The sequence below is a fragment of the Nonomuraea sp. NPDC049028 genome (assembly GCF_043197735.1).
Lineage (GTDB): Bacteria > Actinomycetota > Actinomycetes > Streptosporangiales > Streptosporangiaceae > Nonomuraea.
On sequence record NZ_JBICTR010000015.1, the window covers coordinates 340312 to 389500 of the forward strand.

Below are 49189 nucleotides of genomic sequence, written 5' to 3' on the forward strand. Positions count from 1 at the left end.
ACCGCGTTGCCGGAAGCGTGCCCGTACACCCGCCTGGCCGCCCCCACCAGCTGCAGGGGCGTGACCCGCAGCGGTTCCATGTCGACGCCCACGACGATGAGCTCACCGCGGGGCCCCAGGCCGTCGATCGTCGCGGACATCGCCTCGGCGTTGGTCACCGTCGCCAGCACCACCTTGGCTCCCCCGCACGCCCGCAGCGCGTCGGCCACGGGCGCGGCGGCGCTGTCGACGTAGTGGGCGGCACCGAGCTTGTGCGCCAGCGGCGCCTTGTCGGGACCGCGGGCCAGCGCGATGGTGTTGAAGCCCATCTTCGCGGCGAACTGGACGCCCAGGTGCCCCAGGCCGCCCACACCGAGGATCGCGACGGTGTCGCCCGGACGCGCGGAGCTGTGGCGCAGCGCGTTGTACACGGTGACGCCGGCGCAGGCCAGGGGCCCGGCCTCCACCGCCGTGAGCTCGTCCGGGATCGCGGCCAGGGCGACGGCCGGCACGACGACGGAGTCGGCGAACCCGCCCGCGTACGCGGCACCCGGCACCTGGAGCTCGGGGCACAGGATGCCGTCTCCCTGCCTGCAGGCGTCGCAGTGACCGCAGCTGCCTCCGTACCAGCCGACCGCCACCCGATCACCGACGGACCAGCCGGCGACGTGGTCGCCGACCGCGTCGACGCGTCCCGCGATCTCGTGCCCCGCCGTGACGGGGAAGGTGGTGCCCGGGATGTGACCGGAGGTGATCAACGCGTCGGAGTGACACACCCCGCACGCCTCGACGGTGATCCGCACCTGGCCCGGGCCCGGCTCCCGGGTGTCCGCCCGGACGAGAGACAGGTCCCCGCCAGGCTCGCCGACCTGCATGGAACGGTGCGTGGCCGAAGAAGACGTGGCCGGAGAAGACATGGCGTCTCCTTTCGTCTCATGGGAACCGGCGACCCGCTGGAGCGGCCGTCACAAGTTCGTCTCATGGGAGACGGCGGCCTGCGAAGCGGCCGTCACAAGTCCATCGTTCCACTCAGCTCTTTGACCGCCTGTCTGACCCCCGGTAAACCTCGACTACCAGAGCCGGATTCCTGACAAGTCCCGTTTCGCGGCCACGGCGGCTGGACAGATCGCCGAGGAGATCTCGGCGTTCGGCGAGAAACGTCCAGCCTGACGCTCCGTGTCAGGAAATATCGGGAGCATGGGCGGCGTGAACCTTCTCAACGGCCGCAGATTCGTGATGGTGAGTTCGACGGCGAGCGTGGTGGACCAGGAGCGGCCCACCGCGTTCGACTACTGGGAGGCCGACGGGGTGGTGTGGGGCAGCTACACGGGCGACACCGTCACCCACGGCCGTTTCGTCGGCACCAGGGACGGCGACCTGGTCTCCATCGCCTACGCGCACGCGCTCAAGGCCGGGGGCAAGGCGGGCGGCCAGAGCAACAGCCGCATCGAGACCGAGGCCGACGGACGGCTGCGCCTGGTGGAGGAGTTCCAGTTCGAGGGCGACGACACCCGGCACGTCAGCGTGTGCACCGAGGTCGTCACCGACTGATCCCGGCACGTCAGCGTGTGCACGGGGGGGTCGTCACCGGCTGACCTGACTGTCCTACCCGTCCTTGTGCAGGGCGGCCCTTCCCTCCGCGGCGCCGACGAAGCGCATCTTGCCGAGCGGCACGTCGCCGGGGGCCTCCTGGGCCGCCCGCCGTGCCGGACGGGCCTTGTCACGGTCGCTGGGCAGCACGTACGGCCGCCTGAGCACCTCATCCAGGATGAAGACCGTCTCGGTCGCCTTCACGGCCGGGATGTTGGCCAGCCGGTCGGTCACCATGGCGTGGACCTCGGCCACGTCCGACATCCGTACCTGGATCATCGCGTCGTGCTGGCCGGTGGTGATCGCGCAGTACTCGACCTCGGGCATCCTGGCCAGCTCGGCCCTGAACTGCTTCCACATCTGCTGCCGCACGGTCACGAAGATCAGCGCGGTGATGCCGAGCCCCGTCCTGACGTGGTCGATCTCGGCGGTGAACCGCTTGATCGCGCCGTCGGCGCGCAGCGCCTCGAAGCGGGTGTAGGCGTTGGCCCGGGAGATGCCCACCCGCTCGGCCAGCGACGAGACCGAGATCCTGCCGTTCTCCCGCAGGACCTCGAGGATCTTCAGGTGGACCGCGTCGAGCTCCAGGCCGATGCCGATCCGTCCAGGCTGACCGCTACCGCTGGCACCATTCCTGGAAATTTCACTCATAGTTACCCCCAGCCCATTTATATACGTCTCAGCGACCGCACAGTGCCTGGACGTTCTGCCCGACAATCCTCGACATCTTTCGGCCAACCGTCCAACTGGAGGACTCAATGGCGACCCGCTCGCAGACGGCGGCTGTGCTGCTCGCCGGTGCACTCGCCCTCGCCGCCTGCGGAAGCGGCGGTTCCCAGACGCCCGCCGCCCAGAGCGGCGGCGGCAAGACCCTGGTGATCGACACGTCCTTCGACCTCAAGACGGCCGACCCCGGGCGTACGTACGAGCCGACCGGCCTGACCGTCGAGAAGGCGATCTACGAGACGCTCCTCACCTTCGACGGCGCCGACGTGACCAAGCCGGTGCCGGCGCTGGCCGAGTCGTACGAGCTGTCCAAGGACGGCAAGGTGCTCACGCTCAAGCTCAAGCAGGGCGCGACGTTCGCCGACGGCTCCCCCGTCACCGCGGACGACGTGGTGTTCTCCCTGAACCGGGTGCGGGACATGAAGGGGACCCCGTCGTTCCTGCTCGACGGCGTCGAGGTGGCCAAGGAGGGCGACTCGACGATCACGCTGACCTCCAAGGCGGCCAACCCGGCGCTGCCGTTCATCCTGCCGAACCCGGCGCTCGGCATCATCAACAGCAAGCTCGCCAAGCAGCACGGCGCGACCGCGGACGCGCAGGACAAGGCCGAGCAGTACCTGAACGCCTCCTCCGCCGGCTCGGGCCCGTACACGATCGAGTCGTTCAACGTGAGCAGCCAGGTCGTACTGAAGGCGAACCCGAAGTACTACGGCACCAAGCCCGCCTACGACAAGGTCGTCATCCGCAACGTCGAGTCCGCCACGCAGAAGCTGAACGTCCAGCGCGGCGACAGCCAGGTGGCGCTCAACCTGTCGGGCGACCAGGTGACCGGCATGCCGGCAACCCTGCAGGTCAAGAAGACCGCCTCGGCCAACGTGATCTTCTTGCTGGCCAACCAGGACGACAAGGTCAGCAAGACGACGCCGAACGCCAAGTTCGTCGAGGCCGTGCGCAAGGGCGTCGACTACGCGGGCCTGCTCGAACTGGCCGGTGAGGGCTCCACGCAGGCGCCCGGCGTCATCCCGTCGCAGCTGCTGGGCGCGCTGCCCGCCGACCAGGCGGCCAAGCGCGACGTCGAGGGCGCCAAGGCGGCCCTGGCCGCGAGCGGCGTGGCCAACCCCACGGTGAAGCTGGAGTACCCGAGCGAGCTGACCGTGAACGGCCTGTCGTTCCAGCCGCTGGCCGAGCGGATCCAGGCCAACCTCAAGGAGGTCGGCATCACGGTGGACCTGCAGCCCGCGCCGGTCACCACCGCGCTGGACAACTACCGCAACGGCAAGGAGGAGATGGGCCTGTGGTACTGGGGCCCTGACTACCCGGACCCCAGCGACTACCTGGCCTTCCTGCCGGGCAAGACGGTGGGCCTGCGGGCGGGCTGGAAGGCCGGCGCGGCCAAGGAGATCGAGGCCGCCGGTGAGAAGGCCGCGGTCGCGATCGGCGACGACGCGCGCAAGCAGGCGTACGCCGACGTGCAGACGAAGCTGAACGCCTCGGGCCCGTTCATCCCGCTGATCCAGCCGAGCCAGAACATCGTGACGGCCGCCTCGGTGACCGGCCTCGAGTATCACCCGGTCTGGACCGTCGACGTCGCCGACCTCGGCGCGAAGTAGGCATGCCCGCCACGTCCGCCCCGCCCCGCCCGTCCAGGCGGCGCGGGGCGCATCCCCTCGCCCGGTTCCTGATCCGGCGGATCCTCATGGCGCTCCTGCTCGCCTGGGGCATCACGCTGGTGACGTTCGTGCTGACGAACCTGGTGCCCGGCGACCCCGTGGCCGCGAACCTGGGCCAGCGGGCCCTGGGCGACCCGGCCATCGTGGCGCAGTGGCGCAGCGAGCACGGCCTGGACAAGCCACTGTGGGAGCAGTACCTGCTGCATCTCCAGGGCGTCGTCCATGGCGACCTCGGCACCAGCCAGCAGAGTCACCGGCCGGTGAGCCAGGACCTGGCCGAGTTCGTCCCGGCGACGCTGGAGCTGGCCGGGGCGGCGATCCTGGTCTCGCTCGTGCTCGGCGTGGCGTTCGGCGTGATCGCCGCGCTGCGCAGGGACCGGCTGTCGGACCACGCGCTGCGGGTGCTGAGCCTGATCGGCATCTCGGTGCCGACGTTCTGGCTGGCGCTGGTGGCCTTCTACGTGTTCTTCTACCGGCTGCAGATCACCCCGGGCAGCGGCAGGGTCGACGCGGCGCTGGGCAACGCCCCGGCCGTGACCGGCCTGCAGACGGTGGACGCGCTGCTCGCCGGCCGGTGGGACATCTTCGGCTCGGCCGTCGGCCACCTGATCACGCCCGCCCTCGTGCTGGCCCTGTACACGATCGGGCTGCTGACCCGCTTCACCCGCTCGGCCGTGCTGGAGGTGCTCGGCCAGGACTATGTGCGGGCCGCCCGCGCCAAGGGCCTGCCGGGCCGGACGATCCTGTTCCGGTACGTGCTGCGCTCGGCGCTGGTGCCGATCATCACCGTCGCGGGCCTGGCGTTCGGCAGCCTGCTGTCCGGCACGGTACTGGTCGAGGCGATCTTCGCCTGGCCGGGTGTCGGCCAGTACGCCTACAAGAGCGCCACCACCCTCGACCTGCCCGCCGTCATGGGCGTCGGGCTGGTGGTCGGCGTCGTCTACCTCGTCATCAACCTGATCGTGGACGTGCTGTACGGCGTCATCGATCCCCGAGTGAGGTTGCAGTGAAACGGGATCCCCTGGCCCGCAAGGGCCTGACCGGGCGGCTCCCCCATGCCTGGCGGCAGCCGCTGGCCATCGTGGGCGGCGTGATCGCGATCGCCTGGCTGGTGATCGCGCTGGCCGCGCCGGTGCTCGCGCCGCACGACCCGCTGGCCCAGGACCTGCCGCGCCTGGCCGCCCCGGGGCCAGGCCATTGGTTCGGTACGGACCAGCTCGGCCGGGACATCCTCAGCCGGGTCATGCACGGCGCGCGGGTGTCGATCCCGCTGACGCTGATGCTGGTGGCGCTGTCGGTGCTGATCGGCGGCCTGCTCGGCGCCTGCGCCGGATATTTCGGCCGATGGGTGGATGAGACGATCATGCGGGTGGCGGACCTGGTGTTCGCGTTCCCGACGGTCATCCTGGCCATGGTGGTGGCCGCGGCGCTCGGGGCCAGCCTGACCAACGCGGTGCTGGCCGTACTCGTCGTGGCCTGGCCCGCCTACGCCCGCGTGACGCGCGGGCTGGTGCTGGGCGTGCGGGAGCGGGAGTTCGTGCTGAGCGGGCGGCTGCTGGGCTTCTCGGCCTGGCGCTCGCTGCGTGTGGACGTGCTGCCGAACGTGACGGGCCCGGTGCTCGTCCTGGCCACGCTCGACATCGGCACCGCGCTGCTGCTGCTGTCCGGATTGTCGTTCCTCGGCCTCGGGGCCAAGCCGCCGTCTCCGGAGTGGGGCGCGATGGTGGCCTCCGGCGTGGAGGTCTTCGACAGCTGGTGGGTGGCGACCTTCCCCGGCCTGGCGATCCTGACCGTGGTGCTGGCCTTCAACTTCCTCGGCGACACGCTGCGGGACGCCCTCGACCCCCGTACGGCCCGCGCCATCAAGGAGCGTGCGCTGTGACCCTGGACATCACCGACCTGAAGGTGACCATCGGCGGCAAGGAGATCCTGCGCGGCGTGGACCTGTCGCTCCAGGAGGGCAGGGTGCACGGGCTGGCGGGCGAGAGCGGGTCCGGCAAGACGATGACCGGCCTGGCCGTACTCGGGCTGCTGCCGCACGGCTCGCGGACCACCGGCAGCATCGCGCTCGGCGACCGCGAACTGCTCACGCTGCCGCCGAAGGAGCTGAACCGGGTACGCGGCGGCGAGGTGGCCATGGTCTTCCAGGACCCGGCCACGAGCCTGCACCCGATGCTCACGATCGGCAAGCAGCTCACCGAGCACATGCGCCACCACCTCGGCGTCGACAAGCGGGAGGCCCGGCGGCGGGCCGTCGAACTGCTCGGCAAGGTACGCATCCCCGGCGCCGAGGAGGCGTACGGGCGCTTCCCGCACCAGTTCTCGGGCGGCATGCGGCAGCGCGTCGCGATCGCCATCGCGCTGGCCTGCTCCCCCAAGGTGCTGATCGCGGACGAGCCGACGACCGCGCTGGACGTGACCGTGCAGGCGGGCGTGCTGCGGCTGCTGCGCGGGCTCTGCGACGAGCTGGGGCTGGCCGTGCTGCTCGTCACCCACGACCTGGGCGTCATGTCGGCGGTGGCGGACGAGGTGAGCGTGATGAAGGACGGCCTGGTGGTGGAGACGGGGGCGCGCGGCCAGGTGCTGCGCGAACCCGCCCACCCGTACACCCGCTCCCTGCTCGACTCACTGCCCGACGCCGAGGCGGCTCCCCATTCGGAGGACTCATGACCCTGCTGGCGATCGACGACCTGGTCGTCGAGCACCGCTCGCCCGGGCGCCCGATCGTCAGGGCGGTCGCCGGGGCGAGCCTGTCCGTCGGGCCCGGCGAGGTCGTCGGCCTGGTCGGCGAGTCCGGCTGCGGCAAGTCGACGCTGGCCCGCGCCGTCTGCGGGCTGAACCCCGTCACCGAGGGCTCGATCACCTTCGACGGGCAGCCGGTCACACCGCTCGGGCTGCGGCGGCGCAAGCTGACGGGCATCCAGATGGTGTTTCAGGACCCGTACGCGTCACTGAACCCGCGCCGCCGCGTGGGCGACCAGATCGCCGACGGGCTCCGTACCTCAGGCGACACCGCCACCGCCCCCGCCGACCTGCTGGAACGCGTCGGACTGCCGCGCGACTTCGCGAGCCGGCACCCGCACGAGTTCTCGGGCGGCCAGCGGCAGCGCATCGCGATCGCCAGGGCGCTGGCGGCCCGGCCCCGGCTGCTGATCGGCGACGAGCCGATCTCGGCGCTGGACGCCTCGGCCCAGTCGCAGGTCGCCACCCTGATGCGCGACCTGGCCGTGGACTCGGGGGCGGGGCTGCTGTTCATCAGCCACGACCTGTCGGTGGTGCGGCTGATCGCCGACCGGATCGCGGTCATGTACCTCGGCCGGATCGTCGAGGTCGGGAACACGGCCGAGGTGTGGGCCAACCCCCGGCACCCGTACACGCAGGCGCTCCTGCGCGCCATCCCCAAGCCCGACGGGATGGGCGTGCTGCCCGCCGAACTGCCCGGCGACGTGCCTGACCCGGCCGATCCGCCGTCGGGGTGCCGGTTCAATCCGCGCTGCCCGCAGGTCATGGACGTGTGCCGGGACAAGGAGCCCGACTTCGGACCGGTCGCCTGCTGGCTGCACGAGCCCAAGTGACGGACCCTGACGTGACGGACCCGACCCTGGAGGCCGTGCGGGCGGCCATGGCCGAGGCCGAGGTCGACGCCCTGGTGTTGCGGCCCTCGCCCGACTTCAGGTTCCTGGGCGGGCGGGCCGACGGGTTTCTCGTCGTCACCCTGGACATGGCCGCCGAGACCGCCGACCCGGTCCCGCTCGTACCCCGGACCGCGCGACGCGTCGGCGTGGATCCCGAGATGCGGGTCCGCGAGCTGTTCGGCCTCGCGATCGAGGCCGAGCTGGTGCCCGCCACGGCCGTGCTGGCGCCGCTGCGGCTGCGCAAGCGGCCGCACGAGATCGAGGCGGTCCAGCGCGCCGTCGTGGCTGCGGAGTCGGTGCTCGGCCAGGCCCGCGAGCTGTCCTGGTTCGGCGCCACCGAGCGCGCGATGGCGGCCCGGCTGCGGTTACTGCTGATGGAGACCGGCTGCGAGGAGGTCCTGTCGCTGCGGGTCGCCGCGGGCGAGCACACCGCGCGGCCCGCGCACCTCCCCGGCGACCGGGTGATCAACCCTGGCGACGCACTGCTGGTGTCGCTCTGCGGCCGGTGGGACGGCTACTGCGCGGAGGTGGCGCGGGTGTTCGCCGTCGCCGAGCCGCCGGAGGACTTCGAGGCCATGTACTCGGTCGTACTCGCCGCGCGGGCCGCCGCCCTGCGCTCGGCGGCCCGGCCGTCGGCCGTCGCCGAGAGCGTGGCCAAGGCGGTCGGGGACGTGATCGACGGCAGCGGGTACGGCCGTTACGCCGCCGCCCACTTCGGCCGGGGCGTGGGACTGGGCCACGACGAGGGCCCGCGCGTCCAACCCGGCGACGGCACGCCGCTGGAACCGGGGATGACCCTGTGCCTGGAGCCCGCGATCTACGTACCGGACCTGTTCGGCGCCCGGGTGGCCGACGTGGTCGCCATCACGGCGTCGGGCCCGACCCCCCTCGGCTCCGCCCACCACACCCTGCATGTTCTAGACCGCTGACGCTGCACGATGCCTCTCCGGGGGCCGCCCCTCCGTGGCCTCGGCAAACGACCCGTCTAGGCTGATGGAGACGATCATCGGAGGGCGTCGTGGACCAGTTCGTGCTGCTCATGCTCATCCTGCTGGGCGCCCTGATCACGGTGCCGCTCGGCGACCGGCTCGGGCTGCCGCCGCCCGTCCTGATGACCCTGCTCGGCATCGTCCTGGCCCTGCTGCCGTTCGTGCCGAACGTGGACGTACCACCCGACATCGTCCTGCCGCTCCTCCTCCCTCCCCTGCTGTACGCGGCGGTACGGCGGACGTCGTGGCGCCAGTTCGCGGCGAACTGGCGGCCGATCTTCCTGCTCGCCGTGGCGCTGGTGTTCGTGACGACGGCGGCCGTCGCGGTGACGGCGCACGCGCTCATCCCGGGCCTGCCGATCGCGGCCGCGGCGGCGCTCGGCGCGCTGGTGGCGCCGCCCGACCCGGTGGCGGCCACGGCGGTGGCGGGCCGCCTGGGGCTGCCCAGGCGGCTGGTGTCGCTGCTGGAGGGCGAGGGCCTGTTCAACGACGTCACCGCGATCGTGCTGTACAAGGTGGCGATCACTGCGGCGGTCACCGGTGTCTTCTGGTGGCCGGGCGCGCTGGGCGAGTTCGTGTTGTCGGCGGTGGTGGCGGTCGCGGTGGGACTCGGGCTCGGCTGGGTCGCCGGCCGGCTGATGGCCCTGCTGGGCGACGCCACGCTGCAGGTGGGGCTGTCGCTGCTGGTGCCGTTCGTCAGCTACGCGGTGGCCGACAAGTGGCACGGCTCGGGGGTGCTGGCCGTACTGACCAGCGCGTTCTACCTGAGCGACCGCATGTCGGACGCCGACGACGTACACGGCAGGTTCGCGTCCGCGACGTTCTGGCAGATCGTCGACACGCTCGTGACGGGAGTGGCGTTCGGCCTGATCGGGCTGGAGCTGCACAGCCTGTTCGGAACGGTCGGCGGCCGGCTGACCGAGGTGCTCGGCTGGAGCGCCGCCGTGGTGGGCGTCGTGGTGGTGGTACGGCTGGTCTGGCTGCTGCCCGCCGCCTGGCTGGCCAGGAAGACCCGCCGGGCCGGGGACGACGACTCCGAGGTGCCGCTGAGCTGGCGCGAGACGGTCGTCATGTGGTGGGCGGGCATGCGCGGCGTCGCCTCGGTGGCACTCGCCCTGGCCCTCCCGCTGAAGACGGAGGACGGGTCGCCGTTCCCCGAGCGGGCTGTGCTGGTGTTCATCGCGTTCGCCGTCATCCTGGTCACACTGGTCCTCCAAGGCCTGACCCTGCCCTGGCTGGTGACCAAGCTGGGCGTCAAAACCGACACCGCAGCCGAACGAGACCTGGAACGCCGCCTGGCCATCAGCGCGGCCAAGGCCGCCAGGAAGCGGCTCAAGGAAATCGACGAAGCCGAGGACCTACCCGAAGAGGTGGTCGAACTACTCGCCAAACGAATGACGGACATCGGCATGCGCATCAGCGCCGAAGCCGCCGACGAGGAGCGGCGCGCGGCCTACGAGAAACGCGCCGAGCGGGTACGGACGGTCCGACGCGTCGAATCGGAAATGATGTCCGCCGCCCGCCAGGCGGTACTCGACGCACGCCGCGACTCAACCGCCGACCCCGAGGTGGTCACCCGGGTACTACGCCAACTCGACGCCCGGAGCATGCACTGACCTGCCGGCGAACACCCCAACCCGCTTACCCCGAGCATGTGGCACTTGCTGCCATCGGACCGTGACGAATGAGTTGATCAAGTACCGGCGTACCGAGCCTTCATACTTTCTTGACGACGATCGAGTCCGGGAGCAGCTTCTCCAGGTCGTCCACGTCCGAGGTGAAGACGGTGACATGCCCCCTCTGCCGTCGCGCGATGACGGCGAGCACCGCGTCAATCGCGTGCTTGTGCCCATGCAGCTTGGCATCGGCCAGAAGCCGGCGGGCCTGGCGGGACTCGTCCTTCCCGATGTCGGCAACGTTGAGCCGGGAGAGCACCCAGTCCCAGCGCTGCTCGGTGATCCTGCCGTCGTGCGCCTCGACCACCGTCATCGGAGACGTCACCAACTCCGCCTCCCCTCGGGCCGCGATGTCGAGCCAAGCGATCATCTTCCGGTCGCCACGCACCGCCAGGGACAAGGCTTGACAGTCGAATACGAAGACCCGCAGCGGCCGCTCCCCGTGCTCACCGCTTCGCTTCCTCACGCAGCCCCGTCCGCGTCGCGCTTTCCGCCGACGCGGCGGCGCTCATGCTCAGCGTCGAGATCTTCAAGCTCCTCGATCGCCGCCGCGCGCTCGTCCTCGGTGGCCGGACCGTATTCTTCCCCCAGCCAGCTCACCAGTTCCAGCAACCGGTCCCGGTCACGCTTGAAGCGCAACGCCTCGGCGACGTACGCCGACAGGCCTCGCTCAGCCGCATCCGCGCGGACCTCTTCAAGGAGATCCTCGGGGATGGTCACCGTCACCTTCTTAGTCGCCATACAACAAACCATACTTCAGGTATCGACCTCCGTACCAGCGTTTCCTCGGGACCGAGCACTTCGGCGACCACGTACAGGTCATCCGGTGTCACCGTCAGCTCGATGTCGTCGAGCTCGGGATGGACGCAGAGAAGCGCCACGTACATCGGGTACGGGCGCACCTCTTTCAGTTCCGACTTCTCGTGCCGGCCCCATGGAAACCGCCGCCCAGCCGAGCGCCTCGGAAGGCGCGTCACCCCGCAGGAGACCACGAAAACGATGATCAGGCGAAAACTCCACTCACGGTCCGACTCACTGAAGACGACTGCCCACTGGGTCATCGACGTCAGTGCTCGGTGATGCCCCTATCCGCTCGCGAACGCCTGCACACTCACCAACGTTTCCGGCTTGGCCAGCGACCTCTTTACTCGCTCCATAACCTGCGGGTTGTTTTCAAAATATGCAGCATCAAAAGGGTGCATGGCCAGATGGGCATTTGGCAGATTCGCGAAATCCAGCGTCACTTGCGTCGGCCGATTGTCCGTAGAGATATTCCATCCGTGCCGCGTTAGAATCGTTACAGCTTCATTAAGCGCATTCCCTTTCTTTGTGGTAGTGACATCGACCACTACCGTGTTGATGACATCGATGTCTCCGTCTGCTTCGCCTTCACTGACAGCCTCAGCAACCACCTTTCCAATGCTGCGCACGTCATCAAGAACCCTTGAGTCGACTTGGAATCTCGTGGGCCCACAGCCCGATAAGAGAAGGCATGAACTCAAAAGAATGAGTGTCAGCACACTGCGCACTTCACCGTTGCATCTTTTTCGAGTCGACATTATTCTTCGAGCACCCCTTTTAATGGCACGTCCGACAGTTCGACCTGACGCATGTCCAGTACTTGGCAGCCGCCTCTCCGATCGCCCAGGCATCCTCGAGATAATATTGTCCAGCTATCGAAATATTAGCATCTGTTGTGTTGAGGGGCCCGCCTTGCATCCACGTTTGGTACTTTGGGAAACCCGGCGAGGGAAGCTTCCATTGCGCCAATTCCGCCCAGCATTTTTAAGGAATTCCGACCTATTCGACAAGGCGTCCGATCATCTCAAAACGGAAAACGGAATCGTCGATCGTCTCGGCGCAGGTCGCCTCGCGTAGCGAATGAAGACGGCGGCCACGGGTGAACGAGCGCACCGTATCCTCATCGTCCCAAGGAACGTTCCGACTCGGTAAGCCTGCGGGAGACGTCGATGTCAGCGCTTTCACAGACCCGTCGCGGTATGGCCTCACCCCAGGCGCGGGAAGCCACGGGCGGGGAAGCGGCGGTGTGGCTGTGGCCGGGCCGCGCTTTGTACGCCGGGCCGTCCCTGCGGCTGGGCCCGCACTCCGGCTCGGTGGCGTGCGTGGCCGTCGGCGTGGACGCACCCTTCACCGTACGGAGCGCACCCGGCGGCGAGCTGCGGGCGCGGACCGCTCTCATCCCGCCGCGGGTCAGGCACCAGCTCACGGCGGGCGGCGACCGCATGGTCTTCCTCTACCTCGACCCCGGGTCGGCCGAGGACCGGGCATGCTGGGCCAGGTTCACCGCCGGTGAGCACGGCGTCATGACCGCGCACGAAGCCGAGGCCGGCCTTCTGGTCCGGGCGGCGACCATCCGCGCGCGCAGCCCGGACCGGCAGATCGCCGTCTGGGCGGACGAGGTCACCGGCCATGAGGCGGCATCGTTGACCGACCCCCGGATCGCCGCCGCCATGCGCCGTCTGATCGGCGCGGACGAGCCCTTGCCCGCCGCGCTGCTGGCCGCCGAGCTCGGGCTGTCGGAGTCACGCTTCCTGCGGCTGTTCCGGGAACGTACGGGCACCTCGTACCGGAGGTTCCGGCTGTGGGCGCAGATGCACCGGGCCGGCCGTGCGCTGGCCGCGGGCGAGAACCTCACCCGTGCCGCGGCCGACGGCTACTTCGCCAGTCCGTCCCACTTCAGCACCGCGTTTCACGCGATGTTCGGCCTTCCCCCAAGCGCGCTGCTCTCCGGGCCTGTCACGATCCGGTGCCTGGATCCCGTCGTGTGACGGGACGGCTCACCAGGTGACGGCGGCCAGCAGCGCGCCACCGCCAACGGCCTCCACCCAGAAGTACAGCCAGGAGGGATAGAACGCCGACGGCCGCTCGACCAGCCGCGCCACCAGCCGGCCGACGGCCATGCCCAGCAGAGACACCGCGACGGTAACGGCCATGCCCGTCCGCATCCCGCCCGCGTCGGCCGCCGCTGCCAGCAACAGGCCCCCGACTGCCACGCCGAAACCGCCGTACACAGCGCGGATCTCGGTCCGCGCCTCGGCCGAGTCGGCCACGATCCGGAACGGCCTGATCAGCGCGGCGGGCGCGACAAGTCCGTAGACGCCCATCCCGAGGAAGAAGATCGCCACCACGGCGATCACGAAAGCAGACATGAAGGTACGCCCCTTTTGCAGCACAGCAGGTTGCTGGGCCAGCCTGCCGCTCGCGCACCGCATCCGGCTTTCACCGACCCGCCGCGCCGGGGCTGCAGGGGGTTCCTCGGCGGCACCCTAAGATCAGGAACCTCAGCCGTGCGAGCGGGGCTTCTGCGTTCAACGGCTCTTGGCCGCTTTTCGCCGCGTTCGGCGGTGCTCGGTGACCCGCAGGGCGATGGCGGAGACCACCGCGACCAGGCCGAGGCCGATCAGTGCCGCTTTCCCCAGGCGGCCTGATCCGTACGTGGATCACGGACCGATGACACCGTTGTGAGGGGAAGACGGAGGACCTGCGCCGCGCACCGGCCGGCCATTGGCCGGGCTTGACCCGCGCCATAGCATCACGCCGGTAAGTGCGATCCAGACGAAGTAGCCGACGAAGGCGATGCGTTGGCCCCAGCCGGGCGGGGCCATCCCGTGGCCTGCCACATCGCCTGCCAGACCAGATTCGCCACCAGGAACAGCACAAACCACGGCGTGATCCGCGCCAAGCCCGCGACGGAGGGCAGGCACGTCAACAGCTGCGAAGAGAGATCCCCGGACGATGAGCGGCCTCCTCTGTGCCCGCGACCCCTGGCCCCCGCTCGGTGTGAGGCGTTCACATGTGCAGCTAGGCAACCTGGGAGGTTTCAAGGGCCGGGCTTGGGGAGTTCCCCTCGCTGGGTGATCATCCGCATCCATCCCTCCAGGGTGGCGACGAACTCACCGAGGTCGGAAGTGGTGTACGAGGCCCGCTCATGGTCCCAGTCGGGGTCGAGGACGACGACGCGGAAGCCGTAACCGCCGTACCAGCCGGCGTCTATGTTGATCTCCCGAGCCCGCAGGCCACCCTTCTCGGCCACCTCCTGCGCGGTCAGCCACGGCGGTGGTGCGGTACGGGCCCAATACAGGTCCTCGGAGTCGTTGGCCTCGACCCTTCCATCCGGCAGGCGTCGGGCCTCCAGGGCGTTGTAGATGACGTTCCAACCGGCTGGGACGCGCAGCGGGAGCAGACCCCAGTCCTCGGAGACAGCCGCGGCCAGCGGGGAATCGGACGGAAGCTGGAAGATCGGGTCCACGTGCCGACAGCGTAGTCAGGGGTGCGTCCCCACGCACGGGTGGAGGCCCATGCGGCCCAAGCCGGCGAGACGCTCTCCACGCACGCCGCTCTACTCCTGAACATACTGATCATGCTGGAGAAGTAGCGATTTTCGCCAGACGCGTCGCCATAATCGACGGCAGGAGGTGTCCATGCCATTCTTTGTCCGGCCGGTGGAGTCGTTGCTGTTGCCGGCCCTGCGGGACCATGGCGACAGCTCGGTCGAAGCGCTGGTGGCCTACTCAGGACTGTCGCCCGAGGACGTGCGCAACGCGCTCCCCGCGTTGCAGCGCCGCGGCCTGGTCGTCGAGAGCGGTCCGGGACGGTACACGCTGACCGATTACGGGGTCAAGACCAGCTTGAACGCCACCCCAGACAGCCCCCGCGACCGGGTGACCGGCGTCTTCCTCCTTGACGACGAGGCTGAGGAAGCGGCGAGCGGCACCTCGGAGGACGAGCTCAACAGCGCGCTGGACGACGCGCTGGGCGCCGGCGACGACGTACCCGACCAGTAGGACGGCAGACGATGGAGCATTCCGCGTGGTTCTCCGTGCTGTCGGCGGCCATCGCCGGCGGGGTGACGCTCTTCGACATGGACCAGACGTTCATCGTCGGCGACGTGTCGGGCTACCGGGTCTACCGATCCGTATGGTGGTGGGGGTTCATCGTCGTCAACAGTGTGACGGCCGTGGCGGTGTTCTTCGGGCTGCGCGCGCTGGCGGCTTTCCAGGGCTGGAACTCCTGGCTGTTCGCCGCCGGCATCGGGGTGACCTACCTGGCCTTCGTTCGGTTGAAGTTCGCCACCGTGTCCTACCAGAACGCCGAGATCCCCATCGGGCTGGACACCTTCTATGAGTCGGGACGGCAGTTCGTCTTCAAGAGGATCAATGAGGAGATCAAGGCCAACCGGGCGCAGCGGGCGCAGCGGCTGATCGACGACAACGACCTGAAGGCGCTGGGCAACAAGGTCCGGCTGGACATCAATCTGGACGCGTTGCTCACGCCGGAGGAGAGGAAGACGCGGCTCGCCTGGCTCCTCACGGTCCTCCAGGATCCCGGCTTCGACGAGGAACAGAAGAAGACGACCCTGGCCGTCTACCTCGCCTCGGGCACCCAGGTCTGACGACGGTGGCCATCCCCTACGCGCCGGGAGCCTTCGGGGAGCTGGTCTGCCCACGCTGTGGAGAGCTCCTGCCCGAGGCCGTCTACTGGATGGTGCTGGCCCCGGACAGCGCCCCCGAACTGCTCGAACTGCTCGACGAGGGCCGCCTGAACCTGGTGGAGTGCGCCGTCTGCGGCGACCTCGGCGACCTCAGCGCCCCGGTGCTGTGGGCCGACGATGACCGGAGCATTCTCCTCTACGACACCTTCACCGCCTCCCGCGAGGAGTCGGCGGTCCGGGCGGAGATCTTCGCGCTGCTGGAGGAGCGGGGCGGGTTCGACGTGGGCGCGCTCCGCGGCAACTCTCTGTCCGTACGCAACTTCCGTGAGCTGAACGACTTCCGTGAACTCGACGACGAGTGGTTCGCCCTCGCGCTTGAGGGGATCCGGCTGCGCGAGGCCCGGATGGGCATCTTCGGACAGGCCATGGTCGAGGCGATCTGCCGGGACATCCGAACCTCCCCGATCTTCTTCATCAGCGACTACGAACGCTCCGCCGAGCTGCTCGGACGTGCCGAGCTCTGGCGCGGGGACGAGGCGCGGAGCGTCCGTGAGGTGCTCGACGGTGCGCTCGACCCGGACGACGAGACGTTGTCGCCCGGGTCGAAGGTGAAGAGACTGCCGCCGTCCGCGCGTGAGTGGTTCCACACCGCGCTCGCCGAGGCCAGGCAGGTCATCACGGTCGAGATCGACGAGATCGGCGAACTCATCGGGGCGGAGCGGGCCATCGGCGTCCTGCTGGACAGGGAGATGTCTCTGACCCCTGAGGAGACCGAGCGCTTCGACGAGGCCGCGATCGGGTGGGCCGCGCCCCTCGGCGGGCTGACGTACCTGCTCGAACAGCTCGCCGGGGAGCCGGCCGAAGAATCTCCTGCCGCTCCTGAGAACCGCGGGGTACGCCAGGTCATGCGCACCCTCGGCGGAGGAGAGTGGCAGCCCTTCGCCTGGACCGACACCAACGTCATCGACCCGCCCGACGGGCTTGAAGAGGCCGTCGCCGCGTACGAGGACGGACGGTACGAGGAGGCATTGGAGCGGACGCTGCTGGTGGAGCGTTCCTGCCGGCCCGACCAGAGGCGGCTGTGCGCGCTCTACACCGCGATGCTGACCTTGGAGTGCGGCCGGCTCTGACGATCGTCGTCGCCGTTCAGGACGACCGGTCGGAGCGCGCGAACGCGCAACTGCTGGAGGCGGGCGGCGACCTGGCCGAGCTGATCTACTCGGAGCAGCCATCGGACGAAGCCGACGTCGGGGTCCGCCTCCAGGCGGATCTCCACCGGGTGAGCTCGGCCGACGCCCTCGTGCTCCTGGGTCACGGCCGCCGCGGCCGCGGCCTCACCCACGCGCTGCACGATTTCACCACGCAGCCACGCACGGTCGTCCTGCTGGGCTGCTGGTCGGCCCACATCGACCAGGACCTCTCCCACATGGAGGTCGAAGGCTTGGCCGTCTCGCTGCTGGCCTCCGGCGTCGAGGCGGTCGTCGCCTCCCTGTGGCCGGTGACCCTGGAAGCAGGTGCCCTGCTCACCTCCCGCTACCTCGCCGAGCTGAGCCGAGGAGTCCCACCCGGAGGCGCCTTCGCCACGGCCCGCACCGTACTCCGCTCCGACCCCCGCTTCGACCATCCGGCCGTTTGGTGCGGTTTCACCCTCTTCGGGTGAAGCTCGCGCGATAGGCCGTGGGAGTGAGCCCGGCCCGGTTCGACAGGTGCTTGCGGAGGGAGTCCGCGCTGCCCAGACCGCTCTTCCCGGCCACCTGATCCATGGGCAGTTCGGTGGTCTCCAGAAGCTCCCTGGCCCGGTCGACGCGCCGGTGCAGCAGCCACTGGAGTGGGCTCAGCCCGGTCTCCGCGTGGAAGCGCCTGGTCAGGGTACGCACGCTGATCTTGGCGTGTCCGGCCAGGTCGGCCAGGGTGAGTGGGCGATCGAGGTGCTCGAGCGCCCAGGCCCGGGTGGGAGCGAGTGAGGTGCCGCGCTCGGGAGGCAGTGGTGTCTCGATGAACTGGGACTGGCCGCCGGGCCGTACGGGAGAGACGACCGCGAGTCGCGCGGCCGCGTTGGCCACCGCCGCGCCATAGTCGAGCCTGACCAGATGCAGGCACAGGTCGATGGCGGCCGCGGCGCCCGCCGAGGTGAAGATGCCGCCGTCCTCGACGAAGAGGACGTCGGGCCGCACCTCGATCGACGGGAAGCGGGTGGCGAGGTCGTCGGCCAGCCCCCAGTGGGTGGTGGCGCGGCGCCCATCCAGCAGGCCGGCCTGGGCCAGCACGAACGCGCCCGTACACAGCGAGGCGATCCGGGCGCCGCCGGCCGCGGCTCTCCTCAAGGCGTCGAGAACCTCCGGGGGCGCCTGCTCGCCGCCGCTGCCGACGGCGAGTACCGTGTCCGCGCCGTCCAGCGCGTCCAGACCGTCCGCCACCACGACGTCGGGACCCCCGACGGTCGGCAGCGGGCCGGGCCGGGCCGTACAGACGCGCACGTCATAGTGCGGGACGCTGTTGAAGACCATGAAGGGGATCGAGATGTCGAAGCTCAGCACGGGGGGCACGACGACTGCGGCGACGCGGTGCATGGCCAGATCCTCCGGATAGTTGGCATTCCGGCCACTATGCCAGGAGGCCGCGGGGCGGCACCGTTGTGGTCATGACATTTCATGTGATCGTGGGTCGTGGGGCTACCGCGTCGAAGACCGCTCTGCTGCTGGCCGAGGACGGCGAGCGGGTACGGATGATCAGCCGCACCGGCGGCGGGCCCGAGCACCCGCTCGTCGACAAGGTCGCCGCGGACGCGACCGACACCGATCGGCTCACCGAGCTGGCCGAGGGGGCGGACACGCTGTTCACCACCGCCGCGCCGCCGTACCACACCTGGCCCGAGCTGTTCCCGATCCTGTCGGCGTCGCTGCTCACCGCGGTGAAGCGGACCGGGACCGCCTACGTCATGCTCGGCAATCTCTACGCCTACGGCCCGGTGGACGGGCCGATCACCCCGGACTTCCCGCTGGCCGCCGCCGGGCCCAAAGGGCGGGCCAGGGCGCGGGTATGGGAGGAGGCCGCCTCCTCAGGGGTGAAGGTGACCGAGGTGCGGGCCGCCCAGTTCTACGGCGCCGGAGCCTTCTCGGTGTTCAGTTTGATGGTGCAGCGGCACGTACTGGAGGGCAGGCTCGTCCTGGTGCCGCAGGAGCTCGACGTGTCGCACAGCTACACGGCGATCGGCGACGCCGCGCGCACGCTGGTCGCCGCGAGCCGCGACGATCAGGCGTACGGCAGGGCGTGGCACGCGCCCACCTCAACGCTGTCGGTACGAGAGCTGGCCGGGCGACTCGCCGAACTCGCGGGGGCGCCGGAACCACGGATGGAGGAGATGACCGAACGCGACCGGACCCTGCTCGCGTACACCGACCCGCTCTGGGGGGAAATGCACGAAGTGCTCACCAAGCCCGGCCACCCGTTCGTCATCGACTACTCCGAAACCGAGAAGATCCTCGGCGTGAGTGCCACCTCGGTCGACGACGTGCTCCGGGAAGTGATCTAGCGCTGGAGCGTGTTGCCCAGTGCCTGGGCGTGCCTTTATGGAGTTCCGGGCAGCGTCTTCAGCATGAATGGGAGAAACCGGTCAAAGACCGTCATAGGCACCATCTTCGCCGGCTCGGCCTTGCTCGCGGCCGGGGCCTGCGCAGGCGCCCTCACCCAGTCCGGCACCATCAAGGCGGAGCCCGCGCGGGGCGTCATCCCCCTGCCCATGTCGACGCCGGGCGGTCCCCAGCAGGAACCCGGAGACATGGCGAGCCTCGAGAAGGCGGCCACCGCGGCCACGAACTCCGCCGAGGGCTCCCATGTCCTCTCGGTCCAGTCAGAGAACGACGGCAAGATCTGGGAGGTCCAACTGGCCGGCCCCGACGGCACCGAGCGACTGCTGGAAGTGGACGCGTCGGGAAAGGTGGTCTCGGAAGCCAGGTCCAAGGACACCGGCAAATATGAGAAGGCCAGGGTCATGGGGCTGATCAAGGACGCCAAGGTGACCTTCAAGGACGCGCTGGAGAAGGTGTCCTCCTCGGTGTCGCACGGCAAGATCACCCACATGAGTCTGGACAAGTACAACAACGACCTTCTCGTCTGGGATGTCGATGTCCTCAGCCCGGACGGCGCCTGGCAGGGGCTCAAGATCGACGCCAAGACCGGCACCGTGACCAAGAGCCACTAGAGGAGCCGGGTCCGGCGGGCAGCCGACGCCGCTACGGTGTTCCGGGATGCCGGAGGAGTTGCAGGCTGATACCGCGCGCGGCCGCCAGGACCGGGGGTACGACGCCGGGCATGGGCAAGCCCGGCAGTGGATCGTCGGCGCGTACGACGACGGAGAGCGCGGCCACCACCTCGTCGGCCGCGTCGCTCACGGGCGCGGCCACCGACACCGCGTCGAGGGTGACCTGCCGGTCGCTGACGGCGAAGCCGGTGCGCCGCACCTCGGCCAGTACGCGCCGCAGGGCGTCCGGGTCCACGATGGTCTTGCTGGTGAAGGCCGCCAGCGGCCTGCCCAGGTAGCACTCCTGGAACGCCCGGGGCGCGTACGCGAGCAGCACCAGCCCGACGCCGGTGGCGTGCGCGGGCCATCGTCCGCCGACCCGGCTGTGCACGCCGACGGCGTCGTGGCTGGAGATCCGCTCGATGTACACGACGTCCAGCCCGTCGAGGACGGCGAGCTGGACGTGCTGACGGGTCGCCACGAAGAGGTCCTCGAGGTAGGGCATGGCCACCTCGCGCAGCCCCAGGCCGCGAGGTGCCAGTGCCGCGACCTCCCACAGGTGCAGGCCGATCTGGTAGCGGCCGTTACGGTCGCGTTCGAGCGCGCCCCATGTGACCAGCTCGCCGACCAGGCGGTGCGCCGTCGTCAGCGGCATCCTGGTCCGCCGGCTGATGTCGGACAGGGTCAGCCGGCGGCGTTCGCCGGAGAACGCGTCCAGAACACTGAGGACCCGGCTGGCCACCGACCGTGCGGGATCCGGTTGCCTGGACGGGCTTGCCATCGTTGCTGTGGTCATGGTCATGGGCAGCGCCTCCGACCGTCGATCGCGCTTCGAGTACGCCGGGTCCCGGCCTCACCATTTCGTTGAATGTTGTTTGCGGCAACGTAATCCCGGGAGGCGAGACGGGTCTAGCCCTATTTCCGGGCTAATTTGTTGCCTTTGATAACAATCTAGAAACACGCCCGTCACGCCCGCGGGTCAGTACGACGCGCCAGCCGCTGACGCTTCCCGGCTTGAATTCCCCCGCACGGGGGAGGTTTTTCGCCCAGGAGAGGGAGATCGCCAGCGGATGGTGGGCACTACCGTCGGCGGCCATGAGATCACGTACGCGCCCGGCGCTGCTGGGCGCAGGCTGGGCAGGCGCGGCCGCGCTCACGCTGGTGGCGCCGGGAAACCTGGTCATGCGGCTGGCGTTCGGCAAGCTCGGCGATCCCGCGCTCGTCTGGCAGATACTGCTGGCCGCGCTGGGGTTGCTGCTCGCGCTGACCACCACCCGCTACGGCATGCGTACCGCCCCACGCACACGCGAGCGCCGGGCCGATGGGACGATCCGTCCCGCGCTCTGGGCCAAGGTGGTGACCTGGGTGGCGGCCGGCGTGCCGGTGCTGGGCTTCTCGGTTCCGCACCTGCTGTGGGGGCTGGGCGTACCGTTTGGTGTGGCGGCGGACTCCCGCTCCCTCCTGACAGGGCTGGGCGGCTCGGCGGTGTTCTGGGGCTTGCTCGTCGCCGGACCGGCCGCCGGGGCCCTGCTCACCCTGGGTCTGATCGGCCGATGGGGCCAAGTCGTCCCGGGATGGGTGCCGTTCGCGGGGCGGCGCCGGGTACCGCGTGGCCTGGCGGTCGTTCCGGCGGCGGTGGTGGGTCTGCTCGTCGGCCAGTACGGGGCGATGATGACCAAATGCCTGGCGTTCGGCATCACCCGCACGTGCGCGCCCGACGGCGGTGCCATGGTCCTCGACGGGAGCTGGGGATTCGCGGGGACCTATCCGGTCTTCCTGGCCTGGGGCGTGTTCCTGCTCGCCGCCACCGTGGGTTACCTCCACACCACTGGGCAAAGAGCCTGACAGCCGGGCATGGCGGCCAATGTCGCCATGCCCGGCTGTCGAGGCGCGCCGGGCGGACAGATATCCACGCCCGGCTCGAAGCCAGCCGGTCAGAAGGGGCAGGTGTCCATCCACTGGGTCACCAGTGAGGTGTTGGTCCGGTCGGCGTCACGCGGGGTGCCGCACAGGAACGGTGTGAAGCGCGCGTCGCTGCGCAGCCAGCGGCTGAAGAACGACACGATCCATTTGCCCTGCTTGGCCTTGTTGCCGTTGCCGGTCATCGGGCAGAGGTGGTCGCCGGGAACCTCGATGTACAGCTTCTCGGCCTGGGTCATGCTGTTGTACCAGGGCTTGGCGTAGGTGTTGCCGGGTGCGGCGACGTCGCTCGCGCAGGTCAGGAAGAAGGTCGGCTTGTTGACGGCGGCGAAGTTGGGGCTCTGGTGGTAGGGGGCGAGGGGTACGCCCGCCGTGAACCGGCTGTCGTCGCGCAGCGCCACCATCGTGCCGCCTCCGCCCATGGAGTGGCCGGACACGCCGAGGGTGCCGTTCAGCTTGCCCGAGAGGGGGTTGCCCGTGGCGTTGCCGAGGTTGAGCAACTGGGTGCCGGCCGCCCTGATCTCCGTGCCACGCTGGTCGGGGGTGTCGCTCAGGGTGTTGGTGTCGACGTTGATGACCACGAAGCCCCAGGACGCCAGACGCGGGCCGAGCCAGCTCAGGTTCGCCTGTGTGCCCTGGTAGCCCGGCATCAGGACGATGCCCGGATACGAGCCACTGGCCGTCGGGTACGTGACGGTGCCGGCCTTGTAGCCGCTGGGGTTCGGAACCGTGTACGTCGCGGTGGCCAACGGTCCGTTGGTCGCCTCCAGCGACTGGATCGTGGGGTCGGGGATGGTGCCGCCCGGTGGCGGCGTGGTGCCGCCCGACGTGCCGTAGACCTGGAACTCCCACAGGGAGTAGCCATAGGCGGTCCCCCGCGCCGTCCCGAGCAGCCGTACGTACCGGCCGCTTCCGGCCACGGTGAGAGATTGCAGCCCGCCGGTGCCGCTGGTGGTCGTGTAGACGGTGGTCCAGGCCGAACCGTCGGCGGAGGTCTGGATCTGGAAGGCCCGGCCGTAGGCGGCCTCCCAGTTCAGCACGACCTGGGTGATGGTGGCGGTGGCGCCGAGGTCGACCCGCAGCCATTGGGGGTCGCTGAAGGCGCTGGCCCAGCGGGTGGCGGCATTGCCGTCCACTGCCGCCGAGGCCGGCGTGGTGGCGTTCTCGGTGGATGACGCGGTCGCCGGTTTGCCCTGGGACAGCAGCTCGGCGGCGGCGACCTGGGCAGTGGCGGCGGCCCGGGCGGCGACCGCGCCACCTGCGAGCGCGGTCGCCAGGGCGACGATCACCGCGACGCACGCCGCCCACCACGGGGCGCGGCCCAGCGGTCGCCCGCCGGCTGGATTGAGGGGGAATCTCATGGTCTTACCTCTCCGGAACGAAGACGGCGGGCATGGCCCCGCCGCCACGAGGACGACACGAGGACACGACACGAGGACACGACAGGAGGACAGGACACGAGGCAGGAAGGGACGCGGCTCTGAGCGGAGCCGGTGGTGGGGCTGCTCCTTGGAGCACATCCATCGATGAATGCCGAGCTGCTGAAACATATGCGGCGATCTACGGCCCGGGAAGCGCTCTAACCGCTGAACGGAAGATAAATGACTTTGTCTCCGCTTTGGCGGGAGACCTCAGCGAACGTCTTCCGGACGATGGAAGTGGTCCTTGTCGCATATTCAGCCTGGCCATATGTTGTCGGGCGCAACATATATCGAAGATCCTCATTGACGCGTCCCAGCTCAGGTCACGGTCCGCGGACCCTGGCCATCCCCTGAGAGAGGACCTGGCACATGCCCCGACGACTCCATAGAGCGACCGCCCTGGCGGCCGCCGCCCTCCTCACGCTGGCAGGTGTCGCCCAGTCGCCACCGGCGGCCGGTGCCAGCGATCCCTCGCCCCTGAGCGCCTCGTACGGGCCCGAGCAGCGTGCCGAACGCATGCTGGCCCGCATGACCCTCGACGAGAAGATCGCCATGCTGCACGGCGTCGGCTTCGAGTTCGGTAAGGGGTACGCCGGGCGGATCCCCGGCAACACCCGGCTGGGCATTCCCGCGATCTACCTGGCCGACGGCCCCAACGGGGTCGCCAACGGGAGCACGGGCATCACCGCCTTCCCCGCCGCCATCAACGGCTCGGCCACCTGGGACACCGCGCTCATGCGGCGCTACGGCGAGGCGGTCGGCGCCGAGCAGGCCGGCAAGGGGCACAACGTCGCCCTGGCGCCGACGATCAACATCGTGCGCTCGCCGCGCTGGGGCCGTACCTTCGAGACCTTCAGCGAGGACCCCTACCTCACCGCGCGGATGGCCACCGAGGAGGTGAAAGGGGTCCAGAGCCAGGGCGTCATAGCGATGCCCAAGCACTTCGCGGCCAACAACCAGGAGACCGACCGTGGCAAGGTCGACGTCCGGGTCTCCGAGCGGGCGCTCAACGAGATCTACTATCCGGGCTTCCGCGCGGCCGTGCGGGACGGCGGGGCCAGGTCCGTCATGTGCGCGTACCCCAAGGTCAACGGCACCTACGCCTGCGAGAACGGCGACCTGCTGCGCGGCGCGCTCAAGGACGCGATGGCGTTCACCGGGTTCGTGGTGTCGGACTGGGGCGCCACCCACAGCACGGTCGCCTCGGCCGACGCCGGGCTGGACGTGGAGATGCCGGGATCGACGTACTTCGGCGACGCGCTGAAGCAGGCGGTGGCGGCCGGTCAGGTCACGGTCGCGGCCATCGACGACAAGATCCGCCGCATTCTCAGCGCGATGTACCGGACGGGCCTGTTCGACCGTGACTACACGCCACGCGACGAGGTGTCCACGCCCGCGCATCGGGAGCTGGCCCGGGGACTGGCCGAGCAGGGCATGGTGCTGCTCAAGAACGAGCGCGGCGTACTCCCTCTGAACAAGGCGAGGTCGCTGGCGGTGATCGGCGACGCGGCCGGCGACCACGCGACCTTCTACGGCGGCGGTTCGGCCGCGCTGCAGCCGTCCACCACCGTGAGCCCGCTGGCCGGTCTGACCGCGCGGGCCGGCGGCGGCGTCACCCTGAACCAGGCCCGCGGCACGCTCGGCACCGGCGCCCTGCCCGTGCTCTCCGGCGACCTGCTGCGGCCCGCGTCGGGCGACGGGCCGGGACTGACCGCCACCTACTACCCCACTCCCGACTTCACCGGCGACCCCGTGCTCACCCGGGTCGAGCCCTCGGTGAGCTTCTCCACGGCGCCCAGCGGCGTCACCGGCACCTGGTCGGCTCGGTGGACCGGCACGCTGACCCCGCCCAAGACCGGCGGCTACCGCTTCTCCCTCAACGGCTCGGGGCAGGCCCGGCTCTACATCGACGGCAAGCTCGTCGCCGCGAACCACACCGAGTTCGGCGGCATCGCCCACGGGCTGGCCGACCTGACAGCCGGACGGACCGTCTCGATCAAGCTCGAGTACTCCACCGCGGGCTCCCTCTTCGGCGCCGCCCTGCAACTCGGCTGGGCCGCGCCCGACCCGGCGCTGCCGGCCGAGGCCGTCGCCGCCGCCCGGCGCTCCGACGTCGCGCTCGTCTTCGTCAACGACGCCATCAGCGAGGGCGCCGACCGCGACTCCCTCGCCCTGCCCGGCGACCAGGATCAGCTCATCGAGGCCGTCGCCGCGGCCAACCCGCGAACCGTGGTCGTGCTCAACACCGGCGCGCCGTCGCTGATGCCGTGGCTGAACCGGGTGGCCGGGGTGCTCCAGGCGTGGTACCCAGGTCAGGAGTACGGCAACGCGGTCGCGGCCGTGCTGTTCGGCGACGTCAACCCGTCCGGGAAGCTGCCGGTGACCTTCCCCGCCGACGACCGGCAGGGCCCGGACGTCGCGTACGGCTTCCCCGGCGACGGCACCACGGTCCGCTACGACGAGGGCCTGAACGTCGGCTACCGCTGGTACGACGCCCGGCGCCGGCGCCCGTTGTTCCCCTTCGGCCATGGCCTGTCCTACACCAGCTTCGCGTACGACAATCTGCGGGCCGACAGCCACGCCGTACGCGTCCGGGTCACCAACACCGGAGCCCGCGCCGGAGCCGAGACCGCCCAGCTCTACCTCGGCTTCCCCAGCGCGGCGGGCGAACCTCCCCAGCAGCTCAAGGGCTTCCAGAAGGTGTGGTTGCGGCCGGGGCAGAGCACCGTGGTCACCTTCCCGCTCGACAGCGCCGCGCTGTCCAGCTGGAGCCCGGCCGCGAAACGCTGGGTCGCATCCCATGGCGTCTTCACCGCCGCGGTGGGCGCGTCGTCCCGCGATCTGCGCGTGACCGGTCAGTTCCGCGGCTGACCCGCGCGACCGATCGGTTGCGCGGCTGACCCCCGCTGTCCTCAAGCCGTCGGCAGCGCGAACTCCACCGGAGCACTCGCGCTGCCGAGCCATGCCGTAGGGCGCGGCGACGAAGAACCCTCCCGTCTTGGTGAACCGGCACGAATCGGCCGCCCTCACTGTGGCGTACGGTCGCGGGTGACATCGACTACTCGGAGGGCCGGCAGGTTGATCGCGGTCAGGGAACTACACGAGATCGCGGAGTTCGAGGAACTGTTCGCGCTGTTCGACGGCATCTGGCGGTTCGACCAGGGCGGGCAGCCGATCACGGTCGAGCTGATGCGGGCGCTGTCGCACGCGGGCGGGTACGTCGCGGGCGCCTTCGACGGCGACCGGATGGCCGGCGGGTCCGTCGGGTTCCTCGCGGCGGGCAACGCGCTGCACTCCCACATCACCGGCGCCTCCGCCGGACGCGGCATCGGGTTCGAGATCAAGCTGCACCAGCGCCGGTGGGCGCTGGAGCGCGAGCTGGGCCGGGTCACCTGGACCTACGATCCGCTGGTACGCCGCAACGCCCATTTCAACCTGGCCAAGCTGGGCGCCCGGCCGCGCGAATACCTGCCCGGCTTCTACGGCATCATGGACGACGAGATCAACCAGGGCGACGAGTCCGACCGGATGCTGGCCGTCTGGGAGCTGTCCGCGCCGCATGTCGAGGCCCTGGCCAGGCGCGAGCCGTGGCCGGTCCACGTGCCGGGCGACGCGGTGGTGGGCCTGGCCGACGACGGGGGCCGGCCGGTGCCGGGCCGCACGGACGCCGCGGTGGTGCTGGTGGCCGCGCCTCCGGACATCGAGGGGTTGCGCCGGGCCGACCCGGGAACGGCCAAGGCATGGCGGCATGCCATGCGGGACGTCCTGGGCGGCCTGATCGCCGAAGGCCGCGTCATCACCGGGTTCCATCAGAAGTCCTTTTACGTAGTGGAGAAAGCGTGAAGATCACCGGAGTTGAGCTGCGGCGGATCGCGATGCCGCTGGTGGCGCCGTTCCGCACCTCGTTCGGCACCGAGACGGCCCGCGACGTGCTGCTGGTGCGGGTCGTGACGCCCGACGCCGAGGGCTGGGGCGAGTGCGTGGCCATGTCGGAGCCGCTCTACTCCCCCGAGTACGTCGACGGCGCGGCCGAGGTGATCCGGCGCTTCCTGCTGCCCGCCCTGCCCCGCACCCTCGACGCGAACGCCGTCGGCCGGGCACTGGAGCCGATCAAGGGGCACCGGATGGCCAAGGCCGCCCTGGAGACGGCCGTGCTGGACGCCCAGCTCAGGGCGGCGGGCGAGTCGTTCGGCCGGTTCCTCGGCGCGGCCCGTGACCGGGTGCCGTGCGGGGTCTCCGTCGGCATCATGGACTCGATCCCGCAGCTGCTCGACGCTGTCGAGGGCTACCTCGACGAGGGGTACGTGCGGATCAAGCTGAAGATCGAGCCCGGCTGGGACGTGGAGCCGGTCAGGGCGGTGCGCGAGCGGTTCGGCGACGACGTTCTCCTCCAGGTCGACGCGAACGCCGCCTACACCCTCGTCGACGCCCGCCAGCTGGCCAAACTGGACGACTTCGGCCTGCTGCTCATCGAGCAGCCCCTGGCCAACGACGACTTCGTCCAGCACGCCAAGCTGGCCAAGCAGCTGCGGACGCCGATCTGCCTGGACGAGTCGATCGAGTCGGTCGAGCACGCCGCCGCCGCCATCGCGCTGGGCTCGTGCTCGATCGTCAACGTCAAACCCGGCCGGATCGGCGGCTACCTGGAGGCCCGCCGCATCCACGACCTGTGCCGGGCGAACGGGATCGCGGTGTGGTGCGGCGGCATGCTGGAGACCGGGCTCGGCCGGGCCGCGAACGTGGCGCTGGCCGCGCTGCCCGGGTTCACGCTGCCGGGCGACACCTCGGCCTCGCGCCGCTACTTCGCCACCGACATCACCGAGCCGTTCGAGCTGAGCGACGGCCACCTGGCGGTGCCGACCGGGCCGGGGCTGGGCGTCGCGCCCATTCCGGCCGTGCTCGACGAGGTCACCACCGCCACCGAGTGGATCACTCTCTGAGCCCTCCGGTCAGCCCTCGGTCGAGCCTTCAGGTGAGTCGGGGCACCGCCTCCAGGAGGGCGCGCGTGTAGTCGTGGGCGGGCTCGCCGACCACCCGTTCCGTGGGCCCGGACTCGACGACGCGGCCCTGGTGCATGACCGCGACGACGTCGGAGACGTACCGGACGACCGCCAGGTTGTGCGAGATGAACAGCATCGACAGGCCCAGCTCGTCGCGGAGCGAGCGCACCAGGTTGAGCACCGCGCCCTGGACGGACACGTCGAGCGCGCTGGTGATCTCGTCGGCGACCAGCAGGTCGGGCGCGGCGCCGAGCGCCCGGGCGACGGCGACCCGCTGCCGCTGGCCGCCGGACAGCTCACGCGGGTAGCGCCCGGCCAGGTCGGCGGGCAGCGAGACGAGCCCCAGCAACCGCTCCACCTCGGCCCGCCGCCCCGCCCGGTCACGCCTTACCCCCTCCCCCACCGACTCGCCGACCGTCATGCGCGGGTCCAGGGAGGCGTACGGGTCCTGGAAGACCATCTGGACGTTGCGCGCCCCGTCGATCCGGCCCGTGTACGGCACCAACCCGCTCACCGCCCTGGCCAGCGACGACTTGCCCGACCCCGACTCGCCGACGAGCCCGACGATCCGGCCAGGGGGGATCTCCAGTGTGACCCGGTCGACCGCGGTGAACGCGCCGAAGCGCACGGTCAGGTCTTCGATGATCATTTGACCTCCCAGCAGGCCACGCGGCCCGCCTCGCCGTACGGGATGAGCGGAGGACGTTCGGCGGAGCAGCGGGCGGTCGCCAGGGCGCACCGGTCCGCGAAGGCGCAGCCATCGCCCACGTCCGATGGGGCGGGCTGGCGGCCGGGGATGCTCGCGAGCGGTTTGTCCCGGTCGGTGGCCATGTCGGGCAGGGAGGCGATGAGCGCCCGCGTGTACGGGTGCGCGGCTTCGGCGGCCAGCCGGTGGGCGGGCAACTCCTCGACGACCCGGCCCGCGTACATGACCATGACCCGGTCGCACAGCTCGCCCACCACGGCGATGTCGTGCGTGATGAACAGCGCGGCGGCGCCGCTCTCCTCGGTGACCTCGCGCAGCAGCCGCAGGATCTGCCGTTGCACGGTCACGTCGAGCGCCGTGGTCGGCTCGTCGGCGATGATCAAGCGCGGCGTGGCCATCAAGCCCATCGCGATCACCGCGCGCTGCCGCATGCCGCCGGACAACTCGTGCGGGTGCTGCCGGGCGCGCGCGGCGGGGTCGGGCAGGTGGACGTGGCCGAGCCGGTCCACGGCCCGCCGGTTCGCCTCGGCCCGCCCGGCGCCCTGGTGCACCCTCGCCACCTCGGCGAGCTGCCCGCCCACCCGCAGCGCCGGGTTGAGCGAGGCCATCGGGTCCTGGAACACCATGGCCAGCGTCGTGCCGAGCTCCTTGCCCGACAGCGTGGCGAGGTCCCGGCCGCCGAGCAGCAGCCGCCCATAGGCGACCCTGCCCGGGTAGGGGACGAGCCCGCCGATCGCGGCGGCGGTCAGGCTCTTGCCGCTGCCCGACTCTCCCACCAGGCCGACGATCTCGCCGGGGGCGATGGTCAGCGACAGCCCGCGCACGGGCGTCACACCGCCGGGGAACGCAACGGTCAGGTCCCTGACCTCCAGCACCGCGCCGGGGTCCGGCTCGCCGGGATCGGCCTGTGCGGCCGCGTCCGACGCCTTCCCAGCCGCGGCGGTACGGGCGGCGGCCTTGGCCATGGCGTCGCCCAGCAGGTTGAACCCGATACCGGCGAGCGCGATGGCCGCCGCCGGGCCGAGCGCGACCTCGGGCGTGACGTAGATGCGGGCGAACCCGTCGAACAGCAGCCGGCCCCAGTCGAACGACGGCGGCTGCACGCCCAGGCCGAGGAACGACATCCCGGCCAGGCCGAGCAGGGCGCCGCCGAGCGCCTGGGTGAGCTGCAGGATGAGCGGCTCGGCGATGTTGGGCAGCACGTGCCCGGTCAGGATCCGGCGGCGGGACACGCCGAGCATGCGGGCGGCCGACACGTAGTCGGACCCGGCGACGGTCGCGGCCAGCGTCTGGGTGAGCCGGGCGAATCCGGGCGCGATGGCCACCCCGATGCCCAGGACCGCGCCGCGGGCGCCCAGCCCGGAGACGACCGCGGTGAACATGGCCAGCAGCAGTCCGGGGAAGGCGACCAGGGCGTTGACCAATCCGGTGATCAGCCGGGCGGGCCGGCCCGGCAGCACGGACGGGAGGGCGCCGAGCACGATCCCGGCCAGACCGCCGATGAGCGTGGCGGCCAGCGCCAGCGCCAGGGAGAACCGGCCGGCCACGAGCACCCTGGCGAGCAGGTCGCGGCCCAGGCTGTCGGTGCCGAGCGGGTGGGCGGCGGAGGCGCCTTGGAGGATGGCCGCCGCGTCGATGCGTTCGGCGCTCGCGCCCCAGATGGGCGGCCCGACGACGGCCAGCACGATCATGGCCGCGACGAGCACGGCTCCGGCGACCGCCGCGGGCGTGCGCGGCAGGCGGGGCTTCACGCGGGACTCCCTGGTCGCACGGCCTTCACTCGTGTGCGCGGCGGGCGAGGCTTCACTCACGCCTCCCTGATCTTGGAGGTGGGGTCGAGCGCGGCCAGGGCCAGGTCGACGGCGAGGTTCACGACGAGCACGATCGCGCCGTAGACGAGGATGACGCCCTGGGCGACCGGATAGTCCTTCTGCGTGATCGACTCGACGATCTTCAGGCCGAGCCCCGGCCAGGCGAAGACGTACTCGACCAGCACGCTGCCCGCGATCAGCGCCGAGAGCAGCAGGCCGCCCAGGGTGAGGGTGGCGGTGAGCGTGTTGGGCAGCACGTGCCTGAGGTAGAGGCGGGCGGCGGGCAGGCGTTTGGCGCGCGCCAGCCGTACATAGTCGGTGCCCAGCTCGCGCAGCGTCTCCGCACGGGAGATGCGGGCGATCATCGCGATCGGGCCGATCGCCAGGGCGAGGACGGGCAGCACGTACGAGACGGCGCCCGCCTTTCCAGCGGGCGGGAACGCGCCGAGGCCGATGGCGAAGACGGTCACCAGCGCGATCGAGTACAGGAACTCGGGCACGGCGACGGCGGTGCCCGTCACGGTGGTGAAGGCGTAATCGGTGCCGCGGTTGCGGCCGTTCTCGGTGCGGACGGCCGCCCACATGCCGAGCGGCACCGCCACCAGCAGCGCCACCACGGTCGCCAGCAGGGCCAGGGCCAGCGTGTTGGGGAGCCGGGCGGCGACGATCTCGACGACCGGCTCGCCCGACAGGAACGAGGTCCCGAAATTTCCGGACAACACGTGGCCCGTGTACGTGAGGAACTGCTCGGGGATCGACCGGTCGAGCCCTAGCGCCGCCGTACGCGCCCGGACGAGCTCGATCGGCGCGGCCGGCCCGAGCGACGCCCGTACCGGATCACCCGGAATGAGATGGATCATCGCGAAGGACGCGACGAGCAGCGCGGCGAGCGAGACGACGAACCGGACGATCTGCCGCACCACCCACCGCGACCCGCGCGACCGCACCCGGCTCGGCGAGCCGGGTCCGGCCTTGTGGAGCCCGCGCACTCAGCCTCCTTGCGTGAGGCGGATCGAGGTCGGCACGAGGTCCCCGGCCATGATGCGGAACGTGCCGCCCTTGCCGGCGGCCAGGATGGTGTTCTCCACGACCGGGACCAGGTCGGCGTTCTCGAACAGCGCCGACTCGGCCTCCAGCCACAGCTCGCAGCCTTCGGCCGCCGGCTTTCCCGAGGCCTGCGTGACGAGCGAGGTGTAGCGGGAGTTGCTCAGGTGGGCGAAGTTGGCGCCCTTGGGCGCGGCCGGTCCCGACAGGAAGCCGACGAGCTGGCTCGGCAGGGTGACGGCGATCGGCAGCCAGATGGCGTCCCAGTCCTGGGTGACGTTGAGCGACTCCGCCAGCTTGGCGTCGATGATGCCGTTCAGCTTCACCTCGACGCCGGCCTTCTTCCAGGCGGCGCCCAGGTACTCGGCCGCCGCCTGCACCCCGGATCCCCTGGTGGTGGGATAGACGAAGCGCAGCGTCAGCCGCTTGCCGTCCTTGACCCTGACGCCGTCGGCGCCGGCTCGCCACCCCGCCGCGTCCAGGGCGGCGGCGGCCGCGGCCGGGTCGTTGGCGGGCACGTGCCCGGTGACCGTGTCGCCCTGGCAGGGCCGCGGGTCGAGGACGAGCCCGGTGGCGGGCCGGCCGGTGCCGCTGGCGGCGATCCCGGACAGCTCCTTGAGGTTGACGGCCTGGGTGAGCGCCTTGCGTACGGCCGGGTCGTGGGCGGGCCGGTCATCGCCCTGATGGTAGAAGAACTGGCCGTTCCCGTAGGGCAGTTCGCTCTTGACGACTCCCGGGGCGGCCGCCACGCGGGCGCGGTCGGGGCCGTAGAAGGTGGCGCCGTTGAGCGTGCCGGCGACGAGCAGGTTGGCGGCGGTCTGCTCGTTGGGCACGACCTTCAGCGTGACCGTCTCGGGCAGGTCCTTGGCCGTGGCCCCGCCGGGACCCCAGACGTACTCCCTGCGGACCTTGAAGGTGTAGTGGTCGCCCGAGACCGACTCGGTGAGCCGGTAGGGGCCGGAGCCGGAGGTGGCGTGGGCGAGCAGCGAACGGTCCTTGACGCCCTTGCCGCACACGATGAACATCTGCTCGGCACTCTCCAGGATGAAGCTGAAGGGCTCGGGCGTGGACAGGGTCACGGTGCCCGCCGCGTCGTCCGCCTTGGCCTTCATCCCGGTGGGCACGAGAACGCCGTAGATGGGCGACTTGGTGGCGGGGTCGGCGATGTGGTTGACGTTCTCGGCCACGTCGGAGGGGGTGAGCTTGGCGCCGTCGGAACAGGTCGCGTCCTTGCGCAGGGTGAAGGTCACCGAGTCGGGCTTGACCTGCCACTTCTCGGCGAGTGCCGGGACGATCCGGCCGTCGGCGCCGACGCCGACGAGGGTGTCGTACGCGAACGCGAGCACCTGGTTGGTGACCGACAGCACGCCCATGGCGGGGTCGAGCACGCCGGGGTCGGCGCTGAGGGCGAAGGAGAACGTGCCGCCGGTGACCGGCGCGCCCGTCCCCGAGCCGGTGCTTGTTTCTGTGCCCGCAGTGCCGCCGCAGGCCGCGGCGAGCAGGGCCAGCGCGACGAGCGCGGCTGGTTTTCTCATGTGGGGCGCTCCTGGGGAGTGGGATCTGAGGCACCACCCTGGTCGCTGACCGTAGATCGTTCTTCGTGCGCTGTAACGAAAAGCGCGGCGGGCGTGGTGCTATCACCCGAAGATGCGCATCTGGAGCATGACGGTGAGCCGGGCGTCGGCGTCGGACAGGTCCAGCCCGCTGATCTCGGTGAGCCGCTTGAGCCGGTACCGGAAGGTGTTGGCGTGTACGTGGACCCTGGCCGAGGCGGCGTTGACGTCGCCGAACGCGTCCAGGTAGGCCCGCAGCGTGGCGACCAGGTCGCTGCCGTGCTCGGCGTCGTGGTCGAGCAGCCGCTGGTAGGGGCCGGTCGGCGCCTGGTCCTCCGCCGCCGCCACGTCGGCGACCTGGAGCAGCAGCGACTCGAAGTGCACGGCGGTGTAGCCGGCGACCTGGCCGGTCGCGCCGCGGGCGAGCAGCACGCGCAGCGCCCGGTCGGCGTCCGCGCGGGACCTGGCGACGTGGGCGAGGCTGGCGGCCAGGCGGCCGACGCCGACGCTGGCCGAGTGCCGCGGCCCCACCCTGGCCAGGAAGCTCTCCGCGACGCGTACGGCCCGCGCCTCCTCCTCACCGCCCGCCTGCAGCGGCAGCACGGCGTAGGTCACCGAGCCGACGAGCGCGGCGGCCGCCTTGGGGTGGATGGCGCCGACGTGCAGCGCGAGCGCGTCGGCGAAGCGCTGCCGGTCGCTCTCGGCGCGCGCCGGGTCGTCGTCGGCGGGGTGCGCGAGCTGCGCGGCGAGCACGCACAGCCGGGCGGTGGCGATGCCGAGCCGCGCGGCGGCCTCGGGCGCGTCGGCGCCGCCCGCGAGCACGGTGGACAGCAGGTCGCTGCGGAGCCGCCGCTGGGTGTCGGCGCCGGCCCGCTCGCGCAGCAGCTGCAGGGCGACGATCTTGGCCGCGTCGGCGAGCGCGCGCTGCCGCTGGGGCGTGAGCGGCTCGCGGACGGCGGCCCAGATGGAGCCGAGGATCTCGTCACCCGTCCGCACGGCGACGGCCGCCCGGTTGATGTCGTCGCCGTCGAGCTCGAAGTAGACGGGCTCGTGGCTCTGGTAGAGCAGCTTGAAGAAGCCGTTCTCATCGAGCATCCGCTGGTAGCGCTCGGGCACCTGGCGGCCGAGCACGGTGGCGATCCGGCCCTGGTCGGCCTCGTCCTGCCGTTCGGAGTAGGCCAGCACCCGCGCGGACCTGTCCTCGATCGTGACAGGCGCGTCGAGCAGCGCGCAGACCGCGTTGGCCAGCGAGAACAGGTCGCCCTGCGGCTCCTCCCCCGGCCCGGCCAGGTCGCCCTCCGCCAGCAGGGAGCGCAGCAGGGCGGCGACCTGGGCCCAGGAGGCGGCCCTGGTGAGTCCGAGCACGGCCACCCCGGTCTCCAGCACGGTCGCGCGCACCTGCTCGTCAGCGTCCACGGGCAGCTTGACCACCACGCCGGCCGCCGCCGGGGCCCGCGTGAGCAACGAGCAGATCTCCGCCGTGCCCTGCACGCCGACCGCCAGCAGGATGCCGCCCGGCGGGACGATCAGCTCGTCGAGCGGATCGAAGATGTGCACCCCGGTCACCTCGGCGTCGAGGTCGCCCGGCGAGGCGGCCACGTCGATCACGGTGCTGCCGAGGTCGTTCAGGATCCGTCCTAGGCTGGCGCGCGGGCGGTCGGTCATCCACTCACCGTAGTCCGGCCCGAAGCCGTTGTTCGGTCCGGAGCCGTTGTTCGGTCCGGAGCGAGTGAGCGGGCGGCCGTCCGCCCGCTCACCGTGGTCCGGCATGTTCAGCTGATCTTCGGAGTGGCGCGCGCTCCCAGGTGGATGTACGGCGAGCCGTCCTCGAGCCGGTAGAACACGGCGGACATCCAGTCCGGGTCCTCCTCCCGGCGGCAGACGAAGGTGACCTCGTCCACGGGGACGAGCTTCATCTCCATCGGCGGCTGGAGCGCGGCCAGAGCGCCGGTGGCCTCGCCGAGGATCCACAGCTCGCCGTCGCGGACGCTCAGCGTGGCGCGGAACCCGGCCCGCTCGTAGACGCCCACGTAGCCGTCGACGTCGACCTGGACGGGCGTCTCTGGCGGCCCGAGCCTGGGCGGCACGGACAGGCCGTCCAGCTCGGCGAACAGGTCGGTGGCCACGGCGTGCGTGAACGCGCCGCTGTGCCCGCCGTTGGCGGTGACGCACACGATCGTGCCGGTGTCCGGTACGGCCCAGAGCATGGCGTGCTGGCCGATGGTGTTGCCGCCGTGGGAGATGACCTGGTGACCGTCCCATTCGTCGAGGATCCAGCCGATGCCCCACTGCCTGCCCAGCGCGTACGGGTTGGGGATGTCGACCTGCGGCTCCCACATGGCGCGCGGGTCGTCCAGAAGGCCGCCTTCGAGGTGGGCGCGGGCGAACGCGACCACGTCGGCGGGCCGGGCGCAGATGAGCCCGGCGGGCCCGGCCGAGCGCATGAGGCCCCAGACGGGGGCGGTCGCGCCGTCGACGTGGCCCATGGCGGCGCGGAAGCGCAGCACGTCCTCCGGAAGGGTCCAGGTGTGGGTGAGGCCGAGCGGTTCGACGATCTGCTCGCGCAGCACGTCGTCCCAGCGCTTGCCCTCGAGCTTCTCCAGGATCCGGCCGGCGATGGTGAAGCCGGAGTTGCAGTAGGACTGGGTGGCGCCGAGCGGGTGGTTCTGGGCCAGGTCGGCGCAGGCCGCGACGTATTTCTCCACGCAGTCGTCGCCGCGCCCGGTGTCGAGGAAGAGGTCGCCGTCGATGCCGCTGGTGTGGGAGAGCAGGTGCCTGACCGTGACGGTCTTGGAGACCTCCGGATCCGCCACCCTGAATTCGGGCAGCACCTCGGCCACCGGCGTGTCGAGCGTCAGCCGGCCGCGCTCGATCTGCCGCATGAGCAGGGTCGCGGTCCACACCTTGGTGACGGAGCCGATCTGGAACAGCGAGTCGGGTGTCGCCTCGACACCGGTGTCCTTGTTGAGCGTCCCCGCCGCGAACTCGTGCACCTCACCCCGGTGCAGGTAGGCCAGCGCGGCCCCCGGAACCTCGTGCTCGGCGATCAGCTCGGCGAGCCGGTGACCCATTGCTCCAGCCACGTGATGATCCTCTCGTTGAAGTCGTACCGGTGTGAGGGGCGCCCGTTGAGAATGAACAGGTGCGAGGCGTCCGGATAGCGGACCAGCCGGACCGGCACCCCCTGCTCGCGCAGCGCGGCGAACCACTGCTCGGCCTGGCCGACCGGACAGCGGTCGTCGCTGTCGCCGTGCAGGAGCAGGGTGGGGGTGGTGACGCGGGCCACCTGGGCGATCGGTGACTGGGCCTGGAGGTCGCCCCGGCATTCGTACGCCTTGATGAGGGATCCGAGGTCGGACGTGCCCGCCATGCTGGCGAGGTCGCTGACGCAGCCGCCGGGGATGGCCGCCTTGAACCTGCCGGTCCTGGTCGACAGCCAGCACGCCATGTAGCCACCGTAGCTGTAACCGGCGACGGCCAGCCGATCAGGATCGGCGACGCCCTCCGCCACCAGGTCGTCCACGGCCGCGAGGAAGTCCTGCTCGTCGGCCAGCCCCCAGGCGCCGATGGTGGCGGTGAAGAAGTCCTCGCCGTACCCGTCGCTGGCGCGCGGGTTGACCAGCAGGATGGTCCAGCCGTCGGCGGCGAGCCGCTGGTGGTAGAGGTGGGCGCCGTCGAAGGCGGGCGACCACGCGTTGTGCGGGCCGCCGTGCACGTCGAGCAGCAGCGGGCCGGGGGTGGTACGGGTCTCGTCGCGCAGTACGAAGCCCTCGATGGTGGTGCCGTCGGGGGCGGTGAAGGTACGGGGGCGCGGGATGAAGAGGTCGACGTCCGGGAGGGCGTGGTGGGTGAGGGGCTCGCCGTCGAGATAGACGTCGCCGGCGCTGAGCGGGGAGGAGGCGACCCAGGCGACCCGGTCCGCGGCTACGGACACGCCGGACACCGTGAAGTCGTTGCCGACGATCTTCACGGCCTTCCCGGCCTCACCTGTCTCCTCTGCCTTCCCGGTTTCCCCGACCAGCGGCTCGCCCGGCAGGCGGTACAGGTGCGTGCGGCCTTGGTCGCGGGCGCAGAACAGCAGGTCGTCGCCCAGCAGCGCGGGGACGGCGCCGGGATAACCGGGGGCGCCGGTCATGACGTTACGGTCGAGCCCGGTCTCCACCTCGTCGAGGGTGTCAGGGCCGAGCGTGTACAGGCGGGTGTGGCCGATGGCCTCGCGCAACCCGGCCACCACCAGCCGGGCGCCCTGGCCCTGGCCGTCGCCGTCGCGGTCGGAGCCGGGGTCGGGAGTGCCGTCGCCGTCGGGGGCGGCGAGCCACCAGGCGCCGGTGCAGATGACGTCCGGCCCGGTGAGGCGCTCCGGTTTGCCCGGCGTCGGCCCGGTGGCGTCCACCTCGTACACCGCGCTCTCCACCACCAGGTCACGGTCGGGCGCCATGCTCGCCGCGAAGGCCAGCCGCCGCCCGTCCGGCGACCACGACGGCTCGCCCGCGTGGAACCCGCCTTCGGTCACCTGAACGGTGTCGCCCGTCGCCACCTCCACCACGAACAGCTGCGTGGTCAGGCCGCGCAGCAGCCCGGTGCCGTCGGCCTTGTACTCGAGGATGTCGGCCACGACCGGCGCGTGGGGGTCGAGGTCTCCGTACGGTCCGCTGTAGGCGATCCGGCTGCCGTCCGGTGACCACACGGGCGCACCGGCACCGAGCGGCGCCGAGGTGAGCGGGCGCGGCTCGCCGCCGTCCATCGGCAGCAGGTGGATCTGCGCGCGCCCGTCGACCGGACGCAGGAAGGCGAGCTGCCGGCCGTCGGGCGACCAGCGCGCCGCGCTCCCGGAGGCGAGCCGGCGCGGCTCTGATCCGGGGGCGGCGAGCCAGATCTCGGCCTGGTTCTGGTCGGAGTCGCGGTCGGCGGTGGTGAGCGTGTAGGCGACGGCGCCGCCATCGGGGCGCAGCCTCGGGTCGGATGGGACCGCGATGCGGTAGAGGTCGTCGAGGACGAGGCGTGGCATGACCGTACGGTAGGTCCGGCCGGGTCACGGCATCTTCGGCACATCCGACGAAGGCCACCGCTCCCGTTGTGCGAAACACCAACGACCGCGTGACGCGAACCACCGGCCCGGGGACTCTCGCCTAGGACAACCGCTCGCACACCGTGAACGACACGCTCTGCCTGTCCTTCGAGGGTGTCAGCAAGTGGAAGACGATCGTGTGCCGACCTGGCTCGAAGGCGCCGAAGGGGTTGCGCCGGTTCTTGGTCGTACCGGTCACCCAGTCCGTCTTCCATCCCTCGTCCTGGCCGTCCACGACCCAGCGGTAGCCGTACTCGATCTGCTTGCCCGACGGGCCCTTGAGCAAGGCGACGGGGAAGAGGCTGGGCGAGTAGCAGTTCGGTCCGGTCTGCTGCCCGTCCAGGGTCAGCGACGCCAGGCGTACGGTCCCCGCGGCCGCGGTCTTGGTCGGAGTTGTGGTTCTCCGCGGGGAGGTCGTGGGTTTGGGCGTGGGCTGCCTCGAGACGGAGCTGGTGGGCTTCGAGTCGCCGGTCCGGGTGGGGCGCGACTTCTTGACCGGCGGGCTGGGTGTCTTGTCGGTGCCCTGTTTCTTGGCCGACGGACTGGGGGGCGTGGTGGCCTGCTGTTCCGTGGCTGACGGGAGGGGCGCGGCCGTGGGCGTCGTCGTGTCGGGCAGCAACATGATCGCCCCGGCCACCAGCGCGCCGGACACCGCCAGTGCCCCGGCGCCCGCCAGCAGCGCCTTCCAGCGCGGGCTGCTCACGGGAGGACCCGCCGTACCGGCTCGACGGCCCGTCAGGTCGCCCGCCGTACCGCCTCGATGGCCCGTCAGGTGGCCTGCCGTACCGGTGGGCGGGGCGCCGATGAGCCGGAGCAGGACGTCCTGCATGGCGGGCCGGGCGGCGGGGTCCTTGGCCAGGCAGGACAGTACGATCGGGCGCAGCGGACCCGGCAGGTCCCCCAGATACGGCTCGTCGTGGAGGATGCGGCGGAACACCGCGGGCAGCGAGTCGTTGCCGAACGGCGGGCTTCCTGTCGCGGCGAACACGATCACCGACGCCCACGCGAAGACGTCCACCGCGGGACCGAGCGGGGCGCCCGCGAGCTGCTCGGGCGCCATGTAGGCAGGCGTGCCGACGATGCTGCTCGTCACCGTCAGCGAATGGCCGGCCGCGCGGGCGATCCCGAAGTCGATGACCCGCGGCCCGTCCCTGCCGAGCAGCACGTTGGCGGGCTTGAAATCGCGATGCACCACCCCGGCCCGGTGGATCGCCGCCAGCGCGGTCGCGGTCGCCACCGCGAGCCGCTGCAGGTTGGCGCCGACGTGGCGGCCCGCCTCCTGCAGCGAGGGCCCCTCGACGTACTCGGTCACGATGTACGGCCGGCCGCCCAGCGAGGCATCGAGCACCTGGGCGACGCAGAACGGCTCCACCCGGCGCGCCGCGTCGATCTCCTTGGCGAAGCGGTGATCACCGGCCAGGCCGTCCGCCAGCAGCTTGACCGCGACCGGCCGCCCGTCGGGACCCTGGCCGAGGTAGACCACCCCCTGACCGCCCGCGCCCAGACGCCCGGACAGCCGGTACGGCCCCACGACCTGGGGATCTTCTGGCAGCAGCGGGGTCATCAGTCGTCGCTCGGGCAGATGGTGAAGGAGAAGGCCTTCGACACCGCCTGGGGGGAGGTGAGGCGAAGGGTGACCCGGTGGGTGCCGTCCGTCTGCACGAGCGGGCCGATGACCGTCTGGGTGTGGGATTCGGCGATGACGCTCTCAGAGCGCGACACCACCCGCCCGTCCAGGACCCATTCGTAGCGGAAGTCGGTGGCCAGTTTGGTCCCCTCGACCAGGCCGGAGATGTTGCCATGGTTGTACACGCAGTCCGGGGAGTCGGCGTGACTGGGACCGATGACGCGCACCCACACGATCCGGAAGGAACCGCTGCCCGATGACGATTTCGACGACGAGGTCGTGGGTTTGGGGGCGGTCTTTGTTGGTTTCACGGTCTGTGTCGGTTTCACGGTCCGCGTCGGCTTCGGGGTCTGTTTCACGGTCGGCTTCGTCGTGTTCGCCGGGCTCTTGGTCTTCGGGTGCTGGCGCGTTTTCGTCTTCGCCGGGGTGGGCGTCCCGGTGGCGGTGAACGCCAGTGACTGCGTACTCGGCCCCGATTCCCGGAGATCCCAGACGCTCGTGGCGCCCCAGGCGACGGCGCCCGCGACTGCCAGCGCCCCCACGCCCGAGACGCCCGCGACGAGCGCCGTCCTGGTCCCGTGCCGCCGCCCGGGCACCGTGGCCGGACCGCGGCCGTCGGGACCGTCCAGACGCCCAGGACCGTCCGGGGGCCTGGGGGCGGCTCCGCCCAGGAGCTGCAGCAACACGTCCCGCATGGCCGGCCGGCGCGCCGGATCCTTGGCCAGGCACCCCAGCACGATCGCGCGCAACGGTTGCGGAAGATCGCCGAGCTGCGGCTCGTTGTGCAGGATCCGGTTGATCACCGCGGGCAGTGAATCCTCACCGAACGGAGGCGCCCCGGTTGCGGCGAACACGATCACCGACGCCCACGCGAACACGTCGACCGCCGGCCCGATCCCCTCGCCGGCGAGCTGCTCGGGCGCCATGTACGCGGGCGTCCCCACGATGCTGCTGGTAGCCGTCAGCCCCGACTCGACGGACCGGGCGATCCCGAAGTCGATCACCCGGGGGCCGCCCTGCCCGAGCAGCACGTTGGCGGGCTTGAAATCGCGATGAACGATGCCCGCCTGATGAATGGCCGCCAGCGCGGTCGCGGTCGCCACGGCGAGCCGCTGCAGGTCGGCGCCGACGTGGCGACCCGCCTGCTGGAGTGAAGGGCCCTCGACATACTCGGTCACGATGTACGGCCGAGCGCCCAGCGAGGCATCGAGCACCTGGGCGATGCAGAAGGGCTCCACCCGGCGCGCCGCGTCGATCTCCTTGGCGAAGCGCTCGTTGGCGAGTCCCTCGCGCAGCACTTTGACCGCGACCGGCCGGCCATCGGGCCCCTGGCCCAGATAGACCACCCCTTGACCGCCCGCGCCCAGACGCCCGAACAGCTGGTAGGGACCCATGGCAGTGGGGTCGCCCTCCCGGAGGGGTTCGACGTGCGCCATGGAGCTCCTGTGACAAGGGTAGGGATCTTCGGCACCATAGCGGGAAATGTCAGATCAAGTGAGCCAGTCGGGTAAACCGGATCTTCCGGGATGCGCCCTTTACAGGCGGACGACGAGCAGGGCGATGTCGTCGCGGGCGCCGCTGCTGACGTCCATGCCCGCCAGGAGGGCGTCGGCCAGGGGTCCTGGGTCGAGCCCACCGGATCGGGCGAGTACGTCGGTCAGCCGGGCCAAGCCGACGTCGATGTCCCGGTCGCGGCGTTCGATGAGACCGTCGGTGTACAGGACGAGGGTGTCGCCGGGTGCGTAGGACAGCTCGGCCTGGGGGCTGGTGACGTGTTCGGGGCGAGCGCCCAGCGGCGGATCGGTGGCCTGGTCCAGCAGCGTACAGGCGTTGCCCAGATGGCACAGGACGGGTGGCGGATGGCCGGCGCTGCTGTAGGTGATGCGGCGCCTCCTGGTGTCGATCACGGCCTTGACCGCCGTGGTGGCCAGCGCCCCTTCGAGCGAACGGGCGTACAAGCCGAGCACTTCCAGCGCCGGGGCCGGCTCCTTCACGGCGCGGATCGAGGCGCTGAGCGCGCTGCGCAGCATCCCCATGGAGGTGGCCGCTTCCAGGCCGTGCCCGACGACGTCACCGACCGCGACGGCGAAGCAGCCGTCCGGCAGGTCGACGACGTCGTACCAGTCGCCGCAGACGTTCAGCGTCTCCACCGCGGGCAGGTAGCGCACCTCGATCTCGGGGTGCAGGTCGAGGTCGGGGCAGCGCAGCATGGCCTCCTGCAAGGCGAGCGCGACGTGGTGTTCACGGGTGTGGGCCAGGCGGAGTTCCTCGTTCAGCCGCTGGAGTTCCTGTGCCCTGCCGTACAGTTCGGCCTCCATCTCGGCACGCCCCGGTGAGCGGCGGGTGGTGGGCCGCCGCGGGCCGAAGGAGCGGACGAACTCCGTCACGTCCTCGACCCGGTGGATGATCCACGACAGCGTCCCGTCCGGTGCCAGGACGGGGGTGTTGATCGGAGACCACCAGCGCTCCTCGAACGCTCCAGGACAGCCGGCGAGGGGAATGTCGTACTTCTGCAGCGCCATCGTGTCCGGCACCCGGTAGGCCAGCACCCGGTGCAGCGAGGCGCTCAGGTTCTTCACGCCGCTGGCGTGGGGATCCTCGGGGTTGTCGGGGAAAGCGGTGAAGATGTGCTTCCCGATCAGGTCCTCGGCGGTGCGGCCGGTCGCGCGCAGGTAGGCGCCGTTCACATCGACGATCATCAGATCCGGGTCCAGCACCAGGCATGGGGCCGGCGTCACGGCGAACAGCGCCGCGTAGTCGACCCGCGGTGTGGCCGGCCTTCGCGTGCCCGGCCGGCGAGAGCTGGTGAGCCTGCTCACGCCACCCACTCTATGAGGTGTTTTACCTGGTCACCACAGGTGAGGCCGCCTTACGGCATACCGCCCTGCCGCCTCCCGGGAATATTGCGTTGCGTGGCGGTGCTGAGCGCCTCACTATGGTCCTCATGTTCAGGCACGATCACCTCGCGACGCCCGCCAACGCGGGCGCGTTCGAGCGTGCCTGCGACGGCCTGGAGCGCTGACCTCTTCCCGTAAGTCTTTTTCCCGGATGTCTCTGAAGTGACCCGGCGGGGGGAGGTAGTCGGCCCGTGCGGGTCACAGCACATCCAGGACTCAAGAGGAAAGAATCATGGCCAAGCAGGCCTATATCCGTAACAAGCCGCATCTCAACATCGGCACGATGGGCCACGTCGACCACGGCAAGACCACGCTGACCGCCGCGATCACCAAGGTGCTCGCGCAGCGGGGCCAGGCGACGTACACGCCGTTCGAGCGGATCGACCGCACGCCCGAGGAGGCCGTGCGCGGCATCACGATCAACATCTCGCACGTCGAGTACGAGACCGACACCAGGCACTACGCCCACGTGGACATGCCGGGCCACGCCGACTACGTGAAGAACATGATCACGGGGGCGGCGCAGCTCGACGGCGCGATCCTCGTCGTGTCCGCGCAGGACGGCATCATGCCGCAGACCAGGGAGCACGTGCTGCTCGCCCGGCGGGTCGGCGTCGAGCAACTAGTCGTCGCGGTCAACAAGGCCGACGGCGCCGACCCGGAGCTGACCGACCTGGTCGAACTGGAGCTGCACGACCTGCTCGCCGAGCACGGCTACCGGGACGTCCCGATGGTCCGGGTCTCCGGGCTGCGGGCGCTGGAAGGCGACCCCGAGTGGACGGCGTCCATCGGCGCGCTGCTCCAGGCGGTCGACGACCACATCCCGGTGCCGGTCCGGTACGTGGACGCGCCGTTCCTGATGCCGGTGGAGAACGTGCTCACGGTCACCGGCCGGGGCACGGTCGTCACGGGCGCCATCGAGCGTGGCGCGGTCCGGGTGGGCGACTCGGTGGGCGTCGTCGGGTTCGAGTCCGGTTCCGACGCCGGCTTCACCGCCGTAGTGACCGGGGTGGAGACGTTCGGGAAGACGATGGAGCGGGGTGAGGCGGGTGACAACGCCGCCGTGCTGCTGCGCGGTGTCCGCCGCGACCAGGTGCGGCGGGGCATGGTCCTGGCCGCGCCCGGCAGCCAGCGGGCCCGCCGGTCGTTCACCGCCCGGATCTACCTCCTCACGCCGGAGGAGGGCGGACGGCGCCGACCGATCGCGTCCGGCTACCGGCCGCAGTTCTACCTGCGCACCACCGACGTACCCGGCCGGCTCCTCCTGGACGACCCCGCCCAGCCGGGCGACACGGTCGAGGTACGGGTCGAGCTGGGCAAGGCCGTCGCACTGGAGCCGGGCCTCGGCTTCGCGATCCGCGAGGGCGGCCTGACGGTCGGCGCGGGCACGGTACTCGACGTACCTGCTTGACGACGGTCGCGAGCACGGTCCACGCAGTCGGGGCGGGCACGGTCACCGTGCCCCGCCCCGACGACTGTGCTGATCTCGACGAAGGTCCGCACTCGGGGGCAGACGGCGGCAGCAACTCGGCGTTCGCCTTCGGGGTGTCCTCCCGGGCACACACAGAAGGGGGTGAACAATTCCGGGTGCCCCACAACTGCGTCCCGCCCAGCCTGGACCGCGGCCTCGATGATCATCTGCTCGTACCGCCGCCGAGTGGTGCCGGAACCCGCTGCGGCCACGTCGACGGGATCGCCGGCGGCCGGCTTCGTCATCGGCACCACCACGGCCTGGCAGCAGGTCGCGGTCCACTGAGCAGCTCGTCCGCCGGAGGAGACGTGACGACTTCGGTCTGCGGTTCTTTCGTCGCGAGCGGCCGTTGGGAGGTCGTCCGCCGGTCCACCCCTCACCGTTCCCGCTCTCCTGGAGGCGCACTGCTCGGCGCGGATCGCCCTGTCCGACGGCCGCGGCCGATCGATCTCCTACCAGGCTGTTGCTGCTGACGAGCGGCACGACTGGCCGCCCGGAACTCGTGACGCTCAGCCACGAGAACGTCATCTCCGGTGCGGCGGCCTCCGCATTCGCCTAGGCCCTGGGCCCGGCGGACGTCCGGCTGAACGTCATGCCGCGGGACTGCGACTGCCCGTCCACGGCCGGGTCAAAGAGATGATCAATTGCGGGGGCGAGAAGATCGCCCCGTTCGAGGTCGAGGAGGTGCTGCGCACGCATCCCGGGGTCGAGGACGTGGTCGTCTTCGGCGTTCCCGACTCGACATACGGAGATGCGGTCGCCTGCCTGGTGGTTCCGCGCGCTTCGGCACGTTGTCTCTGCTTGGTTTCTGTGTTGCGAATGGCTCGACGGCCTTGTAACCATGGAGTCTGGGCTTTGCGCTGAGCGGTGTTGTGTTTCTCCTGTCATCGCTCGTGATCCTGACGTTCTTCTCGTCCCGTGGCTGGCGGTCCTGGGACGTTGAGCACCGGCCCTTGATCCCCGAGGGAATGCCCGTGCTCATCGACGACGATCTCCGCTTTGAAGACGGGCCTGCGGAACCGCGGCCGGCGGCGGTGGTGAATCGGCCCGGAACTCCCATAGCTCCGGCAAGCCGCCACTCAGTTGATCAGCGGGTACGGCGACGCGGTGCCAGGACCTCGGTGACCTTGGCGACGGCTTCGGCGCCGGGTTTGACATAGCGCATGGCGGTGCGGGGGTTCTTGTGGCGGGTCTTGCCCATGATGAGCTGCAGCGGCACTTCGGCGTCGCCGAGGTGGGTGGCGGCGCTGTGGCGCAGCTGGTGCAGATCGAGTCCGGCGTACTTCTCCAGCAGGACGCGGGCGCGGTCATAGCCGAGGCGGGCGCGGCCGGTGTGCGGACAGATGTCGACGGCGGAGGGCCGGCGAGCGGGAACAGGGCGTCGTTCGGGCAGGAACAGCGGACCGTGCGTGCGCGTGCTGCCGTCCGGGAGGCGGAGTAGCCGGGGGAGCAGGTGGGCTGTGCCGCTGTCCCAGTACACCCATTCGATGGCGCCGCCCTTGGAGCGGACGGGGGCGCGGCGGTGCTCCAGGTCGAGATCCTCGACGTGGTGCGCTCCGACGTACTGACCAAAAGAACCGATATGGTCAGTACGTCGGCTAACATGATCTGGAAGCCTACAAAGGGAGTCGTCATGACCAACCACGGCAAAGCCGGCCGGGCGCTGGTGGTCGGGCTGGGGATCGCCGGCATCGCGACCGCATTGCGGCTGCACCAGATCGGCTGGGAGCCGGTAGTAGTGGAACGGGCGCCCGCCCGCCGCGCCGGCGGATACTTCATCGCGCTGTTCGGGTCCGGCATCGCCTCGGCCCGGCGGCTGGGCGTGCTGGAGGCCATCGGCGACCGCAGCGGTCCCCATGTCACCAGCTACGAGGTGGACCGCGCGGGGCACCGCCGTCCCGGCATGAACCCCTTCGCCATGGCCGCTGGCCCCCGGCCGCTGCTGCGCGGCGATGTGGAGCGAGGTTTGTTCACAGCGCTGCCGGACGATGTGGAGATCCGCTACTCCACCGTACCCACCCACATCACCCAGGACGACGCCGCAGCCGAGGTGACGCTGCACGACATCGCCTCCGACACCACCGTGACCGAGCGCTTCGACCTGGTGATCGGCACCGATGGCATGCGCTCGACGGTGCGCAGGCTCGTCTTCGGCCCCGAGGAGGAGTACCTGCACCCGCTGAACTACATGGTCGGCGCCACCGTGCTGGACGGCCCGGTCGACGGCTTCGGCCTGCACGAGGGCCTGGTCCTGGCCGAGCCGGGCCGCTCGGTGTGGGCCTTCCCGTTCGCCGATCACGCCCCAAGCCTGCTGTTCTCCTACCGTACCGGCGACATCGACGCCGAATTCCGCCGCCCGCCGATCGAGTCCATCCGCGCCGCCTATGGCCCCGAACCCACCGGCCCCCTGCTGGAAGGGCTGCTGACGCGTTACGAGCAGGCAGCCGACGCGCTATTCGACGCGGTACAGCAGGTCAAGATGCCCCTCTGGCACCGTGGCCGTGTCGTCCTGATCGGCGACTCCGCCTGGTGCGTCACTCTGTACGCGGGCATGGGCGCCTCCAGCGGCATGGCCGGCGGCGAACTGCTGGGCACCATGCTCCAACGCCACCCCGGAGACCTGCCCGCGGCGTTGCGAGCCTGGGAGGAACGGATGAGGCCGTTCATCCACCTGCAGCAGGAAAGCGCCTTGCCCGGACGGCGTATCTTCACCCCGCATGATCGTAAGGAGCAGCTCCTGAGAGCTGGGATGATGCGCCTGATGCGGATGCCGGGCGTCGGCAAGGCCATGGGCAGGAGAATGTTCAACAACAAGGACATGCGGGCCAAGAACCTCGACGTCGCCGCCCTCTGATCGGTCCCGCACATACTGCACCGGAAACTCGACAGCACGAAACGGAGGACAGCACGGTGAGCCAGCTGATCGAACACCACTCGCACAAAGCCGCCCGCATTCTGGACAGCGCCCGCGAGCTGGTGACCGATCACGGCGTGCGCAAGGTCACCGTCAGCGAGATCGCCGCGGCGGCGGGGGTCGGCAAGGGCACCGTCTACCTGTACTGGCCCACCAAAGAAGACCTCATCCTTGGCCTGTTCGCCCGCGAACTGCTGGCCTTCCTGGAGGCGATCATCGCCCGCATCACCGCCGACCCCACCGCCGTACAACCGCGCCACCTGGCCCCGCTACTGATCCGCACCGGGCTTCGCTCCCCACTGGCACGCCGCCTCACCACCAAGGACGCCGACCTGCTGCGGCTGCTCATCGAGCAGGCCGGCGACCGCGATCTGTTCGAGCGCACTCAGCCCAGCGCGATGTGCCAGGCGGTCATGCCGATCCTGCGCCGGCATGGACTGCTCCGCCAGGACCGCCCACTGGCCGACCAGTCCTACGCCATGCACGCCGTGCTCATCGGCTTCAACACCACCATGTCCGACTCCGGGTCCGCCCCGCCCAGCGCCGGCGACCCCGGCGAAGTCCTCGCCGACACCGTGGCCCTGCTCCTCGAACCCGCGGTCGCACCCGCCGACCAAGCCGTCACCGCCGCTGCCGACGACACCACCGCCGCCTTCCGCCAGATCAGGAACGCCGTCCTGGACATCATCGACCGCAGCCAGACCCTCCAGCGATAAACCCGGCAGGCAAGGCCGACCACATTAGGGAAACCACGACGTCATCAGCCGCGGCGGCAACGAGGCGCTGTATCGGGGGCGACCGCGACAGCGTCGCCCGCATCCTCGTCGACCTGCAGGACTACCTGAAGATCTGCTGCTGACCGACATCGCGGAAGCGGGCTCGGCCGGTGGAGGCGGGCAAGCCGTGAAAGGGCGCAGCCCCGGAGCCGGCGCCTGCACGGGTGAAGGCGTAGCGGCGCAGGAAACATGAGGTGGTGCCAGAACCACTGCACAGTCCCGCCGCAGGTCCCGCGCACGCCGCGGTGAGTCCCACTGCGGATCTCGCAGAACGGCCTGTAGGAGCTGGGTGTTAATGAACACCAGCGAGGACTGCAGCAGGTGCAAGGTGGGCATGGACACCTCGGCGTGCTCACGGTCGGGCCCCGGTCAGAACGCCCTCGCGGCCGTAGAAGATCTTGTCGTTGGCGCTGTTCCAATTCTCCACGACCGGCAACCCGCTGTTGATCTCCGGCGCAGCTGCTCATCGGCGAGATAGTCGCAGGCGAAGATCGTGCGCACGACCCGGCCGAGCTCTTCCAGCGCCAGGCAGACCGGATGCTTGGGACCGTTGCCCTTCGTGAAACGGCGCAGCACCTGCTCGGTTTCCGCCGTGCGCAGTTGCAGCGCCGTCCCGTACTTGATCATCTGGTCATCATCGCGGGCGATGGGTCCCAGTCGATCGGCCGTTTCTTGGGGATCTTGTCCATCTTTGGCCACGCGGCCGGAGCGGCTTCGGGCCTGTACAACTCGATCGCGCCGATGTTCTTCATCCGGGGCAGCAGCTTGCAGCCCAGCAGTTCGGTGAAGGCGAACCCGACGGTGGTGGCGCCGTGGGTGTCGGTGTGGTTCGCCTCGATCTCGGCGTTGGTGCGGTGCGCAGCAGGCCCTCGATCATCGCCGCGACCTCGGAGGAGGAACACGACTTCAGTTGCGGGTAGCTGCACAACCGGCCCTTGTCGACGGTCGGGTAGCCGGGGCCCATTGCTGGAACCCCGGCCCCCTCAGAACCGGGCGAGCGGCTTGCACCGCACCACGGCTCAAG

General features: G+C 70.5%; 48 protein-coding genes (1 of these 48 cut by a window edge). 24 read left to right on the forward strand and 24 right to left on the reverse strand.

What is annotated here, in order from left to right; genetic code table 11:
- Nucleotides 1-896 carry the 5' portion of an alcohol dehydrogenase catalytic domain-containing protein gene (locus ACGFJ2_RS49080; protein ID WP_393480381.1) on the reverse strand. It extends 148 nt beyond the left edge of the window, so 896 of the gene's 1044 nt are visible here — the first part of the coding sequence; it begins with the start codon at nt 894-896; the stop codon falls past the left edge of the window.
- 289 nt (nt 897-1185) lie between these two features.
- Between ACGFJ2_RS49080 and ACGFJ2_RS49085 the strand changes: the two genes are divergently transcribed.
- Nucleotides 1186-1530, forward strand: a complete 345-nt coding sequence (locus ACGFJ2_RS49085) for a hypothetical protein (RefSeq protein WP_357953342.1) — start codon at nt 1186-1188, stop codon at nt 1528-1530.
- A 54-nt stretch (nt 1531-1584) separates the two neighbouring features.
- Here the strand turns inward: ACGFJ2_RS49085 and ACGFJ2_RS49090 are convergent, their stop codons facing one another.
- Nucleotides 1585-2220 (reverse strand): Lrp/AsnC family transcriptional regulator, encoded by a 636-nt coding sequence (locus ACGFJ2_RS49090; protein WP_393480385.1) that lies wholly within the window; start codon nt 2218-2220, stop codon nt 1585-1587.
- 107 nt (nt 2221-2327) lie between these two features.
- Between ACGFJ2_RS49090 and ACGFJ2_RS49095 the strand changes: the two genes are divergently transcribed.
- From ACGFJ2_RS49095 to ACGFJ2_RS49125, 7 genes are all read left to right on the forward strand, one after another.
- Nucleotides 2328-3905, forward strand: coding sequence for an ABC transporter substrate-binding protein (locus ACGFJ2_RS49095; protein ID WP_357953346.1), 1578 nt, complete (start codon nt 2328-2330; stop codon nt 3903-3905).
- A 2-nt stretch (nt 3906-3907) separates the two neighbouring features.
- Nucleotides 3908-4975 (forward strand): ABC transporter permease, encoded by a 1068-nt coding sequence (locus ACGFJ2_RS49100; protein WP_358182423.1) that lies wholly within the window; start codon nt 3908-3910, stop codon nt 4973-4975.
- Complete coding sequence (locus ACGFJ2_RS49105; RefSeq protein ID WP_357953351.1) at nt 4972-5847, forward strand: ABC transporter permease; 876 nt, start codon at nt 4972-4974, stop codon at nt 5845-5847. The genes ACGFJ2_RS49100 and ACGFJ2_RS49105 overlap by 4 nt, the downstream gene beginning before the upstream one ends.
- On the forward strand, nt 5844-6635 hold the full coding sequence (locus tag ACGFJ2_RS49110) for an ABC transporter ATP-binding protein (protein WP_393480388.1): 792 nt from the start codon (nt 5844-5846) through the stop codon (nt 6633-6635). The genes ACGFJ2_RS49105 and ACGFJ2_RS49110 overlap by 4 nt, the downstream gene beginning before the upstream one ends.
- Complete coding sequence (locus tag ACGFJ2_RS49115; protein ID WP_393480391.1) at nt 6632-7540, forward strand: ABC transporter ATP-binding protein; 909 nt, start codon at nt 6632-6634, stop codon at nt 7538-7540. The genes ACGFJ2_RS49110 and ACGFJ2_RS49115 overlap by 4 nt, the downstream gene beginning before the upstream one ends.
- Before the next feature lie 11 nt (nt 7541-7551).
- The gene (locus ACGFJ2_RS49120) at nt 7552-8529 is read left to right on the forward strand and encodes a M24 family metallopeptidase (protein ID WP_393480393.1); all 978 of its coding nucleotides are present in this window, start codon (nt 7552-7554) and stop codon (nt 8527-8529) included.
- A gap of 89 nt (nt 8530-8618) precedes the next feature.
- Complete coding sequence (locus ACGFJ2_RS49125) at nt 8619-10205, forward strand: Na+/H+ antiporter (protein WP_393480396.1); 1587 nt, start codon at nt 8619-8621, stop codon at nt 10203-10205.
- A 100-nt stretch (nt 10206-10305) separates the two neighbouring features.
- Here the strand turns inward: ACGFJ2_RS49125 and ACGFJ2_RS49130 are convergent, their stop codons facing one another.
- The 4 genes from ACGFJ2_RS49130 to ACGFJ2_RS49145 are packed head-to-tail and all read right to left on the reverse strand — an operon-like array spanning nt 10306 to nt 11695.
- A complete protein-coding gene (locus tag ACGFJ2_RS49130) occupies nt 10306-10731 on the reverse strand; it encodes a hypothetical protein (RefSeq protein ID WP_357953361.1) in 426 nt (141 codons plus the stop codon).
- The gene (locus tag ACGFJ2_RS49135) at nt 10728-11006 is read right to left on the reverse strand and encodes a CopG family transcriptional regulator (protein ID WP_393480399.1); all 279 of its coding nucleotides are present in this window, start codon (nt 11004-11006) and stop codon (nt 10728-10730) included. Before ACGFJ2_RS49135 ends, ACGFJ2_RS49130 begins: the two co-directional genes overlap by 4 nt.
- A complete protein-coding gene (locus ACGFJ2_RS49140; protein ID WP_393480402.1) occupies nt 10988-11326 on the reverse strand; it encodes a hypothetical protein in 339 nt (112 codons plus the stop codon). Before ACGFJ2_RS49140 ends, ACGFJ2_RS49135 begins: the two co-directional genes overlap by 19 nt.
- Before the next feature lie 24 nt (nt 11327-11350).
- Nucleotides 11351-11695, reverse strand: coding sequence for a hypothetical protein (locus tag ACGFJ2_RS49145; protein WP_393480404.1), 345 nt, complete (start codon nt 11693-11695; stop codon nt 11351-11353).
- A 540-nt stretch (nt 11696-12235) separates the two neighbouring features.
- Here ACGFJ2_RS49145 and ACGFJ2_RS49150 point away from each other — a divergent pair.
- On the forward strand, nt 12236-13054 hold the full coding sequence (locus tag ACGFJ2_RS49150) for a helix-turn-helix domain-containing protein (protein WP_393480406.1): 819 nt from the start codon (nt 12236-12238) through the stop codon (nt 13052-13054).
- 9 nt (nt 13055-13063) lie between these two features.
- Here the strand turns inward: ACGFJ2_RS49150 and ACGFJ2_RS49155 are convergent, their stop codons facing one another.
- A complete protein-coding gene (locus ACGFJ2_RS49155) occupies nt 13064-13435 on the reverse strand; it encodes a DUF4345 family protein (RefSeq protein ID WP_357953371.1) in 372 nt (123 codons plus the stop codon).
- Nucleotides 13436-14106: 671 nt separating this feature from the next.
- Nucleotides 14107-14535, reverse strand: a complete 429-nt coding sequence (locus ACGFJ2_RS49160; RefSeq protein WP_357953373.1) for a hypothetical protein — start codon at nt 14533-14535, stop codon at nt 14107-14109.
- A 172-nt stretch (nt 14536-14707) separates the two neighbouring features.
- Between ACGFJ2_RS49160 and ACGFJ2_RS49165 the strand changes: the two genes are divergently transcribed.
- The 4 genes from ACGFJ2_RS49165 to ACGFJ2_RS49180 are packed head-to-tail and all read left to right on the forward strand — an operon-like array spanning nt 14708 to nt 17377.
- Entirely contained in the window at nt 14708-15070 is a 363-nt protein-coding gene (locus ACGFJ2_RS49165) for a hypothetical protein (protein ID WP_393480409.1), read from the forward strand.
- A gap of 11 nt (nt 15071-15081) precedes the next feature.
- Complete coding sequence (locus ACGFJ2_RS49170) at nt 15082-15678, forward strand: hypothetical protein (protein WP_393480412.1); 597 nt, start codon at nt 15082-15084, stop codon at nt 15676-15678.
- A 5-nt stretch (nt 15679-15683) separates the two neighbouring features.
- Entirely contained in the window at nt 15684-16847 is a 1164-nt protein-coding gene (locus ACGFJ2_RS49175) for a CpXC domain-containing protein (protein WP_393480415.1), read from the forward strand.
- Nucleotides 16832-17377, forward strand: a complete 546-nt coding sequence (locus tag ACGFJ2_RS49180; protein ID WP_393480418.1) for a CHAT domain-containing protein — start codon at nt 16832-16834, stop codon at nt 17375-17377. Before ACGFJ2_RS49175 ends, ACGFJ2_RS49180 begins: the two co-directional genes overlap by 16 nt.
- On the opposite strand, the gene ACGFJ2_RS49185 is transcribed toward ACGFJ2_RS49180, so the two are convergent.
- Entirely contained in the window at nt 17361-18287 is a 927-nt protein-coding gene (locus ACGFJ2_RS49185; protein ID WP_358182391.1) for a helix-turn-helix domain-containing protein, read from the reverse strand. The genes ACGFJ2_RS49180 and ACGFJ2_RS49185 overlap by 17 nt on opposite strands.
- 71 nt (nt 18288-18358) lie before the next feature.
- Here ACGFJ2_RS49185 and ACGFJ2_RS49190 point away from each other — a divergent pair, with 71 nt between their 5' ends.
- Both ACGFJ2_RS49190 and ACGFJ2_RS49195 read left to right on the forward strand, forming a co-directional pair.
- On the forward strand, nt 18359-19249 hold the full coding sequence (locus ACGFJ2_RS49190) for an NAD-dependent epimerase/dehydratase family protein (protein WP_393480420.1): 891 nt from the start codon (nt 18359-18361) through the stop codon (nt 19247-19249).
- Nucleotides 19250-19312: 63 nt separating this feature from the next.
- Nucleotides 19313-19918 carry a PepSY domain-containing protein gene (locus ACGFJ2_RS49195; RefSeq protein WP_393480423.1) on the forward strand — a complete coding sequence of 202 codons (606 nt, stop codon included), beginning with the start codon at nt 19313-19315 and terminating at the stop codon, nt 19916-19918.
- A 31-nt stretch (nt 19919-19949) separates the two neighbouring features.
- Here ACGFJ2_RS49195 and ACGFJ2_RS49200 read toward each other — a convergent pair whose 3' ends face one another.
- On the reverse strand, nt 19950-20759 hold the full coding sequence (locus ACGFJ2_RS49200; protein ID WP_393480425.1) for an IclR family transcriptional regulator: 810 nt from the start codon (nt 20757-20759) through the stop codon (nt 19950-19952).
- Between the two features lie 293 nt (nt 20760-21052).
- Between ACGFJ2_RS49200 and ACGFJ2_RS49205 the strand changes: the two genes are divergently transcribed.
- Nucleotides 21053-21802 (forward strand): hypothetical protein, encoded by a 750-nt coding sequence (locus ACGFJ2_RS49205; RefSeq protein WP_393480428.1) that lies wholly within the window; start codon nt 21053-21055, stop codon nt 21800-21802.
- Nucleotides 21803-21891: 89 nt separating this feature from the next.
- On the opposite strand, the gene ACGFJ2_RS49210 is transcribed toward ACGFJ2_RS49205, so the two are convergent.
- Nucleotides 21892-23238: a discoidin domain-containing protein gene (locus ACGFJ2_RS49210; protein WP_393480430.1), complete on the reverse strand. Its 1347-nt coding sequence runs from the start codon at nt 23236-23238 to the stop codon at nt 21892-21894.
- Between the two features lie 429 nt (nt 23239-23667).
- On the opposite strand from ACGFJ2_RS49210, the gene ACGFJ2_RS49215 reads away from it, so the two are divergent.
- From ACGFJ2_RS49215 to menC, 3 genes are all read left to right on the forward strand, one after another.
- On the forward strand, nt 23668-26169 hold the full coding sequence (locus tag ACGFJ2_RS49215) for a beta-glucosidase (RefSeq protein WP_393480433.1): 2502 nt from the start codon (nt 23668-23670) through the stop codon (nt 26167-26169).
- Between the two features lie 177 nt (nt 26170-26346).
- Nucleotides 26347-27141: a GNAT family N-acetyltransferase gene (locus tag ACGFJ2_RS49220; protein ID WP_393480435.1), complete on the forward strand. Its 795-nt coding sequence runs from the start codon at nt 26347-26349 to the stop codon at nt 27139-27141.
- Nucleotides 27138-28238: an o-succinylbenzoate synthase gene (menC, locus tag ACGFJ2_RS49225; protein WP_357953395.1), complete on the forward strand. Its 1101-nt coding sequence runs from the start codon at nt 27138-27140 to the stop codon at nt 28236-28238. Before ACGFJ2_RS49220 ends, menC begins: the two co-directional genes overlap by 4 nt.
- 28 nt (nt 28239-28266) lie before the next feature.
- Here menC and ACGFJ2_RS49230 read toward each other — a convergent pair whose 3' ends face one another.
- From ACGFJ2_RS49230 to ACGFJ2_RS49275, 10 genes are all read right to left on the reverse strand, one after another.
- Nucleotides 28267-28947: an ATP-binding cassette domain-containing protein gene (locus ACGFJ2_RS49230; RefSeq protein ID WP_358182379.1), complete on the reverse strand. Its 681-nt coding sequence runs from the start codon at nt 28945-28947 to the stop codon at nt 28267-28269.
- The gene (locus ACGFJ2_RS49235; protein ID WP_393480439.1) at nt 28944-30755 is read right to left on the reverse strand and encodes a dipeptide/oligopeptide/nickel ABC transporter permease/ATP-binding protein; all 1812 of its coding nucleotides are present in this window, start codon (nt 30753-30755) and stop codon (nt 28944-28946) included. Before ACGFJ2_RS49235 ends, ACGFJ2_RS49230 begins: the two co-directional genes overlap by 4 nt.
- A 56-nt stretch (nt 30756-30811) precedes the next feature.
- Complete coding sequence (locus ACGFJ2_RS49240) at nt 30812-31804, reverse strand: ABC transporter permease (protein ID WP_393480442.1); 993 nt, start codon at nt 31802-31804, stop codon at nt 30812-30814.
- Nucleotides 31805-33394 (reverse strand): ABC transporter substrate-binding protein, encoded by a 1590-nt coding sequence (locus tag ACGFJ2_RS49245; RefSeq protein WP_393480445.1) that lies wholly within the window; start codon nt 33392-33394, stop codon nt 31805-31807.
- 102 nt (nt 33395-33496) lie between these two features.
- Complete coding sequence (locus tag ACGFJ2_RS49250) at nt 33497-35182, reverse strand: PucR family transcriptional regulator (RefSeq protein WP_393480448.1); 1686 nt, start codon at nt 35180-35182, stop codon at nt 33497-33499.
- Between the two features lie 2 nt (nt 35183-35184).
- Nucleotides 35185-36495 carry a serine hydrolase domain-containing protein gene (locus ACGFJ2_RS49255; RefSeq protein WP_357957114.1) on the reverse strand — a complete coding sequence of 437 codons (1311 nt, stop codon included), beginning with the start codon at nt 36493-36495 and terminating at the stop codon, nt 35185-35187.
- Nucleotides 36459-38420, reverse strand: a complete 1962-nt coding sequence (locus ACGFJ2_RS49260; protein ID WP_393480452.1) for a S9 family peptidase — start codon at nt 38418-38420, stop codon at nt 36459-36461. The genes ACGFJ2_RS49255 and ACGFJ2_RS49260 overlap by 37 nt, the downstream gene beginning before the upstream one ends.
- Nucleotides 38421-38541: 121 nt before the next feature.
- Complete coding sequence (locus tag ACGFJ2_RS49265; RefSeq protein ID WP_393480453.1) at nt 38542-40044, reverse strand: protein kinase; 1503 nt, start codon at nt 40042-40044, stop codon at nt 38542-38544.
- Nucleotides 40044-41543 carry a protein kinase gene (locus ACGFJ2_RS49270; protein ID WP_393480456.1) on the reverse strand — a complete coding sequence of 500 codons (1500 nt, stop codon included), beginning with the start codon at nt 41541-41543 and terminating at the stop codon, nt 40044-40046. The genes ACGFJ2_RS49265 and ACGFJ2_RS49270 overlap by 1 nt, the downstream gene beginning before the upstream one ends.
- Before the next feature lie 99 nt (nt 41544-41642).
- Nucleotides 41643-42926: a PP2C family protein-serine/threonine phosphatase gene (locus ACGFJ2_RS49275; RefSeq protein WP_393480458.1), complete on the reverse strand. Its 1284-nt coding sequence runs from the start codon at nt 42924-42926 to the stop codon at nt 41643-41645.
- Nucleotides 42927-43236: 310 nt separating this feature from the next.
- Between ACGFJ2_RS49275 and tuf the strand changes: the two genes are divergently transcribed.
- The 3 genes from tuf to ACGFJ2_RS49290 all read left to right on the forward strand — a co-directional run bounded on the left by tuf (nt 43237) and on the right by ACGFJ2_RS49290 (nt 45339).
- Complete coding sequence (gene tuf, locus ACGFJ2_RS49280) at nt 43237-44415, forward strand: elongation factor Tu (RefSeq protein ID WP_393480461.1); 1179 nt, start codon at nt 43237-43239, stop codon at nt 44413-44415.
- Nucleotides 44416-44634: 219 nt separating this feature from the next.
- The gene (locus ACGFJ2_RS49285) at nt 44635-44760 is read left to right on the forward strand and encodes a hypothetical protein (protein ID WP_393480464.1); all 126 of its coding nucleotides are present in this window, start codon (nt 44635-44637) and stop codon (nt 44758-44760) included.
- Nucleotides 44761-45111: 351 nt separating this feature from the next.
- The gene (locus ACGFJ2_RS49290) at nt 45112-45339 is read left to right on the forward strand and encodes a hypothetical protein (protein WP_364009230.1); all 228 of its coding nucleotides are present in this window, start codon (nt 45112-45114) and stop codon (nt 45337-45339) included.
- A gap of 223 nt (nt 45340-45562) precedes the next feature.
- Here the strand turns inward: ACGFJ2_RS49290 and ACGFJ2_RS49295 are convergent, their stop codons facing one another.
- On the reverse strand, nt 45563-46189 hold the full coding sequence (locus ACGFJ2_RS49295) for a tyrosine-type recombinase/integrase (protein ID WP_393480467.1): 627 nt from the start codon (nt 46187-46189) through the stop codon (nt 45563-45565).
- On the opposite strand from ACGFJ2_RS49295, the gene ACGFJ2_RS49300 reads away from it, so the two are divergent.
- Complete coding sequence (locus ACGFJ2_RS49300; protein ID WP_393480470.1) at nt 46109-47329, forward strand: FAD-dependent monooxygenase; 1221 nt, start codon at nt 46109-46111, stop codon at nt 47327-47329. The genes ACGFJ2_RS49295 and ACGFJ2_RS49300 overlap by 81 nt on opposite strands.
- Nucleotides 47330-47385: 56 nt before the next feature.
- Entirely contained in the window at nt 47386-48105 is a 720-nt protein-coding gene (locus ACGFJ2_RS49305; protein WP_393480472.1) for a TetR/AcrR family transcriptional regulator, read from the forward strand.
- Nucleotides 48106-48534: 429 nt separating this feature from the next.
- On the opposite strand, the gene ACGFJ2_RS49310 is transcribed toward ACGFJ2_RS49305, so the two are convergent.
- Together ACGFJ2_RS49310 and ACGFJ2_RS49315 are read right to left on the reverse strand one after the other, a co-directional pair.
- The gene (locus tag ACGFJ2_RS49310) at nt 48535-48792 is read right to left on the reverse strand and encodes a Tn3 family transposase (protein ID WP_393480475.1); all 258 of its coding nucleotides are present in this window, start codon (nt 48790-48792) and stop codon (nt 48535-48537) included.
- A complete protein-coding gene (locus ACGFJ2_RS49315; RefSeq protein WP_393480478.1) occupies nt 48789-49067 on the reverse strand; it encodes a Tn3 family transposase in 279 nt (92 codons plus the stop codon). Before ACGFJ2_RS49315 ends, ACGFJ2_RS49310 begins: the two co-directional genes overlap by 4 nt.
- Nucleotides 49068-49189 lie beyond the last annotated feature (122 nt).

What these genes read in the sequence shown, in the direction of transcription:
- ACGFJ2_RS49155 (WP_357953371.1), bottom strand. Translation starts at nt 13,435, where the DNA reads ATGTCTGCTTTCGTGATCGCCGTGGTGGCGATCTTCTTCCTCGGGATG.
- ACGFJ2_RS49200 (WP_393480425.1), bottom strand. Translation starts at nt 20,759, where the DNA reads ATGACCATGACCACAGCAACGATGGCAAGCCCGTCCAGGCAACCGGAT.
- tuf (WP_393480461.1), top strand. Translation starts at nt 43,237, where the DNA reads ATGGCCAAGCAGGCCTATATCCGTAACAAGCCGCATCTCAACATCGGC.
- ACGFJ2_RS49215 (WP_393480433.1), top strand. Translation starts at nt 23,668, where the DNA reads ATGCCCCGACGACTCCATAGAGCGACCGCCCTGGCGGCCGCCGCCCTC.
- ACGFJ2_RS49285 (WP_393480464.1), top strand. Translation starts at nt 44,635, where the DNA reads ATGATCATCTGCTCGTACCGCCGCCGAGTGGTGCCGGAACCCGCTGCG.
- ACGFJ2_RS49265 (WP_393480453.1), bottom strand. Translation starts at nt 40,044, where the DNA reads ATGACCCCGCTGCTGCCAGAAGATCCCCAGGTCGTGGGGCCGTACCGG.
- ACGFJ2_RS49250 (WP_393480448.1), bottom strand. Translation starts at nt 35,182, where the DNA reads ATGCCGGACCACGGTGAGCGGGCGGACGGCCGCCCGCTCACTCGCTCC.
- ACGFJ2_RS49310 (WP_393480475.1), bottom strand. Translation starts at nt 48,792, where the DNA reads ATGATCAAGTACGGGACGGCGCTGCAACTGCGCACGGCGGAAACCGAG.
- ACGFJ2_RS49195 (WP_393480423.1), top strand. Translation starts at nt 19,313, where the DNA reads ATGAATGGGAGAAACCGGTCAAAGACCGTCATAGGCACCATCTTCGCC.
- ACGFJ2_RS49095 (WP_357953346.1), top strand. Translation starts at nt 2,328, where the DNA reads ATGGCGACCCGCTCGCAGACGGCGGCTGTGCTGCTCGCCGGTGCACTC.
- ACGFJ2_RS49135 (WP_393480399.1), bottom strand. Translation starts at nt 11,006, where the DNA reads ATGGCGACTAAGAAGGTGACGGTGACCATCCCCGAGGATCTCCTTGAA.
- ACGFJ2_RS49205 (WP_393480428.1), top strand. Translation starts at nt 21,053, where the DNA reads ATGAGATCACGTACGCGCCCGGCGCTGCTGGGCGCAGGCTGGGCAGGC.
- ACGFJ2_RS49170 (WP_393480412.1), top strand. Translation starts at nt 15,082, where the DNA reads ATGGAGCATTCCGCGTGGTTCTCCGTGCTGTCGGCGGCCATCGCCGGC.
- ACGFJ2_RS49140 (WP_393480402.1), bottom strand. Translation starts at nt 11,326, where the DNA reads ATGACCCAGTGGGCAGTCGTCTTCAGTGAGTCGGACCGTGAGTGGAGT.
- ACGFJ2_RS49165 (WP_393480409.1), top strand. Translation starts at nt 14,708, where the DNA reads ATGCCATTCTTTGTCCGGCCGGTGGAGTCGTTGCTGTTGCCGGCCCTG.
- ACGFJ2_RS49300 (WP_393480470.1), top strand. Translation starts at nt 46,109, where the DNA reads ATGACCAACCACGGCAAAGCCGGCCGGGCGCTGGTGGTCGGGCTGGGG.
- ACGFJ2_RS49185 (WP_358182391.1), bottom strand. Translation starts at nt 18,287, where the DNA reads ATGCACCGCGTCGCCGCAGTCGTCGTGCCCCCCGTGCTGAGCTTCGAC.
- ACGFJ2_RS49245 (WP_393480445.1), bottom strand. Translation starts at nt 33,394, where the DNA reads ATGAGAAAACCAGCCGCGCTCGTCGCGCTGGCCCTGCTCGCCGCGGCC.
- ACGFJ2_RS49290 (WP_364009230.1), top strand. Translation starts at nt 45,112, where the DNA reads ATGATCAATTGCGGGGGCGAGAAGATCGCCCCGTTCGAGGTCGAGGAG.
- ACGFJ2_RS49190 (WP_393480420.1), top strand. Translation starts at nt 18,359, where the DNA reads ATGACATTTCATGTGATCGTGGGTCGTGGGGCTACCGCGTCGAAGACC.
- ACGFJ2_RS49210 (WP_393480430.1), bottom strand. Translation starts at nt 23,238, where the DNA reads ATGAGATTCCCCCTCAATCCAGCCGGCGGGCGACCGCTGGGCCGCGCC.
- ACGFJ2_RS49230 (WP_358182379.1), bottom strand. Translation starts at nt 28,947, where the DNA reads ATGATCATCGAAGACCTGACCGTGCGCTTCGGCGCGTTCACCGCGGTC.
- ACGFJ2_RS49260 (WP_393480452.1), bottom strand. Translation starts at nt 38,420, where the DNA reads ATGCCACGCCTCGTCCTCGACGACCTCTACCGCATCGCGGTCCCATCC.
- ACGFJ2_RS49100 (WP_358182423.1), top strand. Translation starts at nt 3,908, where the DNA reads ATGCCCGCCACGTCCGCCCCGCCCCGCCCGTCCAGGCGGCGCGGGGCG.
- ACGFJ2_RS49115 (WP_393480391.1), top strand. Translation starts at nt 6,632, where the DNA reads ATGACCCTGCTGGCGATCGACGACCTGGTCGTCGAGCACCGCTCGCCC.
- ACGFJ2_RS49090 (WP_393480385.1), bottom strand. Translation starts at nt 2,220, where the DNA reads ATGAGTGAAATTTCCAGGAATGGTGCCAGCGGTAGCGGTCAGCCTGGA.
- ACGFJ2_RS49150 (WP_393480406.1), top strand. Translation starts at nt 12,236, where the DNA reads ATGTCAGCGCTTTCACAGACCCGTCGCGGTATGGCCTCACCCCAGGCG.
- ACGFJ2_RS49270 (WP_393480456.1), bottom strand. Translation starts at nt 41,543, where the DNA reads ATGGCGCACGTCGAACCCCTCCGGGAGGGCGACCCCACTGCCATGGGT.